Below are 54,836 nucleotides of genomic sequence, written 5' to 3' on the forward strand. Positions count from 1 at the left end.
CCGTCCGGTGCGGGGTCGGTGTCGGGCATGGCCGCCGACCCGGTGGCCGTGGCCGCGAGCAACAACCCGCTGCTCACGACGCTGGTCAGTGCCGTGTCCGGGAAGCTGAACCCGAAGGTGAACCTGGTCTCGACCCTCAACGGTGCCGAGTTCACGGTCTTCGCGCCGGTCGACTCGGCGTTCGCGAAGATCGACGCCGCGACGATCGAGAAGCTCAAGACCGACGACGCGCTGCTGACCAAGATCCTGACCTACCACGTCGTGCCCGGCCAGATCGCCCCGGACAAGATCGCCGGTGACCAGAAGACCGTGCAGACCGGCACCGTGAAGGTCTCCGGCTCCGGCGACGCGCTGAAGGCCAACGACGCCAACGTGATCTGCGGCGGCGTGAAGACCGCCAACGCCACCGTGTACCTCATCGACTCGGTCCTGATGCCCGCCTGACATCTCCAGGGCAGCAGCACCGGGACTCCGGGAACCGCGATGTGCTTGCGGTTCCCGGAGTTTCACGTCCGCCGCTGCCCTCCCGGCCCCGGCGCGGGCCGAAAGATGTGTCGCGGCCCGTCCGCCGTGGTAGCCGGGGGCATCACAAGCCGAAGCGGAGGAGAACGATGAGCGACACGACCACTGTGGACCGCTTGCGCACGGTGCTGGCCGACGTGGCCTATCCGGCGGACAAGGGGCAGCTGGTGGACCACGCCTCGCGCAACAACGCCGACGAGGACACGGTGCACGCCCTGCACTCCATCCCTGATCGGCCGTACGAGTCGTTCGACGAGGTGCTCAGCGTGGTCGCTGTCGACCAGAGCCGGGAAGCGTGATCGCTCGCCGCGGTCTCACCGGGACCGCGGCGCCATCTGCCGGGTGCCGATGGCCCCGAGGAGGTCGAGCTCGCCGCGGGCGTCGGTTCCGGGGCGTGGCGTGTAGAAGACCACCACGCGAAGGTTGGAGCCCTGCGTGGTGAGGGTGTCGGAGTCCAGGTCGATCTCACCCACTTCCGGGTGTTCGACGACCTTGTGGCCGCTCTGGTGCTGGGCGACCGACCGCTTGGCCCACAGCTCCCGAAACCGCGGGTTGGGCTCGAGCGCAACATACTGCTGCGGCAGTTCGAGGACGAACGCGGCCGGGCGGGACGACGAGGCCGATGCCGTGCGCAGGGCGAACCCCCAGTACGGCCTGGCCACGACTGTCTTCACCGGTGACCCGGTGCAGGCTCGCCGGGTCGGCCGCCGGATCCAGGCCGGCGGGAGGTGGATCGACACCTGGGGGCTGCTCAGCGAGCAGTTCGAGCAGGTGGGCGTCAAGGGCAGCGGCTACGGCCACCTGTGCGGCCTGGAAGCCGTCGAGGAGTTCCAGTTCCTGAAGGTCTACGCCGAGATGGACTACGCAGTGGCCCACGGCTGAGCACGCCGGTCCGACGGTCGTCGGCACGACGACAGCGTCCGTGCGGGCGACCGTCCGGCGCATCACCGGGATGGACGGTCGCGGGCTGGCAGAATTCGTTCGGTGACCAACAGCTTCACCGGGCACAGCAACGGCCCGGTGTTCCAGGCCCGCGACGTGCACGGTGATGTGCTGTTCGCGGGTTCCGCGCCGCGCGCCCTCGCCGGGCTGCCGCAGGCCACCGGAACGTTCGTCGGCCGCGACGAGGAACTCCGCCTGCTGCGCGACGTCCGTTGCGCCGTGGTGTCCGGTCTCGCGGGCGTCGGCAAGACCCAGCTGGTGCTGCACGCCGCACGCCGGGCCGAACGCCCCGGCGGTGAGCTGTTCGTCGACCTGCGGGGCTACGACGAGGACTCGGTGGTCGGTCCGGCTGAGGCCCTGGACAAGTTCCTGCGCGACCTGGGGGTGGCGGGCGAGCACATCCCGCCGGGAACCGACCAGCGCGCCGGGCTCTACCGGTCGGTGCTGGCCAGAGCCGAGCCCATGGTGATCGTGCTAGACAATGCCTCGTCCACGGCCCAGGTGGCGCCGCTGCTGCCCGGTACCTCCGCCCACCGGGTGCTGATCACCAGCAGGAACGTGCTGGTGGGGTTGGACGACGCCGAACCCGTCGTGCTCGGCACCCTCGCCGACGCCCACGCCGCCGAGCTCGTCGGCGACCCGGACCTCGCTGCCCTGTGCGGCAACCTCCCGCTCGCGCTCCGGATCATGGCGGCGCTGCGCAAGCACCACCCCGAGGTCGACTGGGTGGCGGAGCTGCGCCGGACCGACCCGCTTGAGGTGCTCGACGACGGGGACACCCGCAGCGTCGACGCGGCGTTCGACCTGTCGTACCGCTTCCTGGCCGCGGACGAACGGAGGCTGTTCCGCCTGCTGGCACTCCACCCCGGTGACGAGATCGCCGAGGAGGGCGCGCGAGCGCTCGCCGGCCTGCCGCCTGCCCGCACGGGCGCGCTGCTGCGCCGGCTGGTGCGGGCGCACCTGCTCGAACGCGGGCAGGCTCCGGGCACCTACCGCTTCCACGACCTGGTCCGGCTGCACGCGCGGCGGTGCCTCGCCGACGAGACCGCGACGACGGTCGCGACGCGGCGGTCACCCGCGTTCTCCACCACTACCTCGCCGAGGCGGAGACCGGGTACCGCGCGTTGGGCTCGATGGAGGACGACGGCGGCGACGTCCGCGACTGGGTCCGGGCGCGGTCGCGGCTGGACCGGATCAGGCCGGCTCTCGTCGCGGCCGTGGCGGTGGCCGCGGACCTGGGCCGGCACGACGCGGTCTGCCACTTCGCGCTGATGCTGAGCGGGTACCTCTTCCACCGGCGGCGGTGGCACGACCAGGTCGCGGTCACCGAGCTCGGTCTGCGGTCGGCACTCGTGCTGGGGGTCCGGTCCCGGGTGGGCCCGATGCACGAGACGCTCGGCCGGGCGCTCTGCGGGCTCAACGAGCACGACCGGGCGAAGCACCACCTCGCGGAGGCCCTCGCGATCGGCCGGGCGTGCGGCGACAGGTCCGCGGAGGCCAGGGTGTGGAAGCTGCTGGGAACGGTGCACACGCGATGCCGGGAGTTCGGCGACGCCATGGGCTGCTTCCGGCAGGCGTTGTCGATCAGCGACGAGCTGGGCGACCCGGTGTCCCGCGCGCACACCGAGTCGGAGATCGCCAGGACGTACCTCGCGGCGGGCGACCTCGGCGCGGCGGCCGCCGTCTACGAGAGCCAGCTCCCGTTCTACCGGCAGGTGGGCGCGGTGACGATCGAAGCGTTCGTGCTGAACCAGCTCGGCACCGTCCACGCGATGCTCGGCGACTTCGACGAAGCCCTGCGACGGCTCCGGGAGGCGCAGGTGGTCAGCCGGAGTCTCGACGACGAGTACGCCGTGGCCGCCGCCGCGCTCCGGATCGGCACGGTGCACCTCCAACTGGGGCAGGTCCGCGAGGCGAAGGCCGCCTTCCACTGCGCGCTGAAGGGCTTCGAGGCCGGCGGAGCAACGGACCGGGAACTGCGAAACCTGCTGGCCCAGCTCGAAGACGGGCCGCGCTGAACCTCCTCTGACCGCACGCGCTTCGAGCCTGTCGCTTCCGGCCGCAGGTCCGGATCTGTGGGTTGGTTGTCCTTGAGGACCTGTCGCTTCCTCGCGAGACTTCGGTGGTGGCAGATGTGGACCGGCGCGATGTCGTCGTCGTGGTGTGCGCGGGTGTGGTGCTGCTCGACCTCGCCGGGCCCGTCCAGGTCCTGACCGGCGCGGGCGGCTACCGGTTGCGCCTCGCCTCGCTCGACGGTCACGCGGTGCTCTCGGACACGGGGGTGGTGCTGAACGTCGACTGTGCACTGTCCGATGTGGATGGACCGGTGGACACGGTCGTCGTTCCAGGGCCGCCGCCGAGCCTGCCCGACCGGTTCCCCCCGGCGCTGATCGCCGGGATCGCCCGGCTCGGCGGTGCCGCACGCCGCGTCGCCTCGGTGTGCACCGGTGCGTTCCTGCTGGCCGAGGCGGGGCTGCTCGCCGGGAGGCAGGCGACGACGCACTGGTCGATGTGCGCCGAGCTGGCCGCGCGGTTCCCCGACGTCGCCGTGCGGCCGAACGCCATCCACGTGCGCGACGGCCGGGTGGTGACCTCGGCGGGCGTGACCGCCGGCATCGACATGGCCCTCGCGCTCGTCGAGGAGGACCGGGGCGCGGACGTCGCCAGGAACATCGCGCGGCACCTCGTCGTGTTCCTGCAACGTCCCGGCGGCCAGTCCCAGTTCAGCGCGTGGGGCGACGTTCCGGCGCCGCGCACCCCAGCACTGCGCGCCGTGCTCGACACGGTCGCGGCCGAGCCCGCGGCCGATCACTCCCTGGCCGGGATGGCCGCCAGGGCGATGGTGAGCGAGCGCCACCTGACCCGCCTGTTCCGGCGCGAGCTCGGGATCACGCCCGGCCAGTACGTCACCAGGGTCCGCGTCGAGGCGGCCCGCACCCTGCTCGAGTCGAGCGACGCCGGCGTGGAGGTCGTGGCCCGCCGGTGCGGCTGGGGGTCCGACGAGACCATGCGTCGCGTCTTCCTCCAGGTCCTCGGCACCACCCCCACCGAATACCGGCACCGCTTCACCCGCCTCGTGGAGGAGAAGATCTGATGACCCGTCCCGTTTCCCGCCGTGCCGTGCTGGGCGGCGCCGCGGCCGCCGCCGGAGTCGTGCTCGGCGGACCCGCCGCCGGCGCGAGCCAGGCCGACCTGTCCCTTCCCGCCACCCGCCTGGCGCGGCGCGCCCACGAGCTGGTGGCCCGGACGCACCAACCGTTCCTGCACAACCACAGCGTGCGCAGCTTCCTGTTCGCCCGCGCGGCCGCCGACCGGCAGGGCAGGCGCCCGGACGCGGACTACGACGCCGAGCTGGTGTTCCTCATCTGCGTGCTGCACGACATGGGGCTGACCGACGAGGGGAACACCGACCAGCGGTTCGAGGTCGCCGGCGCCGACCTCGCCGCGCGGTTCCTGGAAGAACAGGGCCTGACCGACCGGCGGGTGGACACGGTGTGGGAAGCCATCGCCCTGCACACCTCCCCGCAGGTGCACGAGTCCCCGGTGTTCCGGCGCCGCCGTCCCGCCGAGATCGGCATCGCGCTGACCGGGATCGGCATCGACGTGCTCGGCGTCGGCGCCGACCGGCTCCCGCCGGGCTTCGCCGACCGCGTCCACGCGCGCCATCCCCGCCTCGGCGGCAGCCGCGCCCTCACCGAGGCCATCCTCGGCCAGGCCCTCGCCAACCCCCGCAAGGCGCCCCCGATGACGCTCCCCGGCGAGATCCTCCACCAGCGCCATCCGTCGTTGCCCTACCGGACCTGGGACATGACCCTCGACGCGAGCACCTGGGCGGACTGACGACGCCGGTCCGGCGTCGTGGTGTCCTGGGGGGCGAATCAGGCGGAGGTCAGGGGGAACCCTGATGGCAGGGCGTGCGGCCGCGGGCAGGCTGGAGGCGTCAAGGGGACATCCGCAGTTCGAGGAGAGTCATGAGCGAATCCAGGTCCGAGTCCGCCCGCACCGCCGTCGACTCCGTGGTCGACGCCGTTCGCGGACTGGTCGACGAGGGCATCAACCGTCGTGTCGTCGTCCGCGACAGCAAGGACGACGTGGTGCTGGAGGTGCCGGTGGCTCTGGGGTTGGTCGCGGCGCTGGCCGCGCCGGTGGCCACGACGATCGGCGCCGGTGTCGCGCTGGTCGGCAAGTGCGACATCAAGCTCGAGAACCGCCGGCGGGCCGGCGCCCAGCCCGTGCGGACGGCCGACACCGACCAGGTGTAGCCACCGGCGGGCGTCACCGACCGGCGACGCCTGGTCCGGTGGAGCGCTCGCACCCCGGCGGGTGACACCGCCGGGGTGCGGTCACCGGTCAGCCGGTCGGCTCGCCCGATGGCGCGGCCAGCGGGGTGCCCAGCCGGACCGGGGTGCCGAAGTCGGGCGTTCCGTCGGCTTTCCAGCCGAACTTCTGCGCGCGGGTGGACCGGTTCATGTCGCAGCCGCCCGAGGCGCTGTCGTTGGCGTGGTAGACGATCCAGTCCTCGGTGCCGTCGGGCGACTTGAAGAAGCCGTTGTGGCCGGGGGCGAACACGCCGTTGCCGTCGTTGCGCTGGAACACCGGGTCCGGCGACTTCGTCCAGTGCGACCGGTTGAGCGGATCGGACCCGGTGAGGGTGAGCAGGCCGAGCTTGTAGTCCGGGCCCCAGCAGGCGCTGGCCGAGTAGACGATCATGACGCGGCCGTTGCGGTACAACGGTTCCGCGCCCTCGTTGACCGCTCCCGTCTGCCGTTCCCACGCCAGCGTGGGCTGCGAGATCGTGCGGCGCGCGCCGCTGGTCGTGTACGGGTTGGCCAGCGGGGTGATGGTCAGGCTCTGGGTGCCGTCCATCGCGCTGCCCATCAGGTAGAGCTTGCCGTTGTGCTGCAGGATGCTCGGGTCCAGCTCCCAGGTGGAGCCGAGATCGGCCTTGAACGCGTACGGGCCCATCGGATCGGTGCCCGCGCTCTCCAGCACGTGCAGGCGCTGGGTGGGGTTGTAGTCCGGGACGTTCCGCCCGGCCACGTAGTACAGGTACCAGCGGCCGTTCAGCAGGTGGAACTCCGGCGCCCACATGTTGCAGCACCCGTCGGGCCGGCCGGACAGGTCGAAGATCACGGTGTCCGGGGCGCTCGCCAGACCGGCCAGCGTGCGGGACCGGCGCATGGTGATCGTCGAGTTCCAGGTCGTCGTGGCCAGGTAGTAGTAGCCGTTGTGGTGCTGCAGCCACGGGTCGGGACCGTTGCGCTTGATCGGGTTGGTGAACGTGCCGGGCGTGCTCGATCCCACCCGGACGAGCTGCCACTGCTGGTTGAGGCCCCCGGTGTCGGGCCACTGGATGACCTGGGCGCCGTCGGCGGTCGAGAAGTCCAGGACGTCGAGGGCCTTGCCGCTGGCGCGGTTGACCAGGCGGACGTGGCCGCCGTCGGAGTCGGCCAGCCGGAACTGCTGGCCGGTGCGGCCCGCGTCGGTGGTCTGCACGAGGCCGGTCCGGTCGGCGGTGGAGGGGAAGTCCAGCACCTTGCCGCTGTGCCGGGACCTCAGCCGGTAGTAGCCGCCGCCGGAGTCCACGAACTGCCACTGCTGCCAGGCGCCGTCGTTGCGCGACCACTGCACGATCGGCGCTCCGTCGTTCGTGGCGAGGTTGTACACGTCCAACGCCTTGCCGCTGTTGCGGTTCACCAGAACGTAGGACGCGCTGGTGTCCACTGTGGCCGCCAGTACCGGGTGCGGTGACGCCACCGCGGTCGTGCCCACCACCACGGCGGTGGCGAGCAAGGCGTTGATGCGCTTGAGGATTGCCTTCGTCACGTGTCTTCTCCCTGCCTCGGCTTCCCTTCCCGCGTGGACGTCATTCCAGCACGAACGTCGCGTCCGCCCGTCCCTGCGCATCGGTCACCGCCTGCACGTGGAGCAGGCCGTTGACGTGCCGGATGTAGCGTCCGGGGAGGTTGGCCGATTCGAACGACACCGCCGAGCCGGCCGCGAGCCCCGCGCGCTGCGAGAAGCTGGCGTCACCGCGGAACAGCGCCGTGCCGTCGTTGCGCTCGACCCACAGCTCGGAGTTGCGGTGGCGCAGGTGGTAGCCGGGGAAGTTGGTCGACTCCAGCGACACCGTGCCGCCGCCCGCCAGTCCCGGCACCACCTTGAACTGCGAGTCGGCGAGCGGGGACACGGCGGCTTCCAGCTTCGCGCGGTACTCCCAGTGCCGCACGAAGCGGTCGGCGGCGTTGTAGGACCTGAGCCGGACCGGGGTGGCGCCGTCCGGCACCGGGATGCCGAAGTCCGGTGTGCCGTCGGCCTTGTAGTAGACCTTCTGCACGCGCGTGCGGCGGTTCGGGTCGTTGAGCGGGTCACCGCTGATGTCGCGGTAGTTGCGGTCGTGGTAGACCATGACGTCGCTTTGACCGTCCTCGGACACCGTGAACGAGTTGTGCCCGGGCCCGTACTGGCCGGTCGCGGCGCTGCTGCTGAACACCGGGGTGGGGCTCTTGGTCCACGACGCCGCGTTGAGCGGGTCCGCCGACGCCGGGGCGGTCAGCATGCCCAGGCAGTAGTTCGCGTCGGTCGCGCTGGCCGAGTAGGTCAGGAAGATCTTCCCGTTGCGCTGCAGCACCGCCGGTCCCTCCGCCACCTTGTACCCGCGGGTCTCCCAGGCCAGCGCCGGCACCGTGAGCCGGGTGACCGGGCCGGTGATCGTCCACGGGTTCGCGCCCATGCGGGCGATGTAGAGGTTGGAGTTCGTGGCGATGCCCGGTTCCTGCTGCGCCCACGTCAGGTACCGCACGCCGTTGTGCGCGAACGTGGACGCGTCCAGTGCGAAGGTGTCCCACGGGGTCGTGATGCGGCCGCGTTCGGTCCACGTGCCGGTCAGCGGGTTGGCGCTCGACGTCTCCAGCACGTACATCCGGATGCGCCAGATGTCGTCACTGCGCCCGGCGGCGAAGTACACGTACCACTTGCCATTGATGAAGTGGATCTCCGGCGCCCAGATGTGCGCGCCCATCTCACCGCTCGAGTGCTTGCGCCAGATGACGGTTTCCGGCGCCGAGGCCAGACCCTGGATCGTGGTCGCGCGGCGCAGGACGATCCGGTCGTACTCCGGGACGGTCGCGGTGAAGTAGTAGAACCCGTCGGTGTGCTTGACGATGTGGGGGTCGGCGCGCTGCTCCGCTATCGGGTTCGTGTACCGCACCGCGGGTGTGGCGGCCGCGTGCGGTGCGGGCAGACCGAGGACGCAGGTGACGGCGACCAGCAGGAGCACGGCCGCGCGGTGGAGGGCTGCCTTCATCGACTGTCCTTTCAGGCCAGTGGTGCGGAGGCGGTGAACGCCGGGGGAGGCTCTCAGACCACGCGTGGCCAGCCGGCTGAGTCGTAGGCCAGGCGGTTGATGCCCAGCAACGCCGCGCCGTTGCCGGCGTAGTAGTGGTAGACGATCAGGTCGCCGTCGGTGTCGGCGAGCACGGCCTGGTGCCCCGGCCCGTGGACGCTCCCGTGCCCGGCGAGCACCTCGGTGCCACCACCCGAGTTCATCGGCACGCCGTTGCGGTCGAGGTAGGGGCCCGTGATGCTGGTGGAGCGGCCCACCATCACCCGGTAGGTGCTCGTCGCGCCGCGGCAGCACAGGTCGAACGACACGTACTGGTAGTAGTGCTGGCCGCGCTTGACGATGAACGGCGCCTCGATCGCGCCGCCGCCCCGCCCGGCGATGGCGGTGATGCCGCTGCCGAGCCGCAGGCCCGTGGCGGGATCGAGCTGGATCATCTTGAGCCCCGACCAGAACGAGCCGAAGCTCAGCCACCAGCGGCCCTGGTCGTCCACCGCCAGGTTCGGGTCGATGGCGTTGAAGTCGTCGGCCGTGCGCGACTCGATCACCAGGCCGCGGTGGGTCCAGCTACCGGAAGCGCCGGTGGGGCTCGTGGCCAGGAAGATCGCCGAGCGGTTGGAGCCGAACGTGGACGCCGAGTAGTACAGGTGGTAGCGACCGTCGCGGTAGGAGATGTCCGGTGCCCACAGGTTCCGGCCGCCGCCGGTGTAGGCCGTGGACCACGGTGCGCCGCCGGGGAACACCGTGCCCGCGTTGCGGAACGCGACGCGGTCGGTGGACGTCTTCAGCGCGAGGTTGTCGCCGGTGTGCACCAGCAGGTAGCTCCCGTCGGGCCGCTTGACCACGGCCGGGTCGTGCACGTGGACGTCGCCGGTGACGCGGCCGGGGTCCGGGTAGGCGGCGGCCGCCGCGGACGGGGCGACGAAGAGCGCTGCCACGGCCACGAGCGCGGAGATTCGAGCGAACGACATTGATGCCTCCGTTGGCAACCGATGACTGTTATCGCTAACAAATCTTGCTGTGCGCCGACCGCGCACCTTCCGCGATCTCGATGGTCGGTCGTGGCTGTGAACGTTCTCAGGACACCGTAACGCGATGTTTTCCCGCCTGACAAGAGTCCGTCGCACCGTCGGGCAAGGCAATAGTGAACGTTCACATATGTGGCCAAGCCGGGCGATCGGTACCGCCGTCGATTCGACACCGCGTTCGACGTTTTCGCGTCGAAGAGGAATCGACACGGGGAGGCGGCGTCGGGTTCCTCCGCACCGCTCACCCCTTGGTCCAGCCGCGCAACGCTGCTGTCCCAGCGCGCAACGCCGATGTCGCCGAGTTCGGCGAGCGGCCAAGCTGACCGCATGAGCAGGTTGAGCCCCGAGCAGATCGCGCAGCACGCCCGCGCCGCCGGATTCCACGGCCAAGGCCTCACGATCGCGGTCGCCGTCGCCCTCGCGGAGTCCAACGGGGACCCCCGCGCACACAACAACAAGCCGCCGGACGACTCCTACGGCCTTTGGCAGATCAACATGCTGGGTGCGATGGGCCCCGAGCGGCGCAGGCAGTACGGGCTCGACTCGAACCGGGAGCTGTTCGACCCGCGCGTCAACGCCGAGGTGGCCAACTCGCTCTCCGGGGACGGCAGGTCGTGGACACCGTGGACGACCTACACCAGTGGCGCCTACCGGAAGTACCTCGACGTCGCGCGCCGGGCGGCACGGGGCACGACCGGCGGGACACCACCGCGGCGGGCGGGGTCCGGTGGCGACGGGTTCGCGGTGGATCCCGCCGCGCTGGACCGCTACGCCCGGCGCGGCAAGGACATCGCGGACGACCTCGCGTCGATCGGCACCCGGCACGTGCGCCAGGTAGGGGAGATCGCCGGCGACAGCTTCGGGCGGATCGGCAAGGAGACCGGGTTCGCCTCGGCGCTGGAGGCGTTCGGAGCCGCGCTGCACCGGCAGGTCGACGGCGTCGGCCGCAACGCCGACCGCCTGGCGCGCTCGACCGGGCGCCTGGCGCGGGCCTACCGCGACCAGGACGACGTGATCGCCGACCACCTCGGGCGAGGGTGACGTGGACACACGGGCGATCGCGCTCCAGTTCGCCAAAAGGATGGTCGGGCACCGCAACGCGCTGGCGGGCAAGGCCGACGACGCGATGCGCGTGCAGTTCGCGTTGCACCAGGCGGGCAGCGCGCTGGAGGACCAGCAGGACGCCGTGCGCCAGGCCGCGGGCAAGGCGCTCGGCCACTGGGACGGCGCGACCTCGGAGCAGTTCGAACGGCGGTCCGATCGGCTGGTCGCGCAGATCCGGGCGACGGCGACCATCAGCACCGAGGCCGAGAAGGTGGTGGCGGGCGCGAGCAGTGCGCTGGTCACCGGTCACACGGCCGCGCAACGGCTGATCGACGAGTACGTGGCCAAGGCCGCGGCGTTGCTCGACGCCGGTGTCGCGAGTGGATCGCGGGCCGCGCTGCTGAAGGCGGTGGCCGCCGCGGCCGATCTCGAACCGCGGTACACGCGGGAGTCGGTGCGCAACGTGCGGCTGGTCAAGGCCGAACTGGCCGAGGCGAAGCGGAAGCTCCGCGCGCTGGAGAGGAAGATCGAGGACGACGGCGTCGCCGACCCCCGGGTGGCACAACGTCGCGGCGGCGGTGGCGCGACCAGACCGTCCGGTGCGCGAGCGCGCAAGATCGTCTCCGCCGCCCGCGGCGAGATCGGCACGCGGGAGAGCCCGCCGGGCAGCAACCGGAACCCTTACGGGCCAACGACCTACTGGTGCTCGTCGTTCGCCACGGCGATGTGGCGCAAGGCCGGTGTGGACATCCCGGTCCTGCCGTTCACCGGCGACGTCTACCGCTGGGGACAGCGGCACGGCAAGGCCTACGGCAACGGCGATCTCCGGCAGAACGTGCGACCGGGCGACGTGCTGCTGTTCGGCACCGGGCCGCAGAGCCCGGCCACCAGCAAGCACATCGGCATCGTCGAGAAGGTCGACGGCGACACGGTCACGCTGATCGAGGGCAACTCCGGTGACCGGGTGCGCCGCAACACCCATCAGCTCAGCAGCACGAAGTTCTACGGAGGAGTGCACCCGTGATCACCGGACACGCGCACCACGGCACGGGCACCGCGGTCGAGGTCGGCGTGGGTGGCGGGATGCGCGCCATCACGCTGACCGAGCGGTCGATGCGGCTCGGGCGCGCCGCGCTGGCGGACGAGATCCTCACCCTGGTGCGGATCGCCACCGCGCGGGCGAACGAGCGCGCCAGGCACTCGCTCGGCGACGAGCACCTGGAGGCGCTCGGCATCCACGCCGACACCGAGCTGACCGAGGAGATCGAGTCCACCACACCCGAGAGCTGGATGGTCCGATGACGCACGTGCCGCCGACCGTCGAGGAGATGCTGGCGGAAGACGAAGAACGCGAACCGCTCGGCACACGTGCGGCACTGGACGCGATCACCCGTACCGTCCGCGAGGACGACGTGGTGGTGACGGTCGACCTGCACGGCAAGCTGGTCGGGCTCGACCTGGGTGAGCGCGCGATGGGGTTGCGGCCCGCCGCGCTGGCGGCCCGCCTGAACCGGCTCACCGCCGTCGCCGCCGAGGCCGCGCTGGCCGCGGGCGCCGAGGTGCTGGCGGCGGTGCTGGACGAACCGGCCGCGGCGGAGCTCGGCCTGTCCTAACCGGCGTCGGCCACCATCTCGGTGAGGCGCCGGGTGAGCCAGGCCAGGTCGGCCGGGACCACCCGGACCCACTGCTCGTCGCGGACGTCCTCGGTCGTGATGACGTACCGGCCGGCCTCCGTGTCCGACCAGGTGAGCACCGGCGAACGCCCCCGGCCGCCGGTCACGGCGAGCTGCCCGGCGCCGAGCCGGCCCGCCTGCGCGATGGTGATCAGCGGGCGCATCGCGCTGCCGCGCACCCCCGCGCCGGCCAGCGCCCGTTCCAGCGCGTCGTAGCCGTGCTCCGCGTAGCCCCGCAGCGCCGCCGAGTACGCCGGCCGCGGCAGCCGAACCTGCTCACCGGGACCGGCCGGGCGCTCACCGAGCACCTTCGCCACCGCTCGCACCAGATCCTCCCGCGCGATGGGTTCGAGCGCCAGCTCCTCGTTGTTGAGCACGGCGAGCACGCCCCGGCTGCCCCGCACCGCGGCGAGCACCCGCCACGGCTGTTCCCCGAACACCAGCGCGTCGACGGACACCGTGTGGTGGCGGAGGATCCCGAACAGCTCCTCCAGCTCGGGAACGACGTCGTCGTGCTCGTCGACCAGACCGGCGCGCGCCAGCGTCGCGAGCACCTCGGCGCCCAGCCGGTCCCGGTCGGCCTCGGTGGCGCCGTGGGACGGCACGTCGAGCGCCGCGGGCGGGTCACCGAAGCCGAGGTCCTCCCACACCAGGTCGAACTCCAGGTGGGACAGGACGACCGCGCCGGTCGCCGGTGAACGCCGTGCCATGAGTACTCCCGTGGTTAGTCTTGACCGCGTGCAGCACGACGCGGAAGTGGCGAACGGTGTGCTGGTCGTGCGCGCTTCCGGTGCGGCGGCGGCGAAAGCCGCCCTGACCGGCTCGCCGCCGGGACGGGCACCCGAGTCCATCCAGTTGCTGATGCGGTGCCCGGTGCACCGCTCGCTGCCGGAGGACACCCACGTGTTCGGCGACTGCTCGCTGCACGTGCTGCCCGTCGGCGCCGTCATGCTGACCGTGCCGGAAGCCAGGCTGTCGACGGGTTTCAGCGACCTGCGCCCGCTGATGTTCCAGCCCGTCGAGGTGAGTGCCGGCCTGCGCAACGCGTTCTCCGGCGCGGTGGGCCACGTCATCGCCGCGCGTGACGTGCTGGACCCCGCCGGCGTGGCGCACCACCTCCTCGGGCTGGCGGAGCTGGTGCTGCGCAGCGCCCTGCGCGAGAAGCTGCGACGTGCCGACATCGCCACCGAGCACCGGCGCGCCGCGCTCGCGCACATCCGCGCGCACCTCGGCGAGCCGTCCCTGACACCGGGCCACGTCGCCAAGGCGCTGAACATCTCGCTGCGCCGCCTGTACCAGGTGTTCGAAGGCGAGCAGAACGTCGCCGAGCGCATCAGGACGATGCGCATCGAGCGGGCGAAAGCGCTGCTGGCCGATCCGGCGAAGGCCGGCCGCGGCGTCGGCGAGATCTCCCGCGACTGCGGGTTCGTCAGTGCGACGCACTTCTCCCGGGCCTTCCGCGCGCTGGTGGGGCAGCCGCCGACCGAGTACCGCCGCCACGCTCTGCCGAGGTGAACTCCACGCCGTTGACGAACCGCCCGGCGATGCCCGAAAGCTCCAGCCAGCCGCGCCCGGTGGGGGAGTGCAGGGTGAACACGGCGATCCTCGGGTGCGCGGGATCGGGCACGACGATCTGGAGCTGCGCACCGACACCGTCGGCCGGTACCCGTTCGACGATCACCGCCGGATAGCCGTTGCCGGTCGTGCCGCTGGTCATCTCCTTGATGCCGGGGCCACCGGCGTCGGCGAGGTGGAAGCACAGCTCCTCGGCGGCTTCCTCGGTGAGCGCGCGCTCCACCGCGACCAGACCGGCCACCAGGACCGCCGGGTCGGCGCCGGGGTGCTCGACGATCGCCACGACGCCGGCGTCGTGGCGCAGGGCCAGCTCGGCGGCCTGCGTCGCCGCGACCTCCAGACCGGGATCGCGCGCCCCGTCCGGGCCGCGCAGCCGCCGCAGCACCGACAACAGCTCGGCGGACGTCGCCTCGACCGAGCTCACGGGAACCGGGATGACGCCCCGCACCGGCGTGAGTCTCACCGCTCACCGAGTGCCGAGGCGAAGGCAGCCGCCCCACCGGCGGGGGTGCCGGCGGTGCGGGGTGGGCTGAGCAGCGTTCCGGCCAGCGCGCTGCCCAACGCCGAGTAGCCGGTCAGGGCGCGGACGACGCCACCGAACACCTCCTCGCGGCTCGGCACGCGCCCGGCCGCTTCGACGCCCCCGGTGACGAGCCGGCGCAACCGCTCCGCGACCCGGCGGGCGGCGCTGCGGTGGTCGGCTTCCAGGTCTCGCGCGCCCGCCAGCACGCCGTCGAGCTCGCGGCGCAGCCCGTCCAGCCGCGCCGTCGCCGCCGCGTGCTCCGGTCCGCCGCGAAAGGACGCGAGGACCACGGCGTTGTCCGCGTCCTCGATGTCGCGCCGCAGCTCCCGTGCGCGTCTGTCGAGCTCTTCCGCCCTGCGCTGGTTCGCCAGCACCGTTCCCGCCCAGTCGTCCAACGTGTCCGCGGCCGCGCTCATGGTGCGCCGGGCCGTGTCGAGTTCGTCGCGCATCTCCGCCAGCCGCGCCGCGAACGCCTCCGCCGCGGCACCTTCCCACCCGGCGGGCGGTCCCGGGACCTCGACCTGGTGGCGGCAGCGCTCACCCGCCGCGGCGACGGCGCGCGCGTCACCCGGCACCGGGTCGAAACCGAGGCCCCGGTAGTCACTCATGGCGCAGCTCCTCGGCGTCGAGGTAGGCCGCACCGGCCGACCGGAGTTCGCCCGCGGCTTCGGCGAGCCCGTCCCGCAGCGCGGCCATCCTGTCCGCCCACGACCGCATCAGCTCGTCGGCGGCTGCCGTGACGCCCGGTCCCAGATCTCCGCCGGCACCCCCACCGAGCGCGGCGGCCACCGCGCCGGTCTCGGCGGCCGTGTCGTCCAGCCGCTCCGCCGTCACGCGCACGGCGGCGACGTCGACGGCGTACCCGTCGCTCATCCGCCCAGCACGGGCGGCGCACCCGGCGGGATGTCGTCCAGGAGGTCCATCTTCTCCGCGTACCGGTTGGGGTGGTGCCGTTCCTCGTCCCGGCCGGCACCGGCCGGCGGCGGCATCATGCCGTATCCCGGTCCACCGGGCACGCCCGTCGCGCCGCGGCCGCTCAGGCCCGCCGCCGTGGCGCGACCGGTCTGCTGGCCGAGCACACCCGTGGCGCCACCCGGCGTTCCCGGTCCCGCACTGCCTGGTACTGCACTGCCTGGTACTGCGCTGCCGGGTCCCGCACTGCCTGGTCCGGCACTGCCCAGAACGGCGCTGCCCGGAGCGCCCGACGTGGCGCCACCGAAGACGCCCGGCGTGGCGCCATGGACGCCGTTGGTGCCGCCGGTGGGACCGAAGGCGGAAACCGTTGTGCTGTCGGTGTTGTCAGCGCCCGGCGGGCGGACGTCCGGCACCGGTACCCGCTCCGGCGGCCGGGGCGCCGCTTCCGGCCCCGGCTCCGGCAGGGGTATGGGCCTGGCCGGCGGCGGCGGTGGGGTGACCGGGCCGGGTGGCTGCGCGGTCGCCGGCGCCGTGTCGAACACCGGAAGGGTGCCGCGCGTGCTCCTGCTCTCGTTCTCGTAGACCTGCATGACGGCCACCGCCTCGGCCTTGGCGTTGCGCGCCTCGAGCTTGGTCGGCATGTGGTCGTCGGTCAGCTGCTCGAGCAGGTGCAGGCCCTGCGGCCCGTCGACCACCTTGACGTCGTACCCCTCCTTGAAGTGCCGCTCGGCCCAGTAGTGCACGGGTTCCGGCAGCCGCCGCTTGGTCTCCTGGAGCACCGTCGTGTAGGTCTCCAGTCCGGCGGCGACCTTCTCCGCGGAGTCGCCGACCGCCTCGCCCCACGAGGTCAGCGCCGACGCCGCCTGGGCGGCCAGCTCCGCGGAGGGGCCGCGCCACGACCCGGTGAGCCTGTTGACCACGTCCTGCACCGAGCGGGACGTGCCGCGCAGCTTGGGCGCGAGGTCCTGCCACTGGCCGCTGCGCACGGACATGCCCGGCAGGTCCGCCGAGTGCACCATGTCCCACATCTGCTGGTGCGTGTACGCCTCCCAGCGGATGGTCCCGGAGTCGAACGCGTCCTCGCGCAGGTTCGCGCGGCGTTGTGCCCTGAGCCTCTTCTGGCGCCGGACCTGCTTCGCGGTGGGCCGGTGCTCCTCGGTGAAGTAGCCCTTGTCCCGGCTGCTCATGCCTGCCCCTCGAACGCCGCGGCGGTGTTCTCGTCCACGGCCGCGTGCGTCTTCTTCACGTTCTCCAGCGCGTCGATCACCAGGTCGAGCTGCTGCACGTAGGACTGCAGCGCGGCCCGGACGCCGCCCTCGACGTCCCTGGCGCGCAGGCCGAACGCCTTGCGCATCTGCACCGCGACCGGCCCCTTGCCGTCGGGCAGCGGCGCGGCCAGGACCGCGCTGTCCGCCAGGTGCCCCGCCAGTTCGTCGCGGCGCCGGTGGAGGTGCCTGATCGCCTGGTCGAAGTCGGCGGGGTCGACCTCGATGCGGTCGGCGCCGGTCGTGGGAACGCCGACCAGGCCGATGCCGGACACCGGCCCCACGACCTCCGCGGCGCGCCCGTCCCGCAGCGCCTCCTTCAGGCGTTCGGCCTCGTCCCTGCTGTCCACCCTGACCACGGGCGCACGCTCCCTCGTTTCGACGGCTCGCGGACATACTGGTCGGCCGGGGTCGTGAGATCCAGTACCCGGTGCACGCAGGGACACGAGAGGTGCGCCCCTGGGCAAGATCGCCCCGCCGGACGTGCCGGGCTCACCGGTCCGCGGCGACCGGCGGGCCCGCGATCCCGGCGAGCCGCAGCCGGGTCTCGTCCGCGCTGCCGGGCACGGCGGTCATGATCACGAGCTTGATCTCGGAGTCGCCGTCGGTCAGCACGTCGCAGTCCACCTCGACCGGCCCCACCGAGGGGTGCTCGATCGTCTTGTGGTCCTCGCGGTGAGCGGCCACCGCGCCGGTCGCCCACAGCTCGGCGAAGCGCGCGTTGCCCGCCCTCAGCTCGCCGATCAGCTCTGCCAGGCGCGCGTCGCGGGGGAAGCGGCCGGTGGCGCGGCGCAGGTCGGACACGATGACGGCATCGGTGGCGTCAGTGTCCCGTTCGGACACGGGCCACCGCGCGAGGCGCGGGGGACCGGCGTCGAGGGGGAACCTGTCGCGGGCGAAGTTGCGCAGCCGCGGAGGCGACGGCGAGGGATCGCCCAGCAGCGCGGCCCAGCTGCGGTTCCACCAGATCAGGTGCCAGTCCGCCGCGAACACGGCGACCGCGACGTCCCCGAGCCGGCTGAGCACGCGGTGCACGCCGGGCGGGATGTGGTCGGAGATCGTTCCGTCCGCCGGAGGGACGAGGCCCGCCAGCCGGTGCAGGTGGTCCCGCTCGGCGGAGGACAGCTGCAGGGCACGCGCCAGTGCGGCCACGACCTGCGCCGACGGCGTGGTGGCGCGTCCCTGCTCCAGGCGGACGACGTAGTCGACCGACACGCCGGCGAGGTCGGCCAGCTCCTCGCGGCGCAGCCCGGTCGCGCGGCGTGCCCTGCCGACCGGCAGTGCCGCGGCCGCCGGGGGCAGCCGGTCCCGCCAGGTGCGGATCATCGCGCCCAGCCCGGCCCCGGATGTCGTGGTCATGACCCCATCCTGAGGCATCTCCGGCCGCCAGGGTGTCCTCGACGGTGGTACTGCCGGTCCCACCGTCGAGGCGTCCCTGGCCGGGCCTCGGCGGAGGACGAACCATGGCCGCATGACGATCACCTTCATCACCGGGGCCGGCAAGGGCCTCGGCCGCGAGACCGCCCGCCGCCTCGCCGAGCTCGGCCACACCGTGCTGGTCGGGGCCCGCGACCCCGAGCAGGGCGAGGAGGCAGCCGCCGCGCTCGGCGCGCGGTTCGTCCGCATCGACGTGACCGACGACGCGTCCGTCGCCGCCGCGGCCGCCGACGTCGCCGAGCACGAGGGCTCGATCGACGTCCTGGTCAACAACGCCGGCGTCGCCGGCCCCGGCGGTGAGGCCGGCACCCTCACCGGTGCCGACGCCCTCGGCGTCTTCGACGTCAACGTCGCCGGGGTGGTCAGGACGACCACCGCGTTCCTGCCGCTGCTGCGCCGATCACCGGACCCGGTCATCGTCAACGTCAGCAGCGGGATGGGCTCGCTCGCCCACACCCACGACCCGTCCAGGGCGGAGTCGTCGGCCATCGCGCCGCTCTACGCCGCCTCGAAGGCGGCGCTCACGATGCTGACCACCCAGTACGCCAAAGCGCTGCCGGACATCCGCGTCAACGCCGCCGATCCCGGCTACACGGCGACCGACCTCAACGGGCACAGCGGTCCCCAGACCGTCACCGAGGGCACGGACGCGGTCGTCGGCCTCGCGACCGAGGGGCCCGGCTCCGGCTCCGGGCGCTTCGTCGACCGGAACGGCGAGATCGCCTGGTCCTGACCTCGGTGCGGCTCGCCGGGCGTCAGGCCAGGTGCACGCCCAGCCCGGTCGCGCCCGGCGCCACCTCCGGCCGCAGCACGAGGTCGTCGCCGTAGTCCCCGCCGTTCTGCCTCCGGTACGGGATCGGCTCGGTGACCGGGATCGCGAGCAGGCGCTCACGCAGCACCACGGCCGCCTGCTCGCCCTCCCGCGGCGTGAACCGGTCGGCTCCGGAGATCACCACCGGCGGGAGCACCTCGGCGCCCGCGTAGAACAACGTGCCGTGCTGCAACGGGAACAGCAGCTCGTCGACGGCTCCGTGGATGCCGCGCCCGCCGTAGAGCCACGCCGGTCCGCCCGTGGTCACCACGGCCAGTGCGCGCTTTCCGGCGAGGAACCCGTCTCCGTAGCCGACCCACTCGCCGTCAGGGCCGCGCAGACCATAGGCGTAGCCCTGCAGCCACACCCTGTCGAACCAGCCCTTGAGGATGGCGGGCATCCCGAACCACCACATCGGGAACTGGACGACGATCGTGTCCGCCCGGTCGATCTTCTCCTGCTCGGCGCGGATGTCCGTGCCCAGCGCGCCGCTCTCGAAAGCCCGCTTCGCGGCCGCAGCGACCCGGAACCGCTCCGCCGGGTCGTGGGCGTAGCCGTGCGCGTCGACGACGGGGTTCCAGCCCATCGCGTAGAGGTCGGACACCTCGACCTCGTGGCCGTCGCCGCGTAGCGCCCGTTGTCCCTCCGCGGCGAGGAAGCCGTTCAACGAGCGGGGTTCCGGGTGGGCCAGGATCCACAAAACGTTCATGACGCCGATCCTGGAGCGGCGTGACCGCCGCGACGACTGGCCTGATGGACAACATGTGCGAGGATCGAGCCATGACCGCTTTTGCGGGCGACGGCCGGCACCGCGTGGCCGTTCTCGCCCGCGACGGGGTGCTCCCGTTCGAGCTCAGCATCGTCCACCGGATCTTCGGCCAGGCCCGCACGGCCGCCGGCGCCGCGCTGTACGAGGTGGTGACCTGCGCACCGGTGCCCGGCGAGATCCGCACCGACGCCGACTTCACCCTCGCCGTCACCCATGGACCCGAGGCACTGGCCGAGGCGCAGACCGTCGTCGTTCCGGGATCGGCGGCCGACCACCAGCCCTGGGACGGGCCGCTCGACCCGCCGCTGGCCGCCGCGCTGGCGCGGATCCGCCCCGGCACGCGGATCGCGTCGATCTGCACCGGCGCGTTCGTGCTGGCCGCCGCGGGACTGCTCGCCGGACGCCGGGTGAGCACGCACTGGCGCTCGTCCGCACGAGCCAGGGAACGCTTCCCCGACGTCACGTTCGACCTCGACGTCCTCTACACCGATGATGACGGCGTCCTCACCTCGGCCGGTGCGGCGGCGGGCATCGACCTGTGCCTGCACGTGGTCCGCACCGACCACGGCGCCGCGGTCGCGAACGAGGTCGCCCGCGGCACCGTCGTCCCGCCACACCGAGAGGGCGGGCAGGCCCAGTACCTGCACCGGCCGATGCCCGAACCCCGGACCTCCTCGACCGGCAGGGCCCGCGAATGGGCGCTGGCGAACCTGCACCGGCCCGTCACCCTGCGGGAGCTGGCTGCCAGGGAAGCCACGAGCACGCGGACGTTCACCCGGCGCTTCCGCGACGAGATCGGCACCTCGCCGGGCCGGTGGCTCGTCCGGCAGCGCGTGGAGCGCGCCTGCGCCCTCCTGGAGCGCACCGACCTGCTCATCGACGAGATCGCCGTCGCCGCCGGGTTCGGCACCGCCGGGTCGATGCGCCTGCACCTGCGGGCCGAACTGGGCGTCTCGCCCAGCGCCTACCGCGCCACGTTCCGCGGCCGGGACCGATAGGCGGGCTTCGAATCCCTGGCTTGAGCGGGGTTTCCGGCGGCGCGCCCGGCCACGCGCTGGTCCGTCATCCCGCGGTCGTGCGCCGAGCCGGTCCGCGGAACGAGCGGCGATAGGCGCTGGGTGCCACCCCGACCGTCCGGGTGAACTGGGCGCGGAAGTTGCTGTCCGTGGGGAAGCCGGTGGCCCGCGCGATCTGCCCGACGCCCTGGTCGGTGCCTTCCAGGAGTTCCTGGGCGTGCCGGAGGCGGACGCCGGTCAGCCACGCGATCGGGCTCTGGCGCAGCTCGTCGGCGAAGCGGCGGTTGAGGGTGCGCACGCTGACCCGTGCCTCGGCCGCGATCTCCGCCAGCGTGAGCGGCCGGTGGGCGTGGCGCTCGATCCAGTCGAGCAGCGGGGCCAGGGAGGGGGAGGACCCCGCCGGCCGCTCCTGCCGGATGAACTGCGCCTGGCCGCCGTCGCGGTGGACCGACGCCACGGCCAGCCGGGCGGCCGCCGCGGCGACCGCGACACCGTGGTCGCGCTCGACCAGGTGCAGGCACAGGTCCAGCCCGGCGGCCGCGCCGGCCGAGGTGACGACCTGGCCGTTGTCGATGTAGAGCACGGACGGGTCCACGCGGATCGACGGGTACCGGCGGGCGAGCGCGTCGGCCGCGCGCCAGTGCGTCGTGGCGGCGAGCCCGTCCAGCATTCCCGCCTCGGCCAGCACGAAGGCTCCCACGCAGATGGAGGCGATCCGGGTGCCCCGGCCGGCGGCCGTCCGCAGAGCGGTGAGCACGGCGGGCGGCACCGGGGCGTCCGCGGTGTTCCGGCCGGGAACGACCACGGTGCCGGCGCAGGCGAGAGCGTCGAGCCCCGCGTCGGTCGTCACCCGGATGGGACCGGCCTGGACCGTGGGCGACGATCCGCACACGACCACCTCGTAGGCGGGGCTTCCGTCGGGCAGCAGCGCGCGACCGAACACTTCGACCGGCGTGGCGAGGTCGAACGCGATCGTGTCGGGCAGGGCGAGCACGGCGACCACGTGTGGCCGGATACAGGCGGAAGGTGGCACGCAGGCCAGTGTTGCGCAACGGGCGCGCGGATGACGATGTGACCATGGCACCGATCGCACAATTCGTGCTCTTCGAGGGGTTCGACCCCCTGGACGTCATAGCGCCCTTCGAAGTGCTGGCGGCCAGCGAGCGCATCGAGCCCGAGCTGGTCGCCCTCGGCGGGCCGGGCCCGGTCGTGTCCGGCACGCCGGGGCTCTCGCTGACCGCCACCGCCGCGCTCGACCCGTCCCGCCCCGGCTACCTCCTCGTTCCCGGCGCCTCCGGCCCGGTCGACGACATCCCGCAGGTCCTGTCCGGCTTCGCGCAGAGCGACGCGATGCCGTTGCTCCGCAAGGCCCTGGACAACCCGGAGATCACCGTGGCGGCGGTCTGCGGCGGCTCGCTCGCACTGGCCATGGCGGGCTTGCTCGAGGACAGGAACGCGGTCACGCACGTCCTCGGCATGCCGTTGCTGGAGGCGACCGGCACCAGGGCGGTCGAGGCCCGCGTGGTCGACGACGGCGACTTCCTGTCCTGCGGTGGCGTCACCTCAGGTCTCGACCTCGCGCTGCACCTGCTCGACCGGGACTTCGGGCCGGACGTGGCGCTGGGCGTGGAGAAGCTCTTCGAGTACGAGCGGCGGGGGACGGTGTGGCGCGCGTGAGCGAGATCGTGGGCGACTGGGACGTCGCCATCGCCACCCCGATAGGCACGTTGCACGCCCGGTACGTCTTCAGCGGCGACGGGCAGGCGCTCACCGGCACGGCCACGGGCGCCGGCGACGAGGTGGAGCTGCTCGACCTCACCGCCGCCGGTGCGCGGGTCACCTGGCGGCAGCGGGTGCGCAAGCCGATCCGGCTCAACCTCGACTTCGACGTCACCGTCGACGGCGACACCTTCGAGGGGTGTTCGCGCGCCGGCCGGCTGCCCCGCTCGAAGGTCACCGCGACGCGGGTGCCCCGGGACGCCTGAGCGATCCGGGCGGTACCAGGACGACCTCGCCCCGGTGTGCTGACTCCGCACACCGGGCCGCCGTGGGCCTGTTGTCGTGCCCGGACTGCGGCTCACGCCACCGGCACCCTGGACCGCGACCGCAGGACCGCGGCCAACCCGACCGCGACCAGGCCCGCTGCCACGACGAACGTCCACCGCGTGCCCCGCGCCACCTGCTCGGCCGCGGCCGCCGTGACGTCGCCGGTGCCGGCGGCCCGGGTGAAGATCGCGCCCATCAGCGAGGCGCCGCTCATCAGGCCGAGGTTGCGCGACAAGGTCAGCATGCCCGACACGAGACCGCGGTCGCGGGCCGGGACGTCCTTCATCACGCCGGTGTTGTTGGCCGCCTGGAAGACCGCGTACGACGCGGTGATCACGACCAGCGGCAGCACGTACCCCGCGACGCCCGCCGCGGGCGGCAGGAATGCCAGCACCAGCGCCCCGCCGGCGATCCCGGTCAGCCCCGCGACGACCATCGCGCGGGTGCCGAAGCGGTCCGTGGCCCGGCCGGCCGGGACCCCGGTCAACGCCGACACGGCCGGTCCCGCCGACATCACCGCGCCCACCAGCACCGGCGTCAGGCCCAACACCCCGGACAGGTGGAACGGACCGACGACCAGGGTGGTCATCATGACCGCCGAGACCAGCGCGCTCGTGCTCAGGCCTGTCGCCAAACCCTTGTCCCGCAACACTTCCCGCAGTGCCGCGCCTGTGCGCCCGGAGGCCGGGCGCGGCGGCGGCGCGGGCAGCACCCGGTGCGCCAGCACCACCGCGACCACCCCGAGCGGCACCACGGCCAGGAAGATCGCCCGCCACCCCGACACCGCGATCAGCAGCCCGCCCAACGCCGGACCGGTCGCCGTGCCGATCGCCGACATCGTCCCCAACAGCCCCATCGCGCTGCCGGTGCGGTCCTTCGGCACCGTCTCGCCGACGAACGCCACGGTCAGCGCCATCATGCAGGCCGCGCCCACCCCCTGCAGCGCCCGGCCGGCCACCAGCAGCGGCAGGCTCGGCGCCAGGCCGCACAGCAGCGTCGCGGCGGTGAACACGGCGGCGCCACCCACCAGCAGCCGGCGCCGCCCGAACAGGTCACCCAACCGGCCCATCACCACCACCAGCGCGGTGGTGGTCAGCAGGTAGGCGATCACCACCCACTGCACGGCCGGGAAGGACGCGCCGAACGCGGAGGACAGGGTCGGCAGGGCGACGGTGGCGATGCTGATGCCCAGCGACGGCAACAACATGGACAGCGAGAGGGCGGTGAGCGCGGCAGCGGGTGATCTCATGCCCGGAACGTAAGTCCGCCACACCCCTGGCGGAAGGCGCACAGATCGCAACGCACCTGTGCACCGGACGCCAGGTATCGTCGCCCCGGTGGCCCGCCCCGACCTGAACCTGCTCGTCACCCTCGACGTCCTGCTCGAAGAGGGCAGCGTGACCCGCGCCGGCCGTCGCCTGGCGCTGAGCCCGTCGGCGATGAGCCGAGCCCTGGCCCGGCTGCGCCGCGCCACCGGCGACCCCCTGCTCGTCAAGGCGGGCCGCGGCCTGGTCCCGACTCCGCGTGCCCTGGAACTGCGCGACCGCGTCCGCGTCCTGGTCCGGGAGGCCGAGGACGTCCTGAGCCCGGCCCACCGCCTCGACCTCACCACCCTGTCGCGCACCTTCACCCTCCGCGGCAGCGACGGCTTCGTGGAGGCGTTCGGTCCCCGCCTGGTCGCCAGGGTCGGCGCGGCGGCCCCCGGCGTGCGGCTGCGGTTCCTGCGCAAGACCAGCAAGGACACCGCGCCGCTGCGCGACACCGTCGACCTGGACACGGCGGTGGTCGAAGACCCGCTGCCACCGGACGTCCTGGCGACACCCCTGTTCTCCGACACCTTCGTCGGCGTCGTGCGCCCCGAACACCCGCTGGCCGGCGGCCCTGTCACCACCGACCGCTACGCCGCCGCGCGGCACGTCAACGTCTCCCGCCGCGGCCTCACCGAAGGCCTGGTCGACGAGGCGTTGCACCCGGCTGGAGCGCGCCGCGACGTGGTGACCGTGGTCGACGGGTTCGCCGCGGCCGTGGCGCTGGCCTCGGGGTCGGACCTGGTCGCGACCGTCCCGGACCGCCACACCGCCGCGCTGCGCGAGGGCCTGCACACCTTCACCCTCCCGTTCCCGCCGCCGCAGGTGACGGTCTCCCTGCTCTGGCACACCCGCCTGCACGCCGACCCGGCCCACCAGTGGCTGCGCGCCGCGGTCCAGGACGTGTGCCACGAGACCGGCGACCGCTGAGACCCGCCGCTCGGATCCGGAGTCTCAGGTCTCACCGCGCGAACGAGCACGGGTGTGCGCACGTTCGCCTTGCAGCCCGAGCAGCGCGAGCACCTCCACCGGCGCCCCGTCGGCGGCACCGAACCAGTGCGGGACCTGGGTGTCGAACTCGGCCGCTTCTCCCGGGCTGAGGACGAGTTCCTCGTCGGCGAGGAGCAGGCGCAGCCGTCCGTTGAGGACGTACAGCCACTCGTAGCCCACGTGGCTGTTCTGTTCGCCCGCTGCGCCGTCCGGGTTGCCGGGAAGGACCATCTTGTAGGCCTGGAGGCCGCCGGGACGGCGGGTGAGCGGTATCAGCGTCTTGCCGTCGCGGACGACCGGGCGCAGGTGGATCCGGGGGTTGCCGGTCAGGGGAGCGCCGACGAGCTCGTCGAGGGTGACCCGGTGGGCGGCGGCCAGCACGAGGGTCTGCGCGAGGCTGGGAAGCCGGTGCCCCGACTCGATCCTGGACAGCGTGCTGACCGCGATGCCGGTCGTCGAGGCCAGGTCGACGAGCCTGGTACCGCTTCTGCGCCGCAGCGCGCGAAGGCGCGCCGCCACCGACTCCAGCGCCGGTCGGGGATCGAAACCCATGGCCGGAGTTTGACAGATCGGCAAACCGGCTGGGGTTCCACGACGGCCACAGCGCACGCTCGGGTCCGACGGCCCGGGACGATCACCCGGCCGCTCGCAATTTTCATCGAGCAGGAGCTGAACATGACTTCGCGATTGGACGGGCGCACCGCCCTCGTGACGGGTTCGACGAGCGGCATCGGGCGTGCCACCGCATCCGCCCTCGCCCGCCGCGGCGCGCACGTCATCGTCTCGGGACGGGACCACAGCCGCGGGCTGGACGCCGTCGAGGCGGTGCGGGCCGCCGGAAGCACCGCTGCGTTCATCGCCGCCGACTTGACTTCGCGTGCCGGCGCGCGGTCGCTGGCCGAGCGGGCGCGCGACGTCACCGGGCGGGTGGACATCCTCGTCAACAACGCGGGCATCTTCACGTTCGGACCGACGACCAGCCGCGCCGAGTCCGACATCGACGACCTCTACGGCGTCAACCTCAAGGCGCCCTTCTTCCTGGTCCAGGAACTCGTCCCGCAGATGGTCGAGCGCGGCGGGGGAGCGGTGGTCAACGTCCTCACCGGGGCAGCGCACCGCGGTTCGACCGCGGCGGGCCTGTACGGCTCCAGCAAGGCGGCCCTCCTGCTGCTCACCAAGGCGTGGGCGGCGGAGTTCGGCCCCTCCGGCGTCCGCGTGAACGCCGTCAGCCCCGGGATGATCCGGACGGAGGGAACCGACGACGGCGCCGGGCTCGACAGCATCGCCGCCACCATCCCGTCGCGCCGGATCGGTGATCCCCACGAGGTGGCGGCAGCCGTGGCGTTCCTGGCGTCCGAGGAGGCGAGCTACATCCACGGAGCGGTCCTGCCGGTGGACGGCGGGGCGACCGCCGCGTGAGGTCCGGCGCCGCCGGGCCCCGGCCCCGCAGGAAGGGGCACTTCTTCCTGCGGGGCCAGGCCCGATGGTCGCCTGCCTCCGGGCTAACCGTCGACGACCACGTCCTCTTGGCAGATGACCTGCGCGAAGCCGCGTCGCAGCTGGCCGAGGCACATCAGGGCCGTCTCGTGCTGGGCCTGGGGGTCGGCTACCCGCACCAGGCGGCGGCCACCGGCCGCGAGTTCGGCCGTCCGCTCGCGACGGTGCTGGACGAGAACAAGTTGCTCGTCGTCGGGCTGCGTGTCCGCGAAGAAGCCCCCGCCCGCCCTCGCGAACCGGCCGGTCCCGAGCTGACCGACATCAACGTGCCCCGCCGCGTCGGCACTGATCACGGCCCCTATCATTGCCCGACAACCCTTTCAGCGGCGGCGTCACGTCACGGCGCTCCAGATGACCGATGCACCCGAGGCGGACGGCTTCCGCCAGGACCACCTGCGTTGTCTGCTCAACCGATGGGATCCGATCGGAGTCGCCGACCTCGTCGACGACGAGTACGACTGTCTGCTCACTCCGCTCCGGGACAAGCTCATCCACGGTGCCACTCGGGCGTCGCTGTCGGAGTACCTGTGGTGTGAGATTCGGGATCACTTCGGTCTCGATCCCGAACTGTGCGGCATCGACGCGTTCGCTGAGCACTTGCTCGCGTTGGCGGCCAGGTCTCCGGACTGCGATCACCGAGTCGAAGCCCCAGGTCAGGAGATCGAGTAGCCGACGAGTTCCGTTTGCGTAGCGCGGGACGGCAACCTGTTCGACAGGTGCCCGCGCTGGGGGTGCGGGCACCACGGGTTCGACGTACAGGGTGACCGGGCAGGCCGGTGGTGAGGATCGTGGTCGTGTCGATGAATCAGAGCCGAGCCGAGGTCCGGTCCCTCGACCTGGGTGATCCGCTCGCTGCACAGTCCCGGGCCGCCCAAGCGCCGAGTAGCCGATCAATGTTGATCGAGTAGCGCGTGTTGGCAACCTCATCGGCGGATGCCCGCGCTAGGGGTGCGGGCATCCGCCGACGTCACTTCGCGTGCGGCACGCACTCCGAGCCGATTCGCCGAGCCAGCGCCACTTCTGGTGGGCCAAGCCGAGTTGCACTTCGATGGCGGGGTACGCGGAGCAACCAAATTGGTAGGTTCGATTGAAAGCGTGCATGGCATAACGCTGGTTGTGCGGTGTGGGGCGACCGGCCGATGGAGAGGCGCTGGGGTGGAGCGGAGCGGGGAAGGGCTGAGCCGAGCACAGGCGGCTGGTGAGTGGCTGACCGAGGCGCTGCCGGACCTGGTGGCCGAGTGCGGGGTCGTCGGTGCGCAGGCGGCGGTGCTGGTGGACGGGGAGATCGTCGACGCGGCCGCTGGAGTGCTCAACCTGACAACCTGTGCGCGGGCGACTCCCGACGCCATGTTCCAGATCGGCTCCATCACCAAGGTCTGGACCGCGACGCTGGTCGTGCAGCTGGTGAACGAGGGACTGGTCGACCTCGACCGGCCGGTGTGCGAGTACCTGGACGGGTTCCGGCTCGCTGATCAGGTCGCGGGGAAGACGGTCACGCCCAGGCAGCTCCTGTCCCACACGGGTGGGTTCGACGGAGACCTGTGGACCGACACCGGGCGGAACGAGGACGTGCTGCAGAAGTACGTCGAGACGCTTTCCTCCGCCGCGCAGTTCTCCGCACCCGGTGAACGTTTCTCGTACTGCAACAGCGGTTATGTCGTGCTCGGCAGGCTCGTGGAGGTTCTGCGGGGCAAGCCGTACAACACCGTGCTGCGAGAACGGCTGGTTGATCCGCTGGGGTTGGCCGACGTTGCGACGTGCATAGAGGAAGCGATCCTGGGCCGGCCCGCGGTGGGGCACGAGCGTGCGCGGCCGGATGCTCCTCTCGAGCGGGTGAAGAAGTGGTCGCTCGTCCCTTCGACGGCGCCCGCCGGCGCGATGCTCGCGATGAGCGCGCGGGATCTGCTCGGCTTCGTCCGGCACCACCTGTCGACGGACCAGTACGACGCGATGCGAGAACCCCATGCCGAGGTGGCCGAACCCGGGCTGATCGACGGGCATTGGGGCCTCGGCTGGTCGATCCCGGACTACGGTGGGCCGGTCGTGCTGGGGCACAGCGGTCACACGATGGGACAACGGGCGTTCCTGCGGGTCGTGCCTGCCGCGGGTGTCGCCGTGGCGTTGCTCACCAACGGTGGGGACGTGTACCCGATGTTCAGCCGCGTGTTCGACCACTTGTTGCACGAGCTGGCAGGTCTGCGGCAGCCGAGTCTTCCCGTGCCACCGGCGAGTCCGCGACCGGTCGACGCCCGCAGGGCTGCCGGCACCTATCGTTGTTCTTTGGGCGATTGGGTGGTGCGCGTGGATGCCGATGGCCGTACGTGGCTCCGCGTTCTGCTGAAGAGCCGGTCATCAGAGCAGGACGACGAAGCCGAGCTGGTCGCGTTGAACGACGATGCGCTGATCACCTTGGTCCCGCAGGAAGGCAGGCATGAGATCTACGGGTTGGGTGACGCCGATGCTGCCGGCCGTGCGAAGTTCCTGCGCTATTCAGGACGCGTCTTCGTCCGCGACGACCTGATCGGAGCGGCGGAGCCGATCAGCGCGTCGAGTGCTGCCGGCGCCCCGTGACGGAGTCGTGCATCCGCGGCAGGAAGCCGGCGCGTCGACGCCGCTGGCGCTCGTCATGACTCGGTAGTGCGGAGTGGTTCGTGTGCGTGCCCCTTCCGGACGGCACGGTCCGCCCAATGTGATGTTCCGGGCAGAACGAATGGCGGAAGCACGGGATCTGTACGCCAGGGCAGATCGGCTGCTGTCCGAGTCGGAGGACACCCGCCTCCGCTCCGCAGTCGTGAACAACCTCGGCGTGGTCTGCCGGGAGATCGGCGAATTCGACTCGGCGCTCGACCACCTGCGCCGTGCGCTCGCGATGCCAGGGCACTCGCTGCGGGATGGCCTGATCACCGAGATAGCTGTCGGTGTCACGCTGAACTCCCGCGGCGAACACCAGGCGGCGCTGGACACGTTCGAACGCGTGCTCGGCCTGCCGTCTGCGGACAGGTTCGGTTACGGGCGAAGCTGCGGCGTTGACGGGCATGTCGGGCGTCCATCGGCTGCTGGGGAACATCACCGCAGCGGTGGACCACGGTCGCCGGGGCTGAAAGCGGCGCTGAAGTCCGGATTCCCTGAACCGGAGTGCGAGGCGTTGACGCCGAAGCGGCCAGGGAGTTCTGGGAACGGGCTGTCGACACCTACCCGGCCGGCCTGATCTGCGTCGGCTACGCCCGCGCCCACTTGGACGTGCCTGAAAGCAGCCGAGCGTCGTGCTACCGCTGCAAAACCGTCTGACTCGCGGACGAGCACCTGATGAGCGTTATCTGAGCAGTGCGAGACGGCAATCTGTTTGGTTGCCTATGTCGAATCAGCTGTCTTGACAGGACATCGCTTTCGATGACTATCCTTTCAGGATAGCTCTGGGGGTGTGGTGCTTGCGGCTCTGCGGATTCGTGACTTCAGGCTGCTCTGGTTCGCTCGGCTGATCAGCCTGCTCGGGTCGTGGCTGCTTGTGGTCGCCATCCCGGCGTACGTCCTGCAGCTGACCGGTTCGCTCGCGGCCACAGGCTTGACACTGGCCGCCGAGTTTCTGCCGCCTGTCCTGCTGGGGCCAGTCGCGGGCGTGCTCGCCGACCGCTGGGACCGGCGCAAGCTGATGATCGCGACGGACGTGCTGCGAGCGCTCGCTGTCGCCCTGCTGCTGCTCGTGCGGGATCCCGGCGACGTGTGGCTGGTCTACTTGGCCCTGGTGGCGGAGAGTGTGGGCACGGTGCTCTTCCGCCCGGCCGCGCAGGCGCACACTCCGGTGGTCGTCGGTACCGGCCCGGCCCTCACGAGTGCGAACTCGCTCAACGCGATCACCGACGGCACGGTGCGCCTGGTCGGTGCTCCTCTGGGCGGTGCGTTGTTCGGGGTCGCTGGGTTAGGAGCGTTGGTGTGGATCGATCTCGCGACCTATTTGATGTCCGCACTCGCGATCGTGATGACTGCCCGGTTGGGTGCCGCTGATGCGCGCGAGGAGGGAAGCTCCGGCCGGTTCTTCGCCCAGCTTCGTGAAGGCGTCATCTTCCTCCGCACCGAACGATCGGCCGCGTGGCTGCTCGCGGTGGTGACGGTGTTCCTGGCCGCGAACGCGTCGTTGTCCGCACTGCTGGTGCCGTTCGGCGTGCGGGTGTTGGGCGGCAGCATGCAGACCGGTCTGCTGATGTCCGGACTCGGTGCCGGCTTCCTGGTCGGGGCGCCCCTGATCCGGCGGCTGGTCGATCGGATGCCGCCTGCCTACCTGCTCGGTGGCGCACTGATGGCGACGGGAACGGCGTTCGTGCTGCTCTTCCTCTCCCGATCGCTCGTTGCCGCCCTGCCCGCCGCGGTGCTGATCGGCGTCGTCGGCTCGGCGGCACTGGTCACCGCACAGACGGCGTTGCAGCGCATCACACCGAACGCGGTGCTGGGCAGGGTGAGCGCAGTGCAGTTCACCGGTGAGGCACTTGCAACGTTTCTCGGTGCGATTGCCGGTCCAGCGATCGCGGAGGCGGTGTCGCTGGATTTCGCCGCCTACCTGGCCTGTGGCGTTACGGTCCTCAGCGGGCTGATGGCCCTGGTTCTGCTGCCGAGGACCCGTGTCGTGACAGCGCCGCCATGACCGGTGGCACTTTCGAGCCCCGAACATCGACTGAGCCACCAAGTTCGACGACCGACCGTGGTGCCTGCGTTGGTGCGGCTGCGTTGAGCCCGCACCCGGAAGCGATCGAGAGGCAGAATCCCTTGTCCCAGAACAACCTGGACGCGCTCGCTGTGACGCCGAAGACCGGTGACGAGCCGTTCACGCAGCAGGGCCGGGCCATCGGTGCGAACCTCCGCGGCTTCTGGAGCTGGGCCTGCTCCGACCTCGTCGGCAACGCGATGCGCGGCGTGCTCGCCGAGTACATCGTCGGGCTGGCGCTGGGATGCGTCGGCAGCGGCACGCGTCTGGAATGGGATGCCACCGACCTGCGGACCGGTGAAGGCCTGCGAGTGGAGGTGAAGTCGTCGGCCTACCTGCAGAGCTGGAAGCAGGAGCGGCTGTCGGCGATCTCCTTCGACATCAGACCGGCTCTCGGCTGGGACGCCACGACGAACACCAACGCCACTGAACGCGCACGACAAGCCGACGTCTACGTCTTCTGCGTCCTCACGTCCACCGACAAGGCAGCGGTGGACCCGCTCGACGTCGACCAGTGGGACTTCTACGTCATGTCCACGAACCGGCTCAACGCCGCAGTCGGGGAACAGAAGACGATCGCTCTCGGAAGCCTGCTACGGCATACCCCCGCCAAGTGCTCGTTCGCCGAACTTGCAGCATGCATCGAGGCGGAGGTGAACCGCGAGCAGGCGCACGGATAGCCAGAGCCAGGATTCTCCGTCCAAGTAGCCGCACGCCGGAGGTTCGCGGAACAACATCGAGTCACTCGTTCAGCGCTGGCCCGGACGGACCGAGAAGGCCGGAACATCAGCCGGGTGTTCGAATCCCGTCCGCTGGCCTCTCCTGGCTGGCCGCCCACGACGCCAGCAGGGCGAGGCCGTCCGCGGTCACCGTGCCGGCGGCCGCGGTGTAGACGGTCAGGAGCAAGCCCGGATCGGCGGGCAGCTCCATCGCCTCGACGTCCAGGTCGAGCCGGCCCACCACCGGGTGGTGCAGGCGCTTGCGTCCGGACCGGTGGAGCCGGACGTCCTGAGACGCCCACCGCTGCCGGAACAGCTCACTGCTCGTCGCCAGCTCACCGACCAGGGCTATCAGCTCCTCGTCGTGCGGGTTGCGGCCGGCCTCCATGCGCAGCTTGGCCGCCACGTCGCAGACGATCCGGTCGTAGTCGACGAAGAACGTTCTTGCCGCCTGAGTGTCCAGGTACACGAACCGGGCGATGTTCGCCGGTCGTCGCGGGTCGGCCAGCACCGGTGAGAACAGCGCGCGGGCAAGGTGGTTCGTGGCCAGCACGTCATAACGGCCGTTGCAGATCCAAGCCGGCGCATCGGTGATGGCCTCGAGCACCTGCTGAAGTGCCGGACGCACCGTCACGGCAGGTCGCCGGCGGCGTCGGCCGCCGGGCGCCCTGGACTGCCGCGCGAGGTGGAACAGGTGATCGCGCTCGGCCTCGTCGAGTTTCAAGGCGGAAGCCACCGCGTCGATCACGCCGTCGGAGGCGCCGGCGAGGCTGCCGCGCTCCATGCGCACGTAGTAGTCGACCGACACCCCCGCCAGCAGGGCCACCTCTTCGCGACGCAGGCCCTTGACCCGGCGGTTACCGCCGTAAGCGGGCAGTCCGGCCTGCTCGGGTGTGATCCGCGCGCGGCGCGAGCTCAGGAACTCCTTGATCTCGGTGCGCAGATCGATCGTGGCCATCTCGTCACCGTAGGCCTTGTCCACGGGCGAAGGGAGGTCCTGCTGGTACCCCCCGGACGGTCACGTACCCGATGCGGTCGTCGCGATGCCGCCGTCCACCGGGACGACGGCGCCCGTGAGGTAGGCCCCGGCCCGGCTGGCGAGGAACACGGCGATACCCGCCATGTCGTCGTCGCGGCCGAGCCGGCGCAGAGGGGCCTTCGCCGCGATCCTGTCGCCGATGGCTTCGAGCGTGGACGCCATCATCTGCGACGGGGACGGTCCCGGTGCCACCGCGTTCACCGTGACGTGCTGTGGGCCCAGCTCTCGGGCGAGCACCCTGGTGAGCTGGTGGAGTCCCGCCTTGCTGGCCGCGTACGAGTAGTTGGGCGAGTCGGCGACGTGGATGGCGGCGATGCTGCCGATGTTGATGACCCGCGCGGGATCATCGGCGGTGCCCGCCCTGCGAAGTGCGGGGAGCAGCGCCTGCACCAGCCAGAACGGCGACTTGAGGTTGAGGTCGGTCACGGTGTCCCAGGCCTCGTCGGGGAACGTCTCCAGCGGCTCGCGCCACATCGCTCCCGCGTTGTTGACGAGGACGTCCAGGCGATCCGAGCCGGCCGCGACAAGATCAGCGAGGCGCCGGCACTCGTCGTGCCTGGACAGGTCGGCGGGAATCGCTCGAACGTCGCCGAATTCGGACAGCACCCGCTGTGCCTCCGCGCACGCGTCGGCGTCGCGTGAGCTGATGACGACACGGGCGCCCGCCTGGAGAAGGCCGCGCGCTATCATCATCCCAATTCCTCTGGTGCCGCCGGTGACAAGTGCGTGCTTCCCGCTCAGGTCGAAAAGATCTGCATGAGTGGTGAACTGGTTTTCCGTCATCGTTGTGCGCGCCTTTCGTGAACCCGTTGCTTCTGCCTTGTGGCGGGAGCCGGCTCATGAAGATTCGCAGGCGTCCCGAACTTCCGGGAGACCCTGGTGATCCAGGTACTGCGAAAGCCCCCTTCGGTCCTGCGGCAGCTTCACGTCGGATGACCTGATGACAGGTTGCTGCTCGTTCGGCCATTCCGGTGGACGGGTAATTCAGCTCGCGGTGCTCCATATGAGTGGTCCGGCCGCAACGCAAAGACACATTTCTCCCGGTCTGTCGAGACTGTCGGGGCGAGACGACATTTGGGTCTCGTAACCACGCTCAGGGGGAATAGTGGTGAAAAGAAGATCAGTTCTGATGTCTGTTGCGCTTTCGGCGGTAGCGACCGTTCTGTTCGCCTCGGCCGCTTCGGCCGAGCCTGTGGACAACGCGGGGCAGAAGGACCAACTCACGTACAAGGTCGTTCCCTACGTCATCACCGATCCGCATCTGGTGAAGAACCCGCAGCTCATCCTGGACGAACTGGCCAAGCGCGGAGATCTGTCCGGGCTGGGCATCTCGCCGGCCGACGGCGGCCCGTCGAAGATCCACGGGCGGGCGGCTGTCGCGGAGCCGCGCAGCTACGTCGTGGACTCGTCGCGTTTCCCGCGGGGCAGTCTCCCGTCCGATCGCTACGACTACGCCGAGTTCAGCGAGTGCACCGCGAGCGGCAGCGAGGCGTACAACGACGAGGGGTGGATCAAGAACCGCTACTCGTACTGCCAGAACCACGTCATCGTGATGCCGGCGTACGTGTGCGGTCTGTTCCCGCCGAGCTGCCGTCAGGTCGGCACGTACATGTCGGTGAACACCATGATCGGCTACGGCAAGCAGGAGGGCTGGGACTTCCAGGGCCTTCCCGAGTGGCGGTTCGCGGACTTCTACCTCGACGTCAACGTCCTGCAGGCGACCGGCCCGTTCGCCGACCCCCGCGCCACGATGGAGGCGGAGATCGAGTGCGACGGTGACTACCCGGGGCAGCCGCCGTCGGGGGTGGACCCCGACAACGCCTGCGTCCCCGGTGGGCGGGACGTCACGGAGCGGCCTATCTCCGAGTGGCGGGTGAACAGGGGAGCGGACTTCGACATCGGCTCCGAGGGAGTCGCCCCGGCGGCGGACAAGGGTGAGCAGATCGCGGTGGGGGAGTTCTACTTCGACTACGACTTCGACCTGCCCGGCGCGTGGGTGCAGCTCTTCGACCCGGAAAGCCCCGCGGGCGGGATGCGCTTCGACTCCGCCTGGTACAACCAGCAGTCCACCAAGGGCAGTGTCTTCGACCGGGCGACGCCGGGGTTCTCCTTCACCAAGTCCGATCCGGACGTGGCCGGTGCCGCGGTGCACATCGAGGAGGCGCGCGCCAACCCCGCCGCCACCGTGCCCACCAAGCCCGACAAGGTCCTCCACGGTGCCACGCCGAGCGACCCGCTGCACCGGTTGCCGCGCGCGAAGAGCGAGGGACACCGCGTGCGGGCCGATCACAACCGGGACGTCTCGACCAACTTCTGCGACACCGTGGCGATGCCGCCGAAACCGCCGACCGGCGGCCCGTACGACTGCGACGAGTACGCCCTCGCTTCCACCTACGAGGGAGCCGCGCAGTTCTACCACGACGAACAACCGCAGAACGAGCTCAACTACTCGGTCCGCTGGGTGAACTCGGAGCAGAACCAGGAAGCGGGCAGGCGCATCGGCAGGTGGTACGAGAATGACCGCATTCTCGACCGCGAGGCGTTCTTCATCCCCATTCGACCGTAGATCCACCGGGGGCGCGGTGTGCCGCACCGCGCCCCCGTGGCCCACAAGAGGTGGCGACCATGTCCCCCGGCAAGCTGAGCGACCACCAGGCGGAAGTAGCTGTCAACCGGCGCCTGCTCGGTCTGTTCGACGACGCGTCGCTGGCGGAGCCCAACCCCGTACTGCCTCTGCGCGTCGGGGACTGGGTCAGCACCAGCCGCGGCAAAGTGCTCATGGAGGCCGACGTGGACGTCATCACCGCCACGCTGCACGTCGAGGTCTGGGACGCGCCCCTCCCCGACGACGACACCTGGCCCCGGACCAAGACCGTGCCCATGGTGCTCGAGTCGGGGAACCTGTCCGTGGACGAGATCGAGCACGGCACTCGTTCCCTCGGCATCCGGGTACCGGCTCCGGGGCTGTGGCAGGCCCGGCTGTCGTGGCGCACCGAAGACTCACGCCACGCCACGGTGCGCGTGCAGTTCTGGCCGGTCTCGGGGCGAGCGGGCACTCCGAACTCGTCCTGAGCCGAACGGGTCGCCCACTCGGGATCTCCACCCGCCTCATCGGCGGGCCGATACCGCTGAGGTGACCGAGTTCCTTCAGCAGCGGCGTGGCGAGGCCGACGTCCTCCTCCCACGCACCGGCGACACCCTGGACGGGGCCACCGCCGGCCAGGTTCGTGAGCTTGCCCGGCACGAGTTCGTGCGCCCCCTCGACCGCGCAGGCCGGCCCTCCGAACTGCCCGGCACGCCGCCCGTGCAGGAGTGGCTCGCGTGATGGTCTTCGACGAGCGGCCCGCTGGTGCGGCTCCGCGTTGCGTGCAACGGACCCTGGTCTTCGTCGGCCTGCCCGTGGTGCCCGCGTCGATCGTGGTGTCCGCCGCGGCCACGCACCTGGTCCAGCCGGAACTCGGCGGCGGGCCGATCACCGCAGCGTTGATGTACGCGCTGCTGGTGGCGGTGCACCTCCTCATGGCGCAGCTGGTCTACCTGTACGCCGCCACTGCCCGGCAGCGGCGACGGCGGCGCGTTCGCCGCCTCCTGTACTTGATCGCGGCGTTCGTCTTCTTGTTCGACGGCTGCTCGGTGCTGGCCGCCGGCCAGGGCATCGTCGCGTTCGCGGCGGCGGGGATCGGGGGCGCGCTGGGACCGTTCTTCCTGGCCGCACTCCTGTGCGAGGAGACCGGCATCTGGCTCCGGCGCAGAGACGCCCTCGACGCCGCGCCCGCCGCGACGTCGCCTTGATGTCCGCGTCGGCGGGTTTCGCGTTGCGCCATGAGCACTGAGCCGTCACCGTGGGGGTGGTCGGTTTCCGAGGCGGTGGTGATGACGGGGGTCATGCGGGTGCCGGCGGCGTCGGGCGGACGCTGCTGGATGTGCGGCATGCCGGCCGTCTCGGGAGAGAAGCTCCCCGGTCGCCGGCACAGGGTCCGGCTGCTGTGCAAGCGTCACGACGTCCTGGTCTTCGGCGGTGCTCGCGACACACCCGGCTCTTCTTCCGGTGACGACGCACCGTCCAGCCGCAAGTAGCTCAAATGCACGTGGAGTTCGGCGTACGGCCGAGTAGTCACGCAGATCATCAAGCGCTGACCAAATGAGGTGGAATTCCTTCCGGAAACGAATGAATTCCACCTCATTTCTCTTGTGTATCATTCCGGCGATCCGATCGGCGGCGAGGGAGCCGTCGGTTGTGGCGCCGTAGTTCCATTGTCTCTGAATATGCGTTGACACGGCGAGTTCACGGCCTGCAGGTGACTTTGGAGGCCTTTTGTTGTCGCGCAGGTTTCATGCAGCGCGCACGCCGATGGCGGTGTGCGTCGTGACGTTCGTGCTCGCCCTGTTTCCGCTGACCAACGTGCAGACGTTCTACTTCTGGGACGACAGCGCGGCCGTGTTCGTACCGGGTTGGCACCACATCGGCACCGAACTGCTGGCCGGACGCTTCCCGGTGCTGTCACCGGACATGTGGCCGGGCGGCAACATCGCCGCCGAGGCGCAGCTCAGCCTGTGGAATCCCATCATGCTGGCCAACTACGTGGTCGTCGCGCTGATGCCCGACCTCGCGGTGGCCGCGACGATGGTCAAGCTCGAGTTCATGGTGCTGATGGGCACTGGGCGTCTATTTGTTGTGCCGCGAGTACGGCGCACGCCGGGTGCCGTCGGCGGCGGTCGCCGTGCTGCTGCCGTTCGCGGGCTTCACGCTGTACTTCGACGCCTCCGGGTGGGCGATCAGCATGATCTCCTTCGCCTGGGTTCCGCATTTGTGGTGGGCCGCCCGCAAATGCGCCGACAGCAGGCTGACCCCGGTGGTGCCGGCGTTCTTCGGAATCATGGGGATGACCTGCGGCAGCCCGTACGGCGCCCTGGGCGTCGTCGCGGTGATCGCCGCCTTGCTCGTCGAACGGGTGGCGCAGCGCGGCTGGTCGTCGTGCCTGCGGCTGCTGCTGGTCGCTTCGGCCGTCGCGATGACCGCCGTGGTCGTCTTCATCCCGCTCGTGCTCGCCGGTGAGGTGTCGTTCCGCGGTGACCGGTCGATCTCCAACAGCGGTTTCATGGTCGCCGCGCTCGGCGACCTGCTCAACCTCAGTTCGCCGACTTACACGCCGGAAGAGGCGTCCGTCAACAACCTCCGCCTCGCGGCCCGTACGCGTTCCTCGGCTGGTTCGTCCTGCCGCTGCTGCCGTGGCTGCGGTGGTCGGCCGTGCGCGAGAACCTGCGGGCGAGGTCAGCGCTCTTCGTGTTCGGCGCCGCCTACGCACTCTTCGCCACCGGAAGAGCCAGATCTGGCTCTTCCGGTGGCCGATGCGTGTCGTGGACTACGTGTACCTGCCGGTGTGCGTGGTCGTAGCGCTCGCGCTCTCGGCGGGCCTGAACACCGACAGGGTGCGTCACCGGGCGGCCGTCACCGCGGTTCTGATCGGCGTGCAGGCCGTGCTCGCGTTCTCGGCCACGCCCGAGCACGTCCTGCACCACGTCACGGCGGCCGTGTTGCTCCTGTGCCTGTCCGCGGCCGCGGTGTACGTGGCGATGCGCCGGGAACGACTGCTGCCCGCCCTGCTGGTGCTCGGCACGGCCGTCGTGCTCTTCGCCCAACTGAGCTGGTATCCCGTCAACGGGGCGTTCACCGCCTACCGGTTGCCGCACGACGTCCGCGAGCTGCGGGAGCGGTTCGCCCGCTACGAGGGCAACACGTTCACCGTGTCGGCCGCGTGGCCGGGAGATCCAGACGCCCATCCCGACGAGCTCTGGCGCGACGTCCTGGTCGGCAACGTGTACGAGGTCGCCGGGGTCAGGAGCCTCAACTCCTACACCGGCATCGGGTACGCGCAGTTCAACGACGGCCTGTGCATGACCCCGAGCGGCGCCACCTGTCCCGACGCGTTCCGGCGCCTGTTCGCGGTCGACCCAGGGACCGGTGTGCCGGTCGCGGACCTGCTGCGCGTTGAGAACGTCCTGGTGCGCAACGGTTTCGTACCGGACGGCATCGACGAACCTCCTGCGGGCTGGCGGGTGCTGTCCCGCGGTGAGCACGCGACAGCGTTCCGCCGCGACGCGTCGCCGCCGTGGCCGGACGGCCGGGTGTCGTGGACGTCGCCAGGCCTGGAAGTGGTCGCGGACCGCCGGGAGCCGAAGCGCCCGGAAGAGGAGATCCGCTACCGGGGCGAGGGCACGGTGATGCTCGCCGCCCTCGCATGGCCCGGCACGACCGCCGCGGTGGACGGACGGGAGGTGCCCGTGCGACGCGGCCCGATGGGCGTGATCACCATCGACCTGCCGCGAGCCGACCAGGCCGCGACGCTGCGGATCGGCTTTCGCGGCCTGGCTTCTCCTACGGGGTCCCGTTGCTCGCCGGCGGTGTGCTGCTCGCCTTGGTGCACGGCTTGGCGTACCGGGCCAGGAACAGCAGGCGAAACGCCGTAGCCGCTGCATCCGGCGGCGGCGCGCCGACGGCCGGCGACCACGACGTCGAGGCGATCTCCCGCGACCACCTGGACGCGGTGAACACCTGCCCGAGCGACACCGGCGCTGATGACCGCTCACGTGACCGCCCAACTTTCCAGGCCAGGGCGAAACATCGCAACCGCCGGAACCCGTGGCTATCCTGACGCGATGATCCTGGGGGAAGGGGCATCCGCGGTTCTCGCTGTCATCCCGAGTCCGACTCAGGGCGTGTGGTACCTCGGACCGATCCCGCTGCGCGCCTACGCGATCTGCATCATCGCCGGCATCCTCGTCGCCGTGTGGCTCACCGAACGCCGGTGGGTCCAGCGCGGCGGCAGGCCCGGTGCCGTCATGGACATCGCGACCTGGGCGATCCCGTTCGGGATCGTCGGCGGGCGGCTCTACCACGTCGTCACGTCCTGGCAGCCGTACTTCGGTCCCGACGGCGACCCGGTCAGGGCCCTGCACGTCTGGGAAGGCGGCATGGGCGTCTGGGGCGCCATCGCCCTCGGCGCGCTCGGTGCCTGGATCGGTGCCAGGCGGGCCGGGGTGCGACTGCCGCCGATGGCCGATGCGGCGGCACCGGGCATCGCGCTGGGGCAAGGGATCGGCCGCCTCGGCAACTGGTTCAACAACGAGGTGCACGGCGGTCCGACAGATCTGCCGTGGGCACTGCGGATCCACGAGTGGGACCAGTCGGCGGGGCGTGCCGTCCTGGGCCCGGACGGTCAGCCCGTCGTGCTCGGCACGTTCCACCCGGCGTTCCTCTACGAGCTGCTGTGGAACCTCGGCGTGGCAGCGGTGGTGATCTGGGCGGACCGCCGGTTCCGGCTCGGTCACGGCCGCGCGTTCGGGCTCTACGTGGCCCTCTACACGGCGGGCCGGCTGTGGATCGAGGTGCTCCGGGTCGATCCGGCGAACGAGGTTCTCGGGCTGCGGCTGAACATCTGGACGTCCGTGCTCCTCGGGCTGGGAGCGGTGGTGTTCATCGTGCTGTCGGCGCGCCGGCGTCCCGGCCGCGACGGGGCGACGGTCCGCGAGCGCGTGGATTCGTTGTGACACGGCATAGTCCGCGTTGGTGACCGATGTTCCCGATCCACCACGAAGGGGCCGGTGCCCTGGTTAGCATTCGGTCATGCCCACCGCTGTGATCACCGGTGCTACCTCGGGCATCGGGCTGGAGTTCGCACATCAGCTCGCGGCAAGGGGAAACGCGGTCGTGCTCGTCGCGCGGACCGGGAGCCGGCTGCGGAAGCTGGCCACGGAGATCGAAGCGGCGCACGGCGTCAAGACCGAGGTGCTCGTCGCGGACCTGGCGGACCGGACCGACGTCGACCGGGTCGCCGATGCGGCCCGGACAGCCGACACGGTGGTGAACAGCGCCGGATTCGGGCTGCGGCAACGCTTCCTGGACAACGACCTCGCCGTCGAGGAGGAGATGTTCGAGGTCATGTGCCGAGCGGTCCTCGCCGTCTGCCACGCCGCGGGCAGGGGCATGCGGGACAGGGGAGGGGGCCGGATCATCAACGTGTCCAGTGTGGCCGGGTGGCTCGCCTCCGGCACCTACTCGGCCGCCAAGTCCTGGGTCACCGTGTTCAGCGAGAGCCTCTCCGGCGAGTTCGCCGCATCGGGCGTCTCCGTCACCGCGCTGTGCCCCGGTCCCGTCCGCACCGAGTTCCACGAACGCGCCGGGATCCCGGCCGGGGAGATCCCCGCACGGGCCTGGCTCGGCGCCGCGCGGGTCGTGCGGACGTGCTTGCGCGACACGGACAGGGGCAAGGTCCTCTCGGTACCGGGGCCGCTGTACAAGGGGATCGTGCTCGCCGCGCGCTGGATGCCCAGGCGGCTGCTGCGGCGCGGCGGAACCGCCGTCGCGAAGGCACGCCGGGCATGACCACCGCGCTGATCACCGGTGCCACGTCGGGCATCGGGCTGGAGTTCGCGCACCAGCTCGGCGCGCGCGGCCACCACCTCGTCGTCGTCTCGCCGGAGGCCGACCGCCTCGACCAGGTCTGCGCCGAGCTTGCCTCGTCGTACGGCGTCGAGACCGAGGCCTTGCTCGCCGACCTGTCGGTGCGCGAGGACGTGGCACGTGTCGCCGAACGTGCGCGCACCGTGGACGTCGTGGTCAACAACGCCGGGTTCGGGCTGCGGAAGTGGTTCCTGGACAACGAGCGCGCCGACGAGGAGGCCCTGCTCGACGTGCTGTGCCGGGCGGTGCTGGTCGTGAGCCACGCCGCCGGGCGGGCCATGCGGTAGCGGGGCGAGGGCACGATCGTCAACGTGGCCAGCGTCGCGGGCTGGGTCGCGGGAGGGACGTACTCGGCGGCCAAGTCGTGGGTCATCGCGTTCAGCGAGAGCCTGGCCACCGAGCTCGCCGGCACCGGTGTCACCGTGACGGTGCTCTGCCCCGGGCTGGTGCGCACGGAGTTCCACCGGCGGTCCCGGATCAGCATCGACAAGCCCGACGCGCTGTGGCTCGACGCGCGCAAGGTGGTGCGCGACTGCCTGCGGGACGTCGGCAAGGGCAAGGTGATCTCCGTGCCGGGCCTGATCTACAAAGGACTGGCGTGGCTCGCCAGAGTCAGCCCGCGCGGGTTCGTGCGCAGCGGCGGGAAGCTCACCGCGCATCGCCCGCCCCTGCGGTGACACTGGAGGATCGATGAGTTCTGGGGGACACGACGGCAAGGCCGCCCGTGCCGTCGCGGCGCTGAGCGGCGCGTGCGCCCAGTACCGGGTCGCGGTGATCGGCGCGTGGGTCCTGCTCGTGCTGGCGCTCGTGACGGCGGCCGGGGTGCTCGGCACGCCGACGGACAACGACGTGAGCCTGCCGGGCACCGACGCCCAGCTCGTGCGCGACCTGACGACGTCACCGGACGCCGCCGGCTCCACCTCGGGGCTCGTCATCGTGGTGGCGCCCGACGGACAACGGCTTCTGCAGGACGCGCTGGCGGCGACGGCGGACTCGCTGCGGCGGGCCGGGCACGTGACGACGGTGAAGCCGCCCGCGAAGCAGGAGGGCTCGCTGTCCGGCGACGAGCGCACCGGCTGGTTCACCGTCGGCCTCGACGTCCGCAGGGCCGAACTCACCAAACCGATGGCGCGCGCGGTCGTCCAAGCCGCCTCGCCCGCCGCGGACGCCGGTCTGCGGGTGCTGCCCGGTGGGGGAGCGATCGAAGCGCAGGCCGCGCCATGCGGAGTGGCGGAGCTGATGGCCGCTGGTCCAGGTTCGGAATGTCACTTCGCCGACCAGTTCAGGTCGCACCCAGTTCGCGGTGCGAGCGTGCTCACGCGGCACTGGGCCGTCGAAGGGGTTGATCGAGGTGGTGAGCGCAGGCGCAGGCGCAGGCGCAGGTCTCGCAGGACCTGTCCCGACATTCCGGTTCCGACGCGGCCGACGTAGAGCAGGCGGCCCTGCTCATCGTGTGCGCCGAGCAGCAACGAGCCGAGCGTCGAGGCCCGTCCACCGCTGCCGGGTGTCCAGCCGCCGATCACCACTTCCTGGCTGTTCCACAAGGGGCACTTGATCCACGAGCGTGACCGTACGCCGGGCATGTAGGTGCTGTCGGCGCGTTTGTACATCGCACCTTCGAGGCCGTACTGGCGGGCCACCTCGAGCGGCACCGTGGGATCGGTATCGGGAAAGGCCGGTGGCACCTGCACCGCGGGGTCGATACCGGGCAGATGCAGGTCGACGAGCATCTGCCGGCGCACGAGGTAGGGCACATCGAGCAAGGACTGGCCGTCGAGGTGCAGCAGGTCGAACACGTAGTACTGCACCGGCGCCTTACTTCTGGCCCACTGTGTCGCCGGTCCACGGCGGTGCCGCCGCAGCTCGAAGTGGGGACGGCCGTCGCGGCCGACCGCGACGATCTCGCCGTCGAGCACCACGCTGTGGGAGCCGCACACCCGGCTGAGCGCTTCGAGCTCCGGGAACTGCGCGAGCAAGGGGTTGTCGTTGCGCGAGGCTGCGCAGCCCACGACGTGGGGATTCGTGATGCCGGTGATGGTGTTGCCCTCGAGGGTGCCGATCCACAAAGGACCGAGGTCGCGTTCGCGTTCGGTGCCTACGCGCAGCCAGCGGCGGGTGCCGTCACCGGTGACGGCACCCGCGACCGGTAGTGCCACCCGTAGACCCGGCCGGCCGGTGATTGTGAGGCTGAACCGCGCGGCCGCCGCGCGCAGGGTGCCGTTCAACTCCTCCCGTGACGGTGCGATGCTCACATCCTCGGTGGGGGTCAGTATTTCCAGGTGGTGCCGGTGCCGCGGTACTGCTCGACCGGGATCGGGTCGACTCCGTCGCGCATCCGATCGGTGTACAGCAGGCCGTGCAGGTGATCGACCTCGTGGCGTACGAGGCGAGCAACACCGCGGTGGAAGACGGTGATCTTCGTGTCGCCGTCGATGGTGGTGTGCTCGACGTGGATGACGTGCGTACAGGGGACCTGGCCGCGGACGTCGAAGAAGGACAGGCACCCCTCGTACTGCTCGTCGACCTCGCCGGCGGACTCGATGATGGTCGGGTTGAACAGGGTGATCGTCTCGCCGTCGGGGGTACGCACGATGGCGGCGGCTCGGTCGATGCCGATCTGGGGTGCGGCGATGCCCATGCCCTTACCGAACGTGTGCGCTTGGGCCACGCGCTCGGCCGCGGAGTGGAGTTCGGAGACCACGCGGCGGGCGTCCTCGGCCTCAGCCGGGAGATCGAAGCGGCGGGCGATGCGGCGCAGCGCGGGGTCGCTGTCCTGCACGATGCCGAGTGCGGCCATGACGTCGCGGGGCGAGGCCGCGGGTCCGCGCGAGGTGGTTCGGCTGCGGAAGTGCCATTCGAGCCGGTAACGGGCGTGCAGTGGGGGGTCCTCGCAGGACCAGGAGAAGGTGTGCCTCTCGCCGGTGTCGGTGCGGGTGATCGCGGTGGCGAACGGCATGGCCTGTGCGGTCATCGAGGTGTGCAGGCCCCAGACCGAGGTCGCGAGGTCGGCGGGGAAGTCCAGGCAGACCGACAGGGTGCGGGTGGGCAGCCGCACGGCGCGCTGGAACCAGTTGCCCCAGTGCGCTTCGCTGACGGTGTACTCGTACTCGATCCAGCACGCCTCGCCTGGGTACAGCGGAAAGTGCCCGTGCTCGCCGGCGAAGAGCAGCCACACCTCTTTGAACGCGTCGCGGTCGTGGTGAGCGGTCCAGTCCATCGGGTTGGGGCGGCCGCGGCCGTGCCAGGCGTGCAGGTTGATCTCGTCCCAGGTCAGCGGGTTCTCGCTGTAGAGCTGGTTGGACCGTTCCGGGTCACCGGGATAGCGGTCGACGGAGATGCGGATCAGGTAGCGGCTGATCGGCTCGCTGCCGTGGTTGACCAGCCGGCGGCGCTGGGTGAGGCGGTAGACGCCGTCGTCATAGCGCAGCGTCGCGTCGTCGTGGTCGACCAGCAGCCCACCGGTGCCGGACTGCTGGTCGACCAGCGGTGGTGCGGGCGGCCGGGTGCGAGCGGGACGGTGGGCCTCGAAGTCGCGGAACGCGGCGTGCAGGGCACCGCCGGCGCGCAGCGCGGCCTCGGCGTGCGCGGCGAACGCCTCGGAGGGCCGCTCGGCGCCGGAGAGCACCTTGGACACGTACGAGGGGTGGTACTCCATGGCCTTGGCCAGGGCGGCGCGGGACAAGCCGCGTACGTCGCGCCAGCGTTCGAGCTCGGCGGCGAACACGTTCACCCCACCGTCGGAGTCTCCGTTCGAGTCTGCGTCCGCGGTGGCCGGGGTGGTGCCGGCCGCCGTGACGGCGGGCTGCTCGGCCGGGGTACCGGGTCCGGTCGTGCCCGTCGTCATCGCGCCTCCATCAGAGTTCGGTGGACCGTGAGTGTGCGTGAACGCACCGTGAGTCACGTCTCAGCCTAGAGGCACACCTGCCCGGCGCGGTGTTCTGGATCTGCCCAGCATCCGATCACGGGACGAGGACGCAATGTATCGCTCGACGTTCCCCACCACCCCGCACCGCGAGGCATATCTGCGCACCGGCCGGATCATTTCCGGCGGCGAGACCGTGCAGGACATGGTGACCCGCATCGTCACCGCGCTGGAACTGGCCGATGCCCGGTTCGATCCGGCCGGAGCGGAGGCGTTCGGCGAGCGGCTCGGTTGGGCGATGGACACCGAACGGATCGTGTTCTCCCCCTCGATCATGACCAACGCCGGCCGCAGTGCGGATCGGCCGCCGGCAGCGTGCACGGTCGACCTGCGCGGCGACCTCGCCGAGGTCAAGACGATCGTGGACGGCTACCACCAGGCCGGGATGGGCACAGGGTTCCTCCTCGACGGCCTCGACGACCCGGTCGGCGTGCTGCGCTACCTCAACGACATCGCCGTGGCCAGCGCGAACTGCGGAGACGGCCTGGTCGGGAACATGGCGATCCTGTCGCTGGACCACCCGCGCGCCGAGGACTTCATCGGCTGCAAGATCGGCGCCGATGCCCGCGGCGAGGCGTGGAAGTTCACCATTGCCCTGCAGGTCACCGACGCGCAGATGCGGGCCGCGCTGAGCGCGCCTGGGCGGGAACGGCAGTTGCTGATCGCCGCGGCCGAGGCCGCGCACGCGTGCGCCGATCCGGGTCTGCTGTTCGCCGACCGGCTTGGCGACGGCAACCCGACACCGCGGGACGGTGCGTACGTCCGCACCGCTCCGTGCGCGGAGGTTGGTCTGGTGGCCGGGGAGACCTGCCAGTTCGGCTACCTCAACCTGGGCCGATTCCACACCGGCGGCGGCACCATCCCGGTCGACCTGGACGCGCTGGCCGATACGACCCGCACACTGGTCCGGGCCTTGGACGACGCGATCGCGGCCAGCCTCCAGCGCTACCCCAATCCGTTGTCCGCTCAGGTGATGGGCGTCAACCGCAAGATCGGCGTCGGCGTGTGCGGCCTGGCCGACCTGCTGCTGGCCGCCGGACTTCCGTACGACAGCGCCGAGGCCCGGCGGCTGACGCAGGAGGTCCTGGCCCTGGTCAACTACACCTCGAAACTCGCCTCCGCCGAACTCGCCCGCGACCGCGGCGCCTGCCCTGCGGTGGGCGGCGGCCGGTCGCGCTACGCGCAGCCGGCGTTCCTGCGGCGCTTCGCCGAACTCGGCACCACCACCGTGACCCGCGGCGACTGGAACGCCCTGGCCGCCCGGATCGCCCAGACCGGGCTGCTGCGCAACTCCTGCACGGTCGCTGTGCCGCCGACCGGCCGGTCCGCCCCGGTGGTCGGCGCCTCGACCGGGATCGAGCCGTTGGTGCGGCTGTCGGGCGACCAGCCCGGCCACCGGCGAGCCGCAGTCGTCGCCGCGCTGCAGCACGCCGGCCGCACCGACGTGCTCGGGTTCGTCGACACCTGCGGCCGCCTGCCCGCCGACCCCACCCTGCCCGAGCGGCTGCGGGTGCTGCTGGCCACCGCCACCCAGATCAGCCCGGCCGGGCACCTGGCCATGGCCGCCGCCGTGCAGGCCTGCGTCGACGAGCCGGTGTCCGCGACCGTCCCCCTGCCCGGCACCGCCCGTGCGATCGACGTCTACGACATCTTCGCCACCGCGTTCGAGCTCGGCTGCAAGGGCATCACGGTGTCCCGACCCGCTACTCACTCTCCGTACAACACCAGCGTCGTTTCTGTAGCGTCTGGTGCACATGCCGCGATGCCCGCGGTGCTGCGACCGCTGCCGTCAGCGTGTCCGCTGCCGCCCGCGGCAAGCCCGAACTAGCCGGAAGGCCCCGTACCGCACATGACCGCCGACATGACCACCCACGCACAACAGCTGCGTCACTGCTTGGTCGACACGCTGGCTCAAGGCCTGACCCGGCGTGGCCTCACCCTGCCCGCGGACATCGAGCGCGCTCTGCGCACCGTGCCTCGGGACAAGTTCGTGCCCGAGATCTCGCTGGAACAGGCGTACGCCGACACCGCGGTGGTGACCAAGCGACGCCAGGACGGCACGGGCATCAGCTCGGTGTCCGCGCCGAACATGATCACGGACATGCTGGTGCAGGCCCACGGCACGCGTGGCCTGGCGGGCGCACACGTGCTGGAGATCGGCAGTGGCGGCTACAACGCCGCGTTGCTGCGCGAACTGGTGGGCGAGTCCGGCAGCGTGACCACCGTCGACATCGACCCGGAGGTCACCGATCGCGCGCGCCGGTGCCTGGACGCCGCCGGCTACCGAGATGTCACGGTCATGTGCGCGGACGCCGAGTACGCCGTCGAAGACGGCCGCCGCTACGACCTGATCATCGTCACCGTCGGCGCCTGGGACATCCCACCGGCGTGGATCCGGCAGCTGACCGACAGCGGCGTCCTGGTTGTCCCGCTGCGCACCTACGGCACCACTCGATCCTGGGAGCTGCGACGCAGCGGGGACCGGCTGATCAGCCTCGGCAACATGCTCGCCGGATTCGTGCCGATGCAGGGGGCAGGCCAGCGCGAAGGCCGGAGCATTGCCCTGCACGAGCACGTCAGCCTGTGGCTCAACGAGATCGACCAGCAGGAGTTTGACGGCAGCCACCTGGACGGCGTGTTCGCGCACGAGCGCTGCGAGATTGCCAGCGGTGTGATCGTGCCCGGCGGCAGGCGTTCCGCGGACCTCGACCTGTGGCTGGCAACCCGGCTGCCGGGCTTCGCGATGATGATCTCCCAGCAGGCGGCGATCACGAGCGGGCTGGTCGGCCCGGCGTCACCGTTCGGCACTCCCGCCCTCGCGCACGGCGCGAGCCTGGCCTATCGCGGGCGGCTGCGGCCGTTGAGCGATACCGAGTTCGAGTACGTCGTCTACGGCCACGGCCCCGAGGCCGACCAGGCTGCCAGGCAGATGGCGGATCAGATCCGCGCCTGGGATACCGCAGGCCGACCGGCCCCCACGCTCCACGTGACGCCGATCGACGCACCTGATCATCAGCTCCCGGAAGGACAGGTGCTCACCAAGCGGCACAGCCGCTTGGTGTTCGCGTGGACCTGAAAGAACCGCTCTCTCCGGCGCGGCCTCGTTCAGACGAACCGACGCCAGCCCGGAACTTCGTGGAAGGAATCCCATGAGCCCCACCGATTTCACGCTGAATGTCACCCTCGTGGACGCGGGCGCGTCGCCCAGCGCGCCGACCGGTGACTGCACGGATGACAACTGCGGCTCCGGCAACACCGCCAGCGACGCCTGCGTGACCAACGGCTGATCTTCCGGCGTTCTCGATGGCCCGGTTCCGCGCGGGGACCGGGCCCGCCACGTGAAGGGGAAGGGGAACCCGATGCAGCGCTTCTACGACGTGCTGGACGCGGCGCTGATCAGAGCCACGACGATCCCGAACGAGATCGACCTTCCGCCGTGGCCGGACCTCGAGGCCGAGGACGTCACCGGCTGGACCGACTGGCTGCGGCGGCTGTGGCGCATCACCGAGTTCGCGGCCGCAGTGCACCACGCGTCACCGGTGCTGTCGGCCGCAGTGCACAAGACGCTCGATTCCCCGGGCCGTCCTGTCGCATCATCGCGCGAGCTGCGCAGGGTGGTCGACGCTGTCTCACGGTATCTGCTGCGGTGGCAGAGCCGCGCCACCCCGTACGGCCGGTTCGCCGGGGTCGCACCCGTGCGGCTTGCCGCACCGGCCGCAGTCCGGTGGGGAACAGACCACCAGGTGCGGTTGCAGCCGGACGCGCTGGCACTGCACGACCAGATCCGCGCGCTGGAAGCCCGGCTTGCGGTGCTGCGCAAGGCCAACGTCGTCACCAACAGCCTGGGGTTCGCTCGCGGGTCGCGCTGGGTCGTCCCGGCCGCGGCCACCCCGGAGACCGGGACCGGCGCATCGTTGTGCGATGTCGAAATCGAACTGACCGCACCGGTACGGCTGGCGATCGACACCGGCCGCCGCCCCGTGCCGTTCGCCGAGCTCACCGCGAGCCTCGCCGCCACCGCCCCGCAGGCCGACACCCTCGTCATCGAGACGATGCTGGCCGGGCTCGTCGCGCACAGTGTGCTGATCTCGTCGATCCGGCCCGCGATGACCACGACCGACCCCGCCGGCCACCTCGCCCGCTTCACCGCCGACGCCCCTCGTGCGACCGCGCCGCCGGCGGCTGCGCTCCGGCTCGACTGCGCGGTCTGTCTGCCGGACGCGGTGCTGCGGGAAGCCGAGTACGCAGCCTTGATCCTGGCCCGCATCGCCCCGCCGGTGAGCGGTTGGGCGGCCTATCACCAGGACTTCCTGGAGCGCTACGGTCCCCACACAGCAGTACCGGTGCGGGAGGTGGTCAGCGGATCAGGGCTCGGTTATCCCGCCGGCTACCGGGGTTCACATCGCCATGAGGCGCGCGATCTCGGCACGCGTGCTGTGACCCTGCTCACGATCGCCCAGCGCGCGGCCCTGCAGCGTCATCACGAAGTCGTCTTGGGCGACACCCTGATCACGCGTCTGACCGGCGAGCAGCGGCAACCGGTCCCGCACACCGAACTGCGATTCCACCTCGCCGCCCCGACCCCCGGAGATCTGGATCGCGGCGACTTCACCCTCTGGATCAGCGCTGCCGCCCGGCATGCCGGCGTCACCGCGGGCCGTTTTCTGCACCTGTTCGACCCGGCCGAACGCGAGCGGTTCCAGCGCGCCTATACCCACCTGCCCACGCAGCTGCCGGATGCCCTCATCGCCCAGATGTCCGTACCGCCCCTGGCGCCGCGAATGACCGCCGTCGCCCAGGTTCCCGAGATCCTCCCGGTCCTGACGTTGGGGGAGTACCGCGACACCGCCGAGCACGGCGAGGTCATCGAGGTGGACGATCTCGCGGTGGTCGCCGACGCCCACCGCATGTGGCTGGTGTCGCTGTCGCGGGACCGTCCCGTCGAACCGCTGCTGCTCAACGCAGTCGACCTGGCCGGCGGCCAGCAGCCACTGGCTCGCTTCCTCACCGAGATCTCCACCGCACGCTGCGCCCCGTGCCGCCCGGTCACCTGGGGAGCGCTGGCCCGTGACCTGCCCTTCCTGCCGCGCCTGCGACACGGACGATCGATCCTGCACCCGGCACGCTGGCGCGTGGAGGCCTCCGAGCTGCCCCCGAGCACGGCGTCGCACCGCGAGTGGCGCGCGGGCTGGGAACAGCTGCGCGGCACTTACCGCATCCCTGCACAGGTGTTCCTCGGAGCCGCCGACACCCGCGTCCGCCTGGACCTCGACGAGCCGGCGCACCTGACGCTGCTGCGCCGCCACCTCGCCCGTCACGCCACGGCGATCCTGACCGAACCCGGCGACCCCGCGGGATGGCTGCACGGACGCGCTCACGAGGTGATGCTGACGCTGGCACGCACACCGGCCGAGCAACCGACGCCGTGGCCACGGCAGCGGGTGGCCACAGCGAGCACCACCGCGCACCAGCCGGGCCGGTCACGCTGGCTCTACGCCAAGCTCTACGGCCGCGTCGACGACATCCTGCACCAGGTTCCCGCCCTCGGTGACGCCTACAGCCCGGCCTCGTGGTTCATCCGCTACCACAACCCCGCGCCTCACCTGCGGCTGCGGCTGGCCCTGCGCGACGACAACGAGTTCGCGTGCACCGCACGCCGGCTGGGCGTGTGGGCCGACCGGCTGCGCGACGCCGGCGTGCTGGCCGACTACACCCTCGACACCTACCGGCCCGAACCCCGATTCGGCACCGGCGCCACACTGGCCGCCGCCGAGGCCGTGTTCGCCGCCGACTCCCGCACTGTGCTCACCCACCTGCACCTCGACCCGGTCGCGCGCACCGCCGCCGGCATGATCGCCATCACGGCCGGATTCGCCGACAACGGCCTCACCTGGCTGCTCGAGCACGTCGACCACCACGGCCACCGACCGGCAGACCGCGTCGCGCAGCACCGCGACACCGTCATCGACACCGCCCGCCACCGCGACACCGCCCTGCAGACCGCGCTCGCTCGCTACCGCACCCTCGCCCAGGCCAACGGCCTCGACACCGACCAAGTGCTGACAGACCTGCTACACCTGCACCACGCACGCTCCATCGGCCCCGACCTCACCTCCGAGCGGTACTGCCTACGGCTGGCCCGTACCGCCGCCAAGACCATGCTGCTGCGGGACGCGTCATGAGCACCGGGCAGTCACTCAGCGGCGGCGCCGCAGGGATCGCGCTCCTGCGGCTCGAACAGGCACACACCGGCGCCGCCGGCTGGGACTCGGCGCACACCGCACTGCTGCAGGCCACCGCCGGCGCTGTGAGCAGCGCGGTGGACACCGGCCTGTTCTACGGCGCGCCGGCGCTGTCGTTCGTCCTGCACGCCGCGCGCGATCTCCCTGACCTGCGGCACGCCAGGGAGACCGTCGACACGGCGACCGCCGCGATCACCCGAACACGGCTGGCACAGGCCCACAAGCGCATCGACCGGCACCGTCGACCGGCGATCACCGAGTACGACCTCATCAGCGGACTGACCGGGCTCGGGGTCACCGCCCGCCGCAGCGGCAACCACGACCTGCTCCGCCAAATCCTCCAGTACCTCGTGCGGCTGACCGAACCGCTCGACGGCCTGCCCGGCTGGTGGACCCTGCACAGCCACCAGCGCAACAAGCCCGCGCCCGCGGGCGGCCACTCCAACCACGGCATGGCACACGGCATCACCGGACCACTGACACTGCTGGCACTCACGCACCTCGACGGCATCCACGTCACCGGCCAGACCGCCGCCATCGCCCGGATCTGCGACTGGCTCGACACCTGGGAGCAACACCACAACGGCCGCGACCGCTGGTGGCCCAAAACCATCACCCTCGCCGAACTCGACTCCGCAACCCCTCACCAGACAGGCCCGCACCAACCCTCGTGGTGCTACGGCACTCCAGGGATCACACGCGCACTGCACGCCGCGGCACGGGCAATGGACGATCACCTCCGCCAGCAGACCGCCGAGCAGGCCCTCTCCGACTGCCTCGCCGACCCGGCCCAACTCGGCCGTCTCACCGGCAGGACCCTCTGCCACGGCACCGGCGGCCTGCTGATCACCGCGCGCCGCATCGCCGCCGACGCACGCGGACACATCGACCTCACCCCGGCCCTGACGCACCATCAGCACACCCCGGCACCGGCCGACGAACCGCCCGGCTTCCTCACCGGCGCCGCCGGCGCAACCCTGGCCCATCTCGCGACCAACGTCACCTCATGGGACGCCTGCCTGCTGCTGAGCTGACCGAAAGGCCACCCGTGCAGACCACCCTCTGGACACAGCGCAACCTCACGTTCCCCGGCGCCAGCGCCGAAGAACGGGAACGCCACGCCGTCGCACACCTCTCCCAGGCCCTTACAGAACTACGCGAGCGCGGCCTGACCCTCAGGTGGTGGTTCGTCCGCAAAGGCGCCTGGCGGATCCGCTACCAACTCACGGACTCAGCCACCGACCTCCGCGAGCGCGGGCTGACCACCAGGTGGCCAGTCCGCAAGGACATCTGGCGGTTCCTCCACTCAATCACGGGCTCCGCAATCGGCTTCCTCCACGATCCGGTGCATCCCGCCCTCACCGCAGGACTCCCATGGACTCGTGACATTTACGAACCCGAGACGCATGCCTTCGGCGGCCCCGAGAGCATGGCCCTCGCCCACGAACTCTTCTGCCGGGACAGCAGCTTTCTGCTCCCTTATCTCGCCACCGATCCGGCCGACAGGCGCGAGCGATCCCTCGTTCTGTTCACCGCGCTGATGCGCGCGGCAGGCCTCGATACCAACGAGCAAGGCGACGTCTGGGCACAAGTCGCCCAGTACCGCCCCGCAGCCTCAACCGAATCGGTTGACCCGCACACGTGGGCCGCCTTCACAGCGGACGTCGGCCACCTGCTCCGAGGAACACCCCGCGCCGGCACCGTCGATCCAAACTGGCTCGTCGCGTTCACCCACACCGGCAACTCACTCAAAAGCCTTCGAGAACAGGGACTACTCACCCGCGGTATCCGGGCGATCGTCACCCTCCACGTCATCTTCGCCTGGAACCGACTCGGCCTGACGGCACCGACGCAAGCCAGCCTCGCCACCGCGGCGAAGGAAGCGATCTTCGGCGCAGCACCCGGTACCAACGCAGTGCTCACATGAACCATGCCGTCAAGATCAGATGCGATGTCGATCGCGCTCGGACCACGCGCCACAATGGACGCCCACCCGATCGGTATCCATGAAGATCGGCGGCACTTGCACTGCCTGATTGCCCGGCAGTGCGAGGTCCGACCCCGCACTGCCGAGCGGGCACTTCGAACGGATCGCCGCGGCCCTGCGTGACTTCGTCCAGGTCCGTTAGACCCTCGACTTCGTGGGTGCGCTGCCTGCCATGTGGTCGAGACGGGACATGCGCAACATCGGCATCCTCGCCGGTCTGCTCCGAGGCGAGGAGGTCTCGATGCCGCTGAGCACGATGGTCTGCCACCAGATCAGCACCGCCGAGGATGCGCAGGCCTAACTCGACCACGTCGGGACCGGCCACTACCCCCGGATCGACTTCATGCTCGAACTCATGGGCTGGTCGCTGCCCGTCGGCGAGGTGCAGATCTCCGTCGGCGAGGTGCAGATCTCCGTCGACCCGCTGTTCGTGGCCTTCTCCAGCGCCAGGATCACCAACGCCGCCGAAGTCGCGGCCGCCCTGGCTGCCGGCGATCAGCTCGTACCCGTCGACGTCAGCCCCGCTCCCGGCTCCACCGTGCTCGGGCGCCGCACACCCTTCCCCGCGGCTGACGGCAACCGCTGCTGAGAACTACGCGCACCGAACCGTCGAACAGCGGATCGCAGGGACGGTGGTGGCACGCAACTCCGCCCGCAGCCCAACGACCCGGTCGAACTGGTGGTCTGGGACTAAGAGTTCCTAACAGATAAACGGGCGTGTCGTGTAGGGGAACAGCGGTTCCAGTCGAGCCCGCAGCTCATCCGTCAAGACCGGTGCTGAGCGGCCGCGTCCACCTCAGTTCCCAGGCTGCTGCGGCATCGTCACCGGCCGGCCGTTGTAGTGACCGCCCAAGCAGGTCAGCTTGTCCGGGGCGCTCCCCGAGATGGGCACCGGGAGGCCCCCACCGACCAGGCACTGCACCACCGAGATCTCCGCCGGCTCGGGACCCGGCTGAGCCATCGCCGGGCCGGCGACGCCCACCACCGCGGCGGCCGCCAGCGCGACCGCCGCCGGAACCGTCCTCATCGTCCGTCGCATCGCGACACTCCTATCTTCGACTGCACTCC

61 protein-coding genes and 2 pseudogenes are annotated in these 54,836 nt (G+C 71.2%); 42 read left to right on the top strand and 21 right to left on the bottom strand.

Going from position 1 to position 54,836, the window contains the following annotated elements; all coding sequences use genetic code 11:
• The coding region (locus BMW88_RS37520) for a fasciclin domain-containing protein (RefSeq protein ID WP_089960844.1) at positions 1–444 on the top strand (444 nt) is incomplete at its 5' end.
• A 167-nt stretch (positions 445–611) separates the two neighbouring features.
• A complete protein-coding gene (locus BMW88_RS37525) occupies positions 612–821 on the top strand; it encodes a DUF2795 domain-containing protein (RefSeq protein WP_089960848.1) in 210 nt (69 codons plus the stop codon).
• A 15-nt stretch (positions 822–836) separates the two neighbouring features.
• Here BMW88_RS37525 and BMW88_RS42505 read toward each other — a convergent pair whose 3' ends face one another.
• Positions 837–1,196, bottom strand: coding sequence for an MmyB family transcriptional regulator (locus BMW88_RS42505; protein ID WP_245778327.1), 360 nt, complete (start codon positions 1,194–1,196; stop codon positions 837–839).
• Here BMW88_RS42505 and BMW88_RS42510 point away from each other — a divergent pair.
• From BMW88_RS42510 to BMW88_RS37550, 6 genes are all read left to right on the top strand, one after another.
• Positions 1,150–1,404 carry an aldehyde dehydrogenase family protein gene (locus tag BMW88_RS42510; protein WP_218148373.1) on the top strand — a complete coding sequence of 85 codons (255 nt, stop codon included), beginning with the start codon at positions 1,150–1,152 and terminating at the stop codon, positions 1,402–1,404. The genes BMW88_RS42505 and BMW88_RS42510 overlap by 47 nt on opposite strands.
• A 102-nt stretch (positions 1,405–1,506) precedes the next feature.
• Positions 1,507–2,736 (top strand): ATP-binding protein, encoded by a 1,230-nt coding sequence (locus BMW88_RS42515; protein WP_177221611.1) that lies wholly within the window; start codon positions 1,507–1,509, stop codon positions 2,734–2,736.
• Entirely contained in the window at positions 2,682–3,482 is an 801-nt protein-coding gene (locus BMW88_RS37535; RefSeq protein WP_177221612.1) for a tetratricopeptide repeat protein, read from the top strand. The genes BMW88_RS42515 and BMW88_RS37535 overlap by 55 nt, the downstream gene beginning before the upstream one ends.
• A gap of 107 nt (positions 3,483–3,589) precedes the next feature.
• Positions 3,590–4,558 carry a GlxA family transcriptional regulator gene (locus BMW88_RS37540; protein ID WP_089960855.1) on the top strand — a complete coding sequence of 323 codons (969 nt, stop codon included), beginning with the start codon at positions 3,590–3,592 and terminating at the stop codon, positions 4,556–4,558.
• Complete coding sequence (locus tag BMW88_RS37545; RefSeq protein ID WP_089960858.1) at positions 4,558–5,304, top strand: HD domain-containing protein; 747 nt, start codon at positions 4,558–4,560, stop codon at positions 5,302–5,304. The genes BMW88_RS37540 and BMW88_RS37545 overlap by 1 nt, the downstream gene beginning before the upstream one ends.
• A gap of 131 nt (positions 5,305–5,435) precedes the next feature.
• Complete coding sequence (locus tag BMW88_RS37550) at positions 5,436–5,726, top strand: DUF4342 domain-containing protein (protein ID WP_089960861.1); 291 nt, start codon at positions 5,436–5,438, stop codon at positions 5,724–5,726.
• 88 nt (positions 5,727–5,814) lie between these two features.
• On the opposite strand, the gene BMW88_RS37555 is transcribed toward BMW88_RS37550, so the two are convergent.
• From BMW88_RS37555 to BMW88_RS37565, 3 genes are read right to left on the bottom strand one after another with little or no spacing between them, the layout of a single operon-like run.
• On the bottom strand, positions 5,815–7,290 hold the full coding sequence (locus tag BMW88_RS37555) for a family 43 glycosylhydrolase (protein WP_245778329.1): 1,476 nt from the start codon (positions 7,288–7,290) through the stop codon (positions 5,815–5,817).
• 40 nt (positions 7,291–7,330) lie between these two features.
• Positions 7,331–8,770, bottom strand: coding sequence for a family 43 glycosylhydrolase (locus BMW88_RS37560; protein ID WP_089960868.1), 1,440 nt, complete (start codon positions 8,768–8,770; stop codon positions 7,331–7,333).
• Positions 8,771–8,823: 53 nt separating this feature from the next.
• Positions 8,824–9,777: an arabinan endo-1,5-alpha-L-arabinosidase gene (locus tag BMW88_RS37565; protein WP_089960869.1), complete on the bottom strand. Its 954-nt coding sequence runs from the start codon at positions 9,775–9,777 to the stop codon at positions 8,824–8,826.
• Positions 9,778–10,161: 384 nt separating this feature from the next.
• Between BMW88_RS37565 and BMW88_RS37570 the strand changes: the two genes are divergently transcribed.
• Genes BMW88_RS37570 through BMW88_RS37585 form a run of 4 tightly spaced genes read left to right on the top strand, consistent with a single transcriptional unit; the run spans position 10,162 to position 12,491 of the window.
• A complete protein-coding gene (locus BMW88_RS37570) occupies positions 10,162–10,875 on the top strand; it encodes a transglycosylase SLT domain-containing protein (protein WP_089960872.1) in 714 nt (237 codons plus the stop codon).
• A 1-nt stretch (position 10,876) separates the two neighbouring features.
• Complete coding sequence (locus tag BMW88_RS37575) at positions 10,877–11,902, top strand: CHAP domain-containing protein (protein WP_089960874.1); 1,026 nt, start codon at positions 10,877–10,879, stop codon at positions 11,900–11,902.
• Positions 11,899–12,180 carry a hypothetical protein gene (locus tag BMW88_RS37580; protein WP_089960876.1) on the top strand — a complete coding sequence of 94 codons (282 nt, stop codon included), beginning with the start codon at positions 11,899–11,901 and terminating at the stop codon, positions 12,178–12,180. Before BMW88_RS37575 ends, BMW88_RS37580 begins: the two co-directional genes overlap by 4 nt.
• Positions 12,177–12,491, top strand: a complete 315-nt coding sequence (locus BMW88_RS37585; RefSeq protein WP_089960879.1) for a hypothetical protein — start codon at positions 12,177–12,179, stop codon at positions 12,489–12,491. The genes BMW88_RS37580 and BMW88_RS37585 overlap by 4 nt, the downstream gene beginning before the upstream one ends.
• Here BMW88_RS37585 and BMW88_RS37590 read toward each other — a convergent pair.
• Positions 12,488–13,261 (bottom strand): ESX secretion-associated protein EspG, encoded by a 774-nt coding sequence (locus tag BMW88_RS37590; RefSeq protein WP_089960882.1) that lies wholly within the window; start codon positions 13,259–13,261, stop codon positions 12,488–12,490. The genes BMW88_RS37585 and BMW88_RS37590 overlap by 4 nt on opposite strands.
• A 28-nt stretch (positions 13,262–13,289) precedes the next feature.
• Here BMW88_RS37590 and BMW88_RS37595 point away from each other — a divergent pair, with 28 nt between their 5' ends.
• Entirely contained in the window at positions 13,290–14,066 is a 777-nt protein-coding gene (locus BMW88_RS37595; protein WP_245778330.1) for a helix-turn-helix domain-containing protein, read from the top strand.
• Here BMW88_RS37595 and BMW88_RS37600 read toward each other — a convergent pair.
• The 6 genes from BMW88_RS37600 to BMW88_RS37625 all read right to left on the bottom strand — a co-directional run bounded on the left by BMW88_RS37600 (position 13,981) and on the right by BMW88_RS37625 (position 18,188).
• The gene (locus BMW88_RS37600; protein WP_089960890.1) at positions 13,981–14,589 is read right to left on the bottom strand and encodes a hypothetical protein; all 609 of its coding nucleotides are present in this window, start codon (positions 14,587–14,589) and stop codon (positions 13,981–13,983) included. The genes BMW88_RS37595 and BMW88_RS37600 overlap by 86 nt on opposite strands.
• Entirely contained in the window at positions 14,586–15,257 is a 672-nt protein-coding gene (locus BMW88_RS37605) for a hypothetical protein (RefSeq protein WP_089960893.1), read from the bottom strand. The genes BMW88_RS37600 and BMW88_RS37605 overlap by 4 nt, the downstream gene beginning before the upstream one ends.
• The gene (locus tag BMW88_RS37610) at positions 15,250–15,522 is read right to left on the bottom strand and encodes a hypothetical protein (protein ID WP_089960895.1); all 273 of its coding nucleotides are present in this window, start codon (positions 15,520–15,522) and stop codon (positions 15,250–15,252) included. The genes BMW88_RS37605 and BMW88_RS37610 overlap by 8 nt, the downstream gene beginning before the upstream one ends.
• Positions 15,519–16,751 carry a PPE domain-containing protein gene (locus BMW88_RS37615; RefSeq protein ID WP_089960897.1) on the bottom strand — a complete coding sequence of 411 codons (1,233 nt, stop codon included), beginning with the start codon at positions 16,749–16,751 and terminating at the stop codon, positions 15,519–15,521. The genes BMW88_RS37610 and BMW88_RS37615 overlap by 4 nt, the downstream gene beginning before the upstream one ends.
• The gene (locus tag BMW88_RS37620; protein WP_089960901.1) at positions 16,748–17,188 is read right to left on the bottom strand and encodes a hypothetical protein; all 441 of its coding nucleotides are present in this window, start codon (positions 17,186–17,188) and stop codon (positions 16,748–16,750) included. Before BMW88_RS37620 ends, BMW88_RS37615 begins: the two co-directional genes overlap by 4 nt.
• Positions 17,189–17,321: 133 nt before the next feature.
• Entirely contained in the window at positions 17,322–18,188 is an 867-nt protein-coding gene (locus BMW88_RS37625; protein WP_089960904.1) for a helix-turn-helix transcriptional regulator, read from the bottom strand.
• Between the two features lie 112 nt (positions 18,189–18,300).
• Here BMW88_RS37625 and BMW88_RS37630 point away from each other — a divergent pair, with 112 nt between their 5' ends.
• On the top strand, positions 18,301–18,999 hold the full coding sequence (locus BMW88_RS37630) for an SDR family NAD(P)-dependent oxidoreductase (protein ID WP_089960908.1): 699 nt from the start codon (positions 18,301–18,303) through the stop codon (positions 18,997–18,999).
• A 22-nt stretch (positions 19,000–19,021) separates the two neighbouring features.
• Here BMW88_RS37630 and BMW88_RS37635 read toward each other — a convergent pair whose 3' ends face one another.
• Positions 19,022–19,786 (bottom strand): NAD(P)H-dependent oxidoreductase, encoded by a 765-nt coding sequence (locus BMW88_RS37635; protein WP_089960911.1) that lies wholly within the window; start codon positions 19,784–19,786, stop codon positions 19,022–19,024.
• Between the two features lie 71 nt (positions 19,787–19,857).
• Here BMW88_RS37635 and BMW88_RS37640 point away from each other — a divergent pair, with 71 nt between their 5' ends.
• Positions 19,858–20,844, top strand: a complete 987-nt coding sequence (locus BMW88_RS37640; protein WP_425434726.1) for a GlxA family transcriptional regulator — start codon at positions 19,858–19,860, stop codon at positions 20,842–20,844.
• A gap of 64 nt (positions 20,845–20,908) precedes the next feature.
• Here the strand turns inward: BMW88_RS37640 and BMW88_RS37645 are convergent, their stop codons facing one another.
• A complete protein-coding gene (locus BMW88_RS37645) occupies positions 20,909–21,865 on the bottom strand; it encodes a GlxA family transcriptional regulator (protein ID WP_245778331.1) in 957 nt (318 codons plus the stop codon).
• A 74-nt stretch (positions 21,866–21,939) separates the two neighbouring features.
• On the opposite strand from BMW88_RS37645, the gene BMW88_RS37650 reads away from it, so the two are divergent.
• The gene (locus tag BMW88_RS37650; protein ID WP_089961138.1) at positions 21,940–22,539 is read left to right on the top strand and encodes a DJ-1/PfpI family protein; all 600 of its coding nucleotides are present in this window, start codon (positions 21,940–21,942) and stop codon (positions 22,537–22,539) included.
• Positions 22,536–22,847, top strand: coding sequence for a hypothetical protein (locus tag BMW88_RS37655; RefSeq protein ID WP_089961141.1), 312 nt, complete (start codon positions 22,536–22,538; stop codon positions 22,845–22,847). The genes BMW88_RS37650 and BMW88_RS37655 overlap by 4 nt, the downstream gene beginning before the upstream one ends.
• Before the next feature lie 92 nt (positions 22,848–22,939).
• Here BMW88_RS37655 and BMW88_RS37660 read toward each other — a convergent pair whose 3' ends face one another.
• On the bottom strand, positions 22,940–24,157 hold the full coding sequence (locus tag BMW88_RS37660) for an MFS transporter (protein WP_089960914.1): 1,218 nt from the start codon (positions 24,155–24,157) through the stop codon (positions 22,940–22,942).
• Between the two features lie 88 nt (positions 24,158–24,245).
• Here BMW88_RS37660 and BMW88_RS37665 point away from each other — a divergent pair, with 88 nt between their 5' ends.
• Positions 24,246–25,145 carry a LysR family transcriptional regulator gene (locus BMW88_RS37665; protein WP_089960917.1) on the top strand — a complete coding sequence of 300 codons (900 nt, stop codon included), beginning with the start codon at positions 24,246–24,248 and terminating at the stop codon, positions 25,143–25,145.
• Between the two features lie 24 nt (positions 25,146–25,169).
• Here the strand turns inward: BMW88_RS37665 and BMW88_RS37670 are convergent, their stop codons facing one another.
• Entirely contained in the window at positions 25,170–25,757 is a 588-nt protein-coding gene (locus tag BMW88_RS37670) for a helix-turn-helix domain-containing protein (protein ID WP_089960921.1), read from the bottom strand.
• A 123-nt stretch (positions 25,758–25,880) separates the two neighbouring features.
• Between BMW88_RS37670 and BMW88_RS37675 the strand changes: the two genes are divergently transcribed.
• On the top strand, positions 25,881–26,624 hold the full coding sequence (locus BMW88_RS37675; protein WP_089960924.1) for an SDR family NAD(P)-dependent oxidoreductase: 744 nt from the start codon (positions 25,881–25,883) through the stop codon (positions 26,622–26,624).
• A gap of 83 nt (positions 26,625–26,707) precedes the next feature.
• On the opposite strand, the gene BMW88_RS42520 is transcribed toward BMW88_RS37675, so the two are convergent.
• Complete coding sequence (locus BMW88_RS42520) at positions 26,708–26,995, bottom strand: hypothetical protein (RefSeq protein ID WP_177221613.1); 288 nt, start codon at positions 26,993–26,995, stop codon at positions 26,708–26,710.
• Between the two features lie 58 nt (positions 26,996–27,053).
• On the opposite strand from BMW88_RS42520, the gene BMW88_RS37685 reads away from it, so the two are divergent.
• The 5 genes from BMW88_RS37685 to BMW88_RS37705 all read left to right on the top strand — a co-directional run bounded on the left by BMW88_RS37685 (position 27,054) and on the right by BMW88_RS37705 (position 32,078).
• A complete protein-coding gene (locus tag BMW88_RS37685; protein WP_177221614.1) occupies positions 27,054–27,371 on the top strand; it encodes a hypothetical protein in 318 nt (105 codons plus the stop codon).
• A 486-nt stretch (positions 27,372–27,857) separates the two neighbouring features.
• The gene (locus BMW88_RS37690; protein ID WP_245778332.1) at positions 27,858–29,273 is read left to right on the top strand and encodes a serine hydrolase domain-containing protein; all 1,416 of its coding nucleotides are present in this window, start codon (positions 27,858–27,860) and stop codon (positions 29,271–29,273) included.
• Positions 29,274–29,394: 121 nt separating this feature from the next.
• Positions 29,395–29,910 (top strand): tetratricopeptide repeat protein, encoded by a 516-nt coding sequence (locus BMW88_RS37695; protein ID WP_089960935.1) that lies wholly within the window; start codon positions 29,395–29,397, stop codon positions 29,908–29,910.
• A 213-nt stretch (positions 29,911–30,123) separates the two neighbouring features.
• Entirely contained in the window at positions 30,124–31,338 is a 1,215-nt protein-coding gene (locus BMW88_RS37700) for an MFS transporter (RefSeq protein WP_089960938.1), read from the top strand.
• Between the two features lie 122 nt (positions 31,339–31,460).
• A complete protein-coding gene (locus BMW88_RS37705) occupies positions 31,461–32,078 on the top strand; it encodes a hypothetical protein (protein ID WP_089960940.1) in 618 nt (205 codons plus the stop codon).
• 106 nt (positions 32,079–32,184) lie between these two features.
• Here the strand turns inward: BMW88_RS37705 and BMW88_RS37710 are convergent, their stop codons facing one another.
• Positions 32,185–33,075: a helix-turn-helix transcriptional regulator gene (locus BMW88_RS37710; protein ID WP_089961146.1), complete on the bottom strand. Its 891-nt coding sequence runs from the start codon at positions 33,073–33,075 to the stop codon at positions 32,185–32,187.
• Positions 33,076–33,135: 60 nt separating this feature from the next.
• Complete coding sequence (locus BMW88_RS37715) at positions 33,136–33,939, bottom strand: SDR family oxidoreductase (RefSeq protein ID WP_089960944.1); 804 nt, start codon at positions 33,937–33,939, stop codon at positions 33,136–33,138.
• Positions 33,940–34,285: 346 nt separating this feature from the next.
• Between BMW88_RS37715 and BMW88_RS37720 the strand changes: the two genes are divergently transcribed.
• The 10 genes and pseudogenes from BMW88_RS37720 to BMW88_RS37765 all read left to right on the top strand — a co-directional run bounded on the left by BMW88_RS37720 (position 34,286) and on the right by BMW88_RS37765 (position 42,294).
• Positions 34,286–35,722, top strand: a complete 1,437-nt coding sequence (locus tag BMW88_RS37720) for a tetraspanin family protein (protein WP_089960948.1) — start codon at positions 34,286–34,288, stop codon at positions 35,720–35,722.
• Between the two features lie 59 nt (positions 35,723–35,781).
• Positions 35,782–36,228 (top strand): hypothetical protein, encoded by a 447-nt coding sequence (locus tag BMW88_RS37725; RefSeq protein ID WP_089960951.1) that lies wholly within the window; start codon positions 35,782–35,784, stop codon positions 36,226–36,228.
• Positions 36,229–36,289: 61 nt separating this feature from the next.
• A complete protein-coding gene (locus BMW88_RS37730; RefSeq protein ID WP_089960955.1) occupies positions 36,290–36,481 on the top strand; it encodes a hypothetical protein in 192 nt (63 codons plus the stop codon).
• Positions 36,478–36,948, top strand: a complete 471-nt coding sequence (locus tag BMW88_RS37735) for a hypothetical protein (protein WP_143116444.1) — start codon at positions 36,478–36,480, stop codon at positions 36,946–36,948. Before BMW88_RS37730 ends, BMW88_RS37735 begins: the two co-directional genes overlap by 4 nt.
• 30 nt (positions 36,949–36,978) lie before the next feature.
• A complete protein-coding gene (locus BMW88_RS37740) occupies positions 36,979–37,233 on the top strand; it encodes a hypothetical protein (RefSeq protein ID WP_089960960.1) in 255 nt (84 codons plus the stop codon).
• A gap of 289 nt (positions 37,234–37,522) precedes the next feature.
• Entirely contained in the window at positions 37,523–38,212 is a 690-nt protein-coding gene (locus BMW88_RS41430; RefSeq protein ID WP_143116445.1) for a hypothetical protein, read from the top strand.
• Between the two features lie 293 nt (positions 38,213–38,505).
• Entirely contained in the window at positions 38,506–39,624 is a 1,119-nt protein-coding gene (locus BMW88_RS37750; RefSeq protein ID WP_089960967.1) for a hypothetical protein, read from the top strand.
• A 249-nt stretch (positions 39,625–39,873) separates the two neighbouring features.
• On the top strand, positions 39,874–40,704 hold the full coding sequence (gene lgt / locus BMW88_RS37755) for a prolipoprotein diacylglyceryl transferase (protein WP_342715335.1): 831 nt from the start codon (positions 39,874–39,876) through the stop codon (positions 40,702–40,704).
• A gap of 76 nt (positions 40,705–40,780) precedes the next feature.
• On the top strand, positions 40,781–41,539 hold the full coding sequence (locus BMW88_RS37760; protein WP_089960974.1) for an SDR family NAD(P)-dependent oxidoreductase: 759 nt from the start codon (positions 40,781–40,783) through the stop codon (positions 41,537–41,539).
• Positions 41,536–42,294 (top strand): annotated as a pseudogene (locus BMW88_RS37765) (SDR family NAD(P)-dependent oxidoreductase). The gene BMW88_RS37760 and the pseudogene BMW88_RS37765 overlap by 4 nt, the downstream one beginning before the upstream one ends.
• Before the next feature lie 220 nt (positions 42,295–42,514).
• Here the strand turns inward: BMW88_RS37765 and BMW88_RS44565 are convergent.
• Positions 42,515–43,869 (bottom strand): annotated as a pseudogene (locus BMW88_RS44565) (ATP dependent DNA ligase).
• A gap of 14 nt (positions 43,870–43,883) precedes the next feature.
• On the bottom strand, positions 43,884–45,461 hold the full coding sequence (locus BMW88_RS37780; protein WP_089960982.1) for a peptide deformylase: 1,578 nt from the start codon (positions 45,459–45,461) through the stop codon (positions 43,884–43,886).
• A 133-nt stretch (positions 45,462–45,594) separates the two neighbouring features.
• Here BMW88_RS37780 and BMW88_RS37785 point away from each other — a divergent pair, with 133 nt between their 5' ends.
• The 8 genes from BMW88_RS37785 (at position 45,595) to BMW88_RS37810 (ending at position 54,357) form a co-directional block, all read left to right on the top strand.
• The gene (locus BMW88_RS37785; RefSeq protein WP_089960986.1) at positions 45,595–47,367 is read left to right on the top strand and encodes a vitamin B12-dependent ribonucleotide reductase; all 1,773 of its coding nucleotides are present in this window, start codon (positions 45,595–45,597) and stop codon (positions 47,365–47,367) included.
• Between the two features lie 21 nt (positions 47,368–47,388).
• The gene (gene fxlM, locus BMW88_RS37790; protein WP_089960989.1) at positions 47,389–48,615 is read left to right on the top strand and encodes a methyltransferase, FxLD system; all 1,227 of its coding nucleotides are present in this window, start codon (positions 47,389–47,391) and stop codon (positions 48,613–48,615) included.
• A 73-nt stretch (positions 48,616–48,688) separates the two neighbouring features.
• A complete protein-coding gene (gene fxlA / locus BMW88_RS41440; protein ID WP_143116446.1) occupies positions 48,689–48,826 on the top strand; it encodes an FxLD family lanthipeptide in 138 nt (45 codons plus the stop codon).
• 72 nt (positions 48,827–48,898) lie between these two features.
• A complete protein-coding gene (locus tag BMW88_RS37795) occupies positions 48,899–51,721 on the top strand; it encodes a lantibiotic dehydratase (RefSeq protein ID WP_089960992.1) in 2,823 nt (940 codons plus the stop codon).
• On the top strand, positions 51,718–52,815 hold the full coding sequence (locus BMW88_RS37800) for a lanthionine synthetase C family protein (RefSeq protein ID WP_089960995.1): 1,098 nt from the start codon (positions 51,718–51,720) through the stop codon (positions 52,813–52,815). Before BMW88_RS37795 ends, BMW88_RS37800 begins: the two co-directional genes overlap by 4 nt.
• Positions 52,788–53,708 carry a thiopeptide-type bacteriocin biosynthesis protein gene (locus tag BMW88_RS37805; protein WP_089960998.1) on the top strand — a complete coding sequence of 307 codons (921 nt, stop codon included), beginning with the start codon at positions 52,788–52,790 and terminating at the stop codon, positions 53,706–53,708. Before BMW88_RS37800 ends, BMW88_RS37805 begins: the two co-directional genes overlap by 28 nt.
• A 214-nt stretch (positions 53,709–53,922) precedes the next feature.
• Positions 53,923–54,069: a hypothetical protein gene (locus tag BMW88_RS42535; protein ID WP_177221617.1), complete on the top strand. Its 147-nt coding sequence runs from the start codon at positions 53,923–53,925 to the stop codon at positions 54,067–54,069.
• A gap of 42 nt (positions 54,070–54,111) precedes the next feature.
• Positions 54,112–54,357 carry a hypothetical protein gene (locus tag BMW88_RS37810; RefSeq protein ID WP_089961001.1) on the top strand — a complete coding sequence of 82 codons (246 nt, stop codon included), beginning with the start codon at positions 54,112–54,114 and terminating at the stop codon, positions 54,355–54,357.
• Positions 54,358–54,564: 207 nt separating this feature from the next.
• Here BMW88_RS37810 and BMW88_RS37815 read toward each other — a convergent pair whose 3' ends face one another.
• Complete coding sequence (locus BMW88_RS37815; protein ID WP_143116447.1) at positions 54,565–54,807, bottom strand: hypothetical protein; 243 nt, start codon at positions 54,805–54,807, stop codon at positions 54,565–54,567.
• Positions 54,808–54,836: the final 29 nt, after the last annotated feature.

The organism is Lentzea xinjiangensis (genome assembly GCF_900110955.1).
GTDB lineage: Bacteria > Actinomycetota > Actinomycetes > Mycobacteriales > Pseudonocardiaceae > Lentzea > Lentzea xinjiangensis.

Bases quoted from the DNA above. Each gene is read 5' to 3' on its own strand.
- BMW88_RS37525 (WP_089960848.1), top strand. From the start codon at position 612: ATGAGCGACACGACCACTGTGGACCGCTTGCGCACGGTGCTGGCCGAC.
- BMW88_RS37545 (WP_089960858.1), top strand. From the start codon at position 4,558: ATGACCCGTCCCGTTTCCCGCCGTGCCGTGCTGGGCGGCGCCGCGGCC.
- BMW88_RS37550 (WP_089960861.1), top strand. From the start codon at position 5,436: ATGAGCGAATCCAGGTCCGAGTCCGCCCGCACCGCCGTCGACTCCGTG.
- BMW88_RS37560 (WP_089960868.1), bottom strand. From the start codon at position 8,770: ATGAAGGCAGCCCTCCACCGCGCGGCCGTGCTCCTGCTGGTCGCCGTC.
- BMW88_RS37565 (WP_089960869.1), bottom strand. From the start codon at position 9,777: ATGTCGTTCGCTCGAATCTCCGCGCTCGTGGCCGTGGCAGCGCTCTTC.
- BMW88_RS37570 (WP_089960872.1), top strand. From the start codon at position 10,162: ATGAGCAGGTTGAGCCCCGAGCAGATCGCGCAGCACGCCCGCGCCGCC.
- BMW88_RS37585 (WP_089960879.1), top strand. From the start codon at position 12,177: ATGACGCACGTGCCGCCGACCGTCGAGGAGATGCTGGCGGAAGACGAA.
- BMW88_RS37590 (WP_089960882.1), bottom strand. From the start codon at position 13,261: ATGGCACGGCGTTCACCGGCGACCGGCGCGGTCGTCCTGTCCCACCTG.
- BMW88_RS37605 (WP_089960893.1), bottom strand. From the start codon at position 15,257: ATGAGTGACTACCGGGGCCTCGGTTTCGACCCGGTGCCGGGTGACGCG.
- BMW88_RS37610 (WP_089960895.1), bottom strand. From the start codon at position 15,522: ATGAGCGACGGGTACGCCGTCGACGTCGCCGCCGTGCGCGTGACGGCG.
- BMW88_RS37615 (WP_089960897.1), bottom strand. From the start codon at position 16,751: ATGAGCAGCCGGGACAAGGGCTACTTCACCGAGGAGCACCGGCCCACC.
- BMW88_RS37625 (WP_089960904.1), bottom strand. From the start codon at position 18,188: ATGACCACGACATCCGGGGCCGGGCTGGGCGCGATGATCCGCACCTGG.
- BMW88_RS37630 (WP_089960908.1), top strand. From the start codon at position 18,301: ATGACGATCACCTTCATCACCGGGGCCGGCAAGGGCCTCGGCCGCGAG.
- BMW88_RS37635 (WP_089960911.1), bottom strand. From the start codon at position 19,786: ATGAACGTTTTGTGGATCCTGGCCCACCCGGAACCCCGCTCGTTGAAC.
- BMW88_RS37640 (WP_425434726.1), top strand. From the start codon at position 19,858: ATGACCGCTTTTGCGGGCGACGGCCGGCACCGCGTGGCCGTTCTCGCC.
- BMW88_RS37650 (WP_089961138.1), top strand. From the start codon at position 21,940: ATGGCACCGATCGCACAATTCGTGCTCTTCGAGGGGTTCGACCCCCTG.
- BMW88_RS37660 (WP_089960914.1), bottom strand. From the start codon at position 24,157: ATGAGATCACCCGCTGCCGCGCTCACCGCCCTCTCGCTGTCCATGTTG.
- BMW88_RS37670 (WP_089960921.1), bottom strand. From the start codon at position 25,757: ATGGGTTTCGATCCCCGACCGGCGCTGGAGTCGGTGGCGGCGCGCCTT.
- BMW88_RS37675 (WP_089960924.1), top strand. From the start codon at position 25,881: ATGACTTCGCGATTGGACGGGCGCACCGCCCTCGTGACGGGTTCGACG.
- BMW88_RS37685 (WP_177221614.1), top strand. From the start codon at position 27,054: ATGACCGATGCACCCGAGGCGGACGGCTTCCGCCAGGACCACCTGCGT.
- BMW88_RS37695 (WP_089960935.1), top strand. From the start codon at position 29,395: ATGTTCCGGGCAGAACGAATGGCGGAAGCACGGGATCTGTACGCCAGG.
- BMW88_RS37710 (WP_089961146.1), bottom strand. From the start codon at position 33,075: ATGGCCACGATCGATCTGCGCACCGAGATCAAGGAGTTCCTGAGCTCG.
- BMW88_RS37715 (WP_089960944.1), bottom strand. From the start codon at position 33,939: ATGACGGAAAACCAGTTCACCACTCATGCAGATCTTTTCGACCTGAGC.
- BMW88_RS37720 (WP_089960948.1), top strand. From the start codon at position 34,286: ATGTCTGTTGCGCTTTCGGCGGTAGCGACCGTTCTGTTCGCCTCGGCC.
- BMW88_RS37725 (WP_089960951.1), top strand. From the start codon at position 35,782: ATGTCCCCCGGCAAGCTGAGCGACCACCAGGCGGAAGTAGCTGTCAAC.
- BMW88_RS37740 (WP_089960960.1), top strand. From the start codon at position 36,979: ATGAGCACTGAGCCGTCACCGTGGGGGTGGTCGGTTTCCGAGGCGGTG.
- BMW88_RS37750 (WP_089960967.1), top strand. From the start codon at position 38,506: ATGCGTGTCGTGGACTACGTGTACCTGCCGGTGTGCGTGGTCGTAGCG.
- BMW88_RS37760 (WP_089960974.1), top strand. From the start codon at position 40,781: ATGCCCACCGCTGTGATCACCGGTGCTACCTCGGGCATCGGGCTGGAG.
- BMW88_RS37780 (WP_089960982.1), bottom strand. From the start codon at position 45,461: ATGACGACGGGCACGACCGGACCCGGTACCCCGGCCGAGCAGCCCGCC.
- BMW88_RS37785 (WP_089960986.1), top strand. From the start codon at position 45,595: ATGTATCGCTCGACGTTCCCCACCACCCCGCACCGCGAGGCATATCTG.
- fxlM (WP_089960989.1), top strand. From the start codon at position 47,389: ATGACCGCCGACATGACCACCCACGCACAACAGCTGCGTCACTGCTTG.
- fxlA (WP_143116446.1), top strand. From the start codon at position 48,689: ATGAGCCCCACCGATTTCACGCTGAATGTCACCCTCGTGGACGCGGGC.
- BMW88_RS37795 (WP_089960992.1), top strand. From the start codon at position 48,899: ATGCAGCGCTTCTACGACGTGCTGGACGCGGCGCTGATCAGAGCCACG.
- BMW88_RS37800 (WP_089960995.1), top strand. From the start codon at position 51,718: ATGAGCACCGGGCAGTCACTCAGCGGCGGCGCCGCAGGGATCGCGCTC.
- BMW88_RS37805 (WP_089960998.1), top strand. From the start codon at position 52,788: ATGGGACGCCTGCCTGCTGCTGAGCTGACCGAAAGGCCACCCGTGCAG.
- BMW88_RS37810 (WP_089961001.1), top strand. From the start codon at position 54,112: ATGCTCGAACTCATGGGCTGGTCGCTGCCCGTCGGCGAGGTGCAGATC.
- BMW88_RS37815 (WP_143116447.1), bottom strand. From the start codon at position 54,807: ATGCGACGGACGATGAGGACGGTTCCGGCGGCGGTCGCGCTGGCGGCC.